This is a genomic window from Mesorhizobium album (genome assembly GCF_033977205.1).
Classification (GTDB): Bacteria; Pseudomonadota; Alphaproteobacteria; order Rhizobiales; family Rhizobiaceae; genus Mesorhizobium; species Mesorhizobium album.
Genome location: NZ_JAVIIW010000056.1, coordinates 1 through 41133, shown reverse-complemented (window position 1 = coordinate 41133; position 41133 = coordinate 1). Strand labels below are relative to the sequence as shown.

Below are 41133 nucleotides of genomic sequence, written 5' to 3'. Positions count from 1 at the left end.
GCAACGGCCTCAAACGTTTCCACGCCATCGCCGAGGGCTTCGCTCTTGCAAATCCCGACTAACCCCACCCAAAGCAAATGTGTGCGCACGCTAGCCCACAAGGGGAGAAGGAGGGCGCCAGCCCTACCCCACCTTCGCCTGCGGCGGATGGCTGATCGAATCGCGCACGGTGCCGTAGGCCGCGCCCCAGCGGTCGGTCATGTCGCAGCGTATGTCCCAGAGCTCGGGGAAGAAGCGGTGACGGGCGCCGCCTTCGAGGATTTCCACCGGGCGACCCTTGAGCGACTTGGCGCCCAGCCCGATCGAGCGGTGGATGAGACAGAGGTGGTTGGCGCGGAATTTCTGGAACAGCTCGTCGAACTCGATCAGCGCCTCGGCCACGACATAGGCGTCGCCATGGTCGTAGTGGGCGTCATAGATGTCCTCGACCGAGAGCCCGCGGCCGTCGAGGTAAGCATACTTGAAGGCCCGCCACAGGTCCGGCGGCAAGCGCAGGATGAGCTTGAAGCCCGGCGACTCCTGGCCGCTGCCATTGCCGAGCTCTAGACGGATCTGCTGGTACTCCTTGGGCGACATGGTCTCCAAGAGGTCGAGCTGTGCCGTCATCATGCGCACCAGCCGGTGGACGCGGCCCATCAGCGTGACGATGCGGTGCGTTTCCTGCCTCTCAAGGTAATCGAGCACGTCGACCAGCGTGTAGGCGATAAGCTTCATCCACAGCTCCTCGACCTGGTGCACGATCTGGAACTGCAACTCGTCGGCATTGACCATCTCGGCGAGCGGCTTCTGGCAGGTGAGCAGCTGGTCGCATTTGAGATAAACGCCGTAGTCGCGCATCTCGGGCGCCTCGATGCGGGCGTGATAATCCGATTTGTCCATGGCTCATCCTCCTCGCGCGGGCATGGTTCGGCAGATAACCAAGGATAGCGCTTTCGACTTGAACATTGTTCCTTTCTGTTATCCAAATTGGGGAAATTGGAGGACGATCGCCGTCCCTTGTCGCAATTTTGGAGAACGGACCAATGCTGGACACCCTCGACCGCAGAATAGTGGCGGCACTTGAGCGCGATGCCCGCGTCTCCTTCGGCGATCTGGCCGAAGAAGTGGGGCTGAGCAAGACGCCGTGCTGGAAACGGGTCAAGGCGCTGGAGGATGCCGGCGTCATCCGCGGCTATTCCACCCGCATCGATCCGGCCGCGATCGGCTTCGACATCGAGGCCTTCATCCAGGTGTCGATCGACTTCGAGGTTTCGGACGCCTTCGAGGCTGCGGTGAAGAAGCACCCGCTGATCCGCCGCTGCTATGCCACCACCGGCGAGGCCGACTATCTGCTGCAGATCGTCACCGTCGACATGCGGGCGCTCGACCGGATGCTGCGCGTCGAGCTCAGCCGGCTCCCCGGCGTGCGCCGCACCGTCACCTCCATGGCGATGCGCGAGATCAAGGGCGACATCTCATTCGCGGACGCGGCGGCGCATGCGCTGAGGGGATGAGTACGTCAATTGATTTTGAGACGTCGGCGGGACAGAGCGGGGCGCGAAGGAACGCTACGGCAGGCTCTCAAACGTCATGTTCCGGCTGGGTTCCACGCCAGCAGCCGGCTCGGGCTCCCGCGCCGCCTCTTCCTTCTCGGCGTCGGCCCTGCGCTTCGGGCACTCCTCGAAATCATGGTCGCGGCCGCCGCAATAGGAGCAGCATTTGGCAGGCATATCGGGGTGGAGCATCGAGGCCATTCCAAAGAATGCACGAAAAAATACCCGCTTGCAGCAATCGCGTGAAGCCGCGCAATCGCCGTTCAGCCCCATGCCCAAATTATGTTCTTACGAAATTCCGGACGGAAAACCGCCTGGAATTGGTGGAATTGCTTGGAAGGAGCCCGCCGCGTGCGCGGCGGGCTCCCAGTCAGTCACCGCTTACGCATGCGCGTGTGGGTGGCGAACGTCCCAGACGGCCCAAGCCGACGCCGCGACCACGAGCACGCCGAGGACGACATGCGTGATCATTACATTCCTGTCTGCCGCAAAGTGCAGCACCCAGGGCGAGACGATCAGCCAGAGCCCGAGGACGAGATTTACCCATTCTTCCCATTCAGCGAACACCGAAAGCGTTGCCAGGGCAAGCGCACCGAGCAGGACGCCGACAATCCAGGCGTTCCACGCGGGCATTACTGCCGCGGTGAATCCGATGACCCAGGGTGAGATGAACAGGCAGATCGCGAGGACCAAGGTAACCCAGTCCTTGCTCTTCCTTTCTTCCATCAGTTTGCTTGCCATGACAACCTCCATCGATGAAGCTTGGCCAGAGCAACTGTACATTCGCGTGCGATACGCACGCTCTGTTAATTGATGTAATACACTTTTACGGACCTGCAAGGGAGGGAGCGGTCGCGCAGGCGCCTCAACCGTTGAAATCGCTACCGTTCTCGGCGCCGAGCTGCGGCACGATGATGGCCTCGAGCGGCGCCGTCAGCGACCATTTCAGCTCGCCCGGCAAGCGTTCGAGGCTGGAGGCGCCGCGAAGCGACTGCGGCGCCACGCGCTGCAGCACGACCGTGCCGAAGCCTTTTCGGGCGGACCCGTTCGTCTCGCCCTCCCCGCCCCGCGCGCTCGACGTCTCCTGCCAGACAAGGTGAAACTGGCGCTGCGCCTCCTGGCCGGTCTCGACCGTCCAGGTGATATCGACATGGCCTCCCTCGCCCGCCAGGGCGCCATATTTCGACGAATTGGTGCCGAGTTCGTGGAATGCCATGCCGAGATTCTGCACGGCGTTGGACTGCAGCGTCAAAAGCGGACCGGAGAGCGAGATGCGCTCCTCATGGCCGAACGGCTTCAGATGCTCCTGGATGAGGTCGAACAGACTGGCGCCGGCCCATTCCGACGTGACCAGAAGATCGTGCGAGCGCGACAGCGCCATGATGCGCGCACGGATCATCTCCTCGAACTCGCCGGGATCGGCCGAACGCTTGTTGGTCTCGCGGACCATCGACAGGATCACCGCGAACTGGTTCTTCACGCGGTGATTGACCTCGCGCATCAGGAAGCGGATGCGGCGCTCGCTTTCCTTGGCGGCGGTGATGTCGCGGGCTATTGTGGATGCGCCGACAATCTCGCCGGAAATGCTCCTGATCGGCGAAACCGTGACGGAAACAGCAATCAGCGAGCCGTCCTTGCGCTTTCGCGTCGTGTCGAGGCTCGACACGCCCTCGCCCCTGCGGATGCGGCCGATAGTGTCGCTTTCCTCGTCGTGCAGGTGCTCGGGGATCAACATCAGGATCGGCTGGCCGATGGCCTCCTCGGCGCTGTAGCCGAACATGCGCTCGGCCGCGTGGTTCCAGTCGGTGATGATGCTATTCAGGTCCTTGCCGATGATGGCGTCGAAGGAGGAATCGACAATGGCCGCCAGGCGCGTATCGGCGTTGCTGATCTGTGATGCCCTGCCCCCGGATTTCACTGTGTCCCTGCCCCTGGATTGCGCCAAGAGCTTTAGTTAGCGCAATTGCGGATCAAGGCAACAGTCCGCGCAGTTCGGCTTGTCCAGTCAACGACCCGGCCGGCGCGCGACGCGTGGAACCATTGGCACATTGATCAGTTTTTGCATTGCGAAACAAAGTTCATATATTAGCTGACTAATCGATTCGCGGCACGGGAAACCCGATGGCCAAGAAGAAGTACAAATCCGTCCAGACCGTCGTCACGGCGACCTCTCCCGCCGAGGCCTACGAGGCAGCCTACTTTGCCCGCAAGTGTGGCCTGACCCAGGAAGAGGCGCTGCGGCTGATGCGCGAGGCGCATGTCCCAACTGGCGGGCAGGTGCCATCCGGCGAGAAGCGGCAGGGCTAGCCAGTGTCCAGCGGCGCACCCGCTAGAGCATTTCACCGTTTCACGGAAACGGCGAAATCTATCTCCTCGTTTTGACGCAATTCCGGACGGAAAACCGCTCACACTTTTCCTGGAATTGCTCTAATCGCCTGTCAACTGGTTCAGCAGTTGCAGCCCTTCCTCGTACTTTGTCGGAGCGATGCCCGCCTGGTGCGCCTGCCAGAGATTGTCCTTGAGGTCTGCCTTCTTGACGGGAAGCGACAGCGGATTCGAGGCTGCGCGAAGGACGAAAGCCTGTTCACTCTCGTCCATCCTTCTGGTCAGGGCATCTACCGCCACGACCACCCGCAATCCGAAGCCAGCCGCTTCGAGCCGGTCCAGCGTCCAATCCTCGCCTTTCTCGACCACATCGTGGAGATAGGCGACGGTCTTTTCATCCAGCGTTTCGACCGCGTCGGCGACGCGCCTCACATGCTCGATATAGGGGCGGCCGGTCTTGTCTCTTTGCCCGCGATGGGCCTGTCCGGCGATCTTCGCCGCCTGCTGAAGCATGGCCATCTCGATCTCATCCATCTAAAGCCCGCCTCGCGCGGCTAGCGGTCGGCGCCACCGTCGCCGGCGGCATCGGCCCCAGGTTGCTCGCGGCCGGCTGTCAGCTTTCCGGACTCGAATTCCTCGACCGCCTTGTCCCAGCAAGCCTGCTCGCGATCGGGCGCGTGGCCCTCTTTTTTCCAAAGCTCGCGCGCTCGTCTGCTGATGTGCTCGATGCGCTCGTGCTGGCTGACCATGGCGTGCTCCTCTCGGTCGCTGAAGAGGCAACAGGGCAATGCCGGAATTGTTCCAACGGGAGCGAAGTCCGACACCCCCTGCAATTCGCGACAAAGGCTAGACCGGCAAGCGTCGCCTCAAGGCCTGCGCCGCCAGAACTGCGCGACCAACAGCGTGATCAGGCTGCTGACGACAATCCAGCTGCCGACTTCGCTGGCCGGCGCAGTTCGTTGCGGTCGGGGTTTTGCGATCGCTTGAGGGCGGCCACGCGGTGCCCTGTTACCGGCGACCACCACGGGCGCCAGGTCCTGTCGGCTGCCGCTCCTCACCGAATAAGCGCGCGTTATCTCGGCGCCGAAGAGGAATATCTGGGCCGAGTAGTAGACCCAAAGCAGGATCACCATCAGCGCGCCGGCGGCGCCGTAGGAGGTCGCGATGGCGCTGGTGCCGATGTACCAGCCGATCAGAGACTTGCCGATGGTGAACAAGAGCGCGGTGACCAGGGAGCCGACGGCAACGTCGCGCCATTTGAGCGTGCGGTCCGGCAGGACCTTGTAGATCGCGGCGAAGAGCAGCGCGATCAGCGCGAAGGAGACGATGGTGTTGATCGAGCTCACGATCAGCTCGCCGAACGGCAGGCGCTGGTTGATGAGCTGACCCAGGGCCGAGATCGCGGTGCTTGCTGCGAGCGAGACCAGGAGCATGAAGCCGAGCGCACCGACCAGGCCGAGACTTGCCGCCCTCGCCCGTACCAGGCGTGAGAGCGACATGTCGCCCGGCTCGACCTTCCAGATCTCGTTCAGCGACTGCTGCATCTCGCCAAAGACGCCTGAGGCGGTGACGAAGAGCGTGACCAGCCCGATGAGCGTGGCAATTGTGCCAGACCACCGATGCGAGGCGGTCTCGATCGTGGCCTTGAGCAGGTCGGCGCTCTGCGAGCCCATCACGCCGGATATTTCGGCAGAGAGCGCGAGTTGGGCGGCATCGTTGCCGACGATGAGGCCAGCGATCGCGACGACGATCAGCAGGATCGGCGCCAGCGAGGTCGTGGCGTAGAAGGCCATGGCGGCGCCATGGCTCAGTGCCTTGTCGGCGACATAGCCGATAATGCTTTCCTTCAGCAGAATCCGGGCTTCTCGCAGCCAGTGCCGCATATCGCTCACCGTCTACTTCGGGCCAAGCCGATCCCGCCTTCTATTTCGCCGTTTGCGGCGACAACTCGCCAGGCTTGATGATCGGCATCGGGCTGTTGTTGGCCGGGGGAACGGTGGCGTTCTTGTCGCCGGTGGGCGGCGGCAGCAGCACGCCGCCGCACTTATCGAGCGTTTCCGACAATTCATTCTTGCCGGCCTGCGGTTTCTGTCCTTGCTGCTGGCCGTTGGCATCGGGCCTGGCCTGGCAATCCTTGAGCTGCTGGTCTAGCGGCTGATCGGCCGTCTGGGCAACCGCCGGCAGCGCCGATATCAGGATAATGGCCGCCGTGAGAAGAATTTTGCGCATGGCATCCTCCTCATAGGTCCCTTCGGGAGGACAACGCATGCCGATGGAAAAGGTTGGCTGCCGCCGGGCGTTCGCCGACCGCCAAAGCCTGCGGCAGGGGGATGACGAGGGTCGGGAAGACTTCCGCTAATCCCCGACGCTTGCGCCGGGAAATACTGCCCGTCGCAAGCCTGCAACCTTTCGTAATCCCTGTGTCGAGGGGAACTAAATCCCGTAGACCAGGGTGAGATAGATCGCCGGCGCCACAATCAGGCAGAGCGCCATCGCGACCACCACCGCATTGCCCAGGCGCTCGGCGCGCCGAGCAATGTCCGTCATGTCTTCATCGTCCTCGATGAGGTCGAGGATCGAGGAGAGGTTGGCGGGAGCGGAGAGATGATTGTCGTTCGCGGGGTGGCTTTCAGCGTTCCGGAGGTCAGGCTTGGCAGAAATACGGGGCAAAACGTCGTCTCGCTTTCGAAACCGGCTGCGCGGCTTCCTTCTTCCGATGGTTTTGATTTCCGACGGTTTTGGGTGTCCGCCATTACGCGGACCAGGCGGGCACCCAAAAGCCGGCGACGGAGGGGGTTCCATCGACGACCGCCCACCAACTCGAAGTGCGTGCTTTGGTTGCCGCCGCAGGCCCAATGCGCGGGCTGCTCGGACTTCAGTCGCAGGATCCGGTCCGACGGTGGCCCCAGGGTATGACGCACCTTGATGCATGTCGCCCAAAAATGCGCGGCGTTGTTGGGCGAACGACATGCATCAAAACAATGTGTCGCCCGAACCGCCTCAGCACGACGCGCTTTCGAGGTTTCGCCTTTCATGGATCCCGACCGCCAGCTCCCTCGCAAGCGGCCAGTCCCCCGTATTTGGAACTTCTTTCCCTCCCCCGGGTTCCTCAGAAACATCCGGTGGTTCGCCATTTTCAACGGAGGCGCCAATGTCCGTACACACTCTTCACCCCGAGCGCGTCGACGAGGCACGCATGCATGCCTATTCGACCTTCGCTCCGCTGCTGATCCATTCGCTGGCCCAGAGGCTGGCGCGCCGCCTGGGCACGAGGGAACTGGACAAGCTCGAGGCGTCCCTGGTGCGCCTCATCGAGGAAACAGCCGTCGGCGCGCCGCATGGCGAGGCGATGAAGGAGTTCGCGGTCGAGCTTATCGTGTCGACGCTGCGCAACGTGCGCGAACATCCCGATGCCAAGCTGGATCTGGAAGAGATCGACCAGCGCCGCGCGAAAGGACGCTCGGAGATTCAGGAGACGCTGGAAGAACAACTGCAGTCCGGCCTGGAGGGCAGTTTCCCGGCAAGCGATCCGCCTGCGGTCGTCTCGACAGCCATCACCGGCGGATCGAAGGACATCGTCGGAACCGATGAGGTGCTGCGCCGCAAGAAGGAGGCTTCCCGGCGCGAGAAGGAACACCACACGAAATAGCAAAGCCTCATGTCCATCAATGGCGCGGCTGAACGCCTTCCCTCGAAATCGTGCATGACGGCCAGGATCAGGCAGAAGCTGTCGGCTTGAGCAGAAAATGCCCGGCCCGCGCGGGCGGCAAACCATGGGCGAAGGGAACAAGTCCCCATCCCCAGGGTTGGTCCAATGGCGGAAGGAGAAGCCGATGGATAGGAAAGAACTCCCGAACCGACCGGGCGCCGGTCATTCCCCATCGTCCAGCAGGTTGCCGGGCAAGAGCGGCGAGGATCCGGATGTGTGGTTCCTGGCCGAGAACAGCGACCTCTCACCAATGCAGGCGCGCGAGCTGATCCGCGAGCACGGGCACGATCGCGACAAGCTCCTGAGGATCGCACGAACCATGAAGGCCGAAGGCTGAGCCGCTCGGCCGCACCTAGCGGCATTCGCCGTCAACCGCCAAGGAGAAAAAATGGAGGCAAGAATGCCACGCGGAGACAAATCGAAGTACACCGACAAGCAGGAACGCAAGGCCGACCACATCGCCGAAGGCTATGAGGAACGCGGCATTTCCGAAAAGGAAGCCGAGCGACGCGCCTGGGCGACCGTCAACAAGGACGATGCCGGCGGCAAGAAGGCCGGAGGCTCCGGCCGCGGCAGGCACACCGGCAATCCGGCGGCCCACAAGGGGGGCCGTATGGGCGGCAAGGCTGCCGGGGAGCGCCCGGCGGCAGAGCGGTTGGCTTCAGCCAAGAAAGCCGCGGCCACGCGCAAGCGCAATGAGAGCCACGCGCATCATTGACCGGATAGAGACGGAGTGGGGTTTTGCACAGAAGAACAAGGTTCTGCGTTCGATTCCGATTTGTTCGCGTCCGATTGTGAGACCTCGTGAACAGAATCTTTGTGCAAAAACCCTCCACGTGAGGGAGATGGCCGGCAGGCCGGAGGGGGCGCGCTTCGTCATCCTAGGGCGAAGCAAGGAGCGAAGCGACGTGCGCAGACCCTAGGATGACGAAATGAAAGGACCGCGCCCCAAGCCTCTCCTCCACAAGGGGGAGATTGGCTCTCAAGCGCAAAAACGCGCTTCCGGCGTCCTCAATCAGTCGTCGCCGCCGCCATCATGACCGCCGCTGTCGCCGCCGCTGTCGTGGCCGCCGCTGTCGCCTTCGTGGTCGCCACTCTGATGATCGGCGTCGTCATCGGCCTCGTCGCCTTGATCTCCCTGGTGGGAGCCGGCATCGGCGGTCTCGTCGTCCGCCTCGTCGGAGCTGTCGTGGTTTTCAGCGACGGAATCGTCGCTTGCCTGCCCCCCAGAGGCTTCCTGGCTGTCGTCGTCAGGCAGGGTCGCCGTTGCCTGGCTGCCATGATCGGAAAACTCGGTCGCCTGCGAGTGGCTCATGGCGAGAAGGCCGAACAGCCCGATCGACGTTGCCAACAACAACGGAACTTTTTTCATCCAGGTCTCCTCTTCGTTTGGCAAGCGCCAACCCGGCTCAAGGACCATGCGTGCCGCGCGCTTACGCCGCCTTAATGCCAAAGCTCTAATTTTAGCGATAGCTAACTTTTCCGATTCCGGCGTGCTTGGCTACCGGAAAATAGACGCGTTCGGAGGAACAGGCGCTCAGGCCTGCCTTCTTCTGGCGGGCCTGGTCGCATCGTCGCCGGCTCTTGCCACAATCCCCTCCAGCGGCTCGGGTCGGTGCAGGAAATAGCCCTGGCCGTAGGCGACGCCCATGCTCGTCAGGATCTCCAGCGCGCTCCTTTCCTCGATCTTCTCAGCCACCACGGCCGCCCCCATGCTGCGCGCGATGCCGGCGATCGCCGAAACGATCTCGCGGTCGAAGCGGCTGTCGGCGATGTGCTCGATGAAGGAGCCGTCGATCTTGATGGCGTCGATGGGGAAGCGCCTGAGATATTCGAAGGAGCTCATGCCGGCGCCGAAATCGTCGAGGCTGACGCGGCAACGGCGCTGCCTGGCCCTGCGCACGAATTGCTCGGCGGCGTCGAAATTGGTGACCGCTGCGGTCTCGGTGATCTCGAAGCCGATTGCCGGCGCCGGCGCGCCGCTTTCGGCAATCGCGGCATCGACAAAATCCCAGAGCTGCGGATCGGAGAGCGTCTGCGCCGACAGGTTGAAGTCGAGCGAGACGGCGCCGGAACGCATCGCCTTGCCGTGGCGCGTCAGCGCCGTGCGGATGATCCAGCGGTCGAGCCGCGCGGCAAGGCCGAAACGCTCGGCCACCGGCATGAACTCGCCCGGCGGGATCAGTTTGCCGTTGCGGCCTTCGAGCCTCGCCAGCACCTCGATATGGCGGCTGTCTTCCCATGGCCTGCCGAGACGATGGATCTCCTGCCCGAACAGCTTCAGGTGGCCGTCCTCCATGGCGTCGACCAGCTTGGCGGCGAGCCGCGCGGCGTTGAGGGCGCCGGCTCCGGAAGCGGTCTCGGCCGAGAACACGGCGAAGCGGTCGCGCCCGCCGGCCTTGGCGGCGTAGCAGGCATCGTCTGCACAGGCCAGCGCGTCGGCGACCGTGATGTTGCGGTCGCGCACGAAGGCGATACCGATGCTGGCGGCGAGCCGGCGCGAGGTGGCGGCCGTACCGAGATCGGCGTGGCGCACGGCGGCGAGCACCGCACGCGCGAGCCGCTCGGCGCAGGCATCGTCGCATTTGGGCACCAGCAGCGCGAACTCGTCGCCGCCGAGGCGCGCGGCATGCGCCGAGGGTGGCAGGCTGGCGCGAATGCCGGCGGCGACGCTCCTCAACGCGACATCGCCCGCGGCGTGGCCGGCATAGTCGTTGAGCGCCTTGAAGTAGTCGAGGTCGACGTAGAACACGGCGAGCGGCAGCCGGTCCGCCGCGCCGATGTTTTCGGCCAGCAGCCGGTCGAAGGCGGCGCGATTGAGAAGGCCGGTCAAGGCGTCGTGGTGCGCGGCAAAGGCAAGTTCCTGCGCCCGCTTCTTCTCCTCGGTGATGTCGCGCACGGTGCCGAGGATCTGGCCGGCCGAGCCGGCGGCGACGACGAAGCGCACCAGCGACTCGACGTGGCGGACCACGCCGTCACGCCGGACGATACGGTATTGCGTGGCGGTAACGCCTTCCGAGCCTGGCGGCGGCAAGTGGGCGCGCTCGGTGGCCTCCTTGTCGTCCGGGTGGAGATAAGTGTGCCAGAGATCGGCGGTCACCTCGTCGGTATCGCTGACCAGGCCGAAGATCTCCCTGGTGCGGGCGTCCCAATAGCTCTTGTTGGTGCCGATGTCGTAGTGCCAGATGCCGGTGCCGCTGGCCGCGAGCGCGAGCCGGAAGCGGACATTGACCTCGTCGAGCGCCGCCTCTGCCTCTTTCTGCTTTGTGATGTCGGTCTGCACGCCCATGAGGCGCAGCGGCTTGCCCTCGGCGTCCCGCTCGACGATGCCGCCGCGGTCGAGCACCCAGACCCAATGGCCGTCCTTGTGCTTCAGGCGCAGTTCCGTCTCGATGGAATCGACGAGGCCGGCAATGTGGCGGTCGCCGCTCGCCAGCGCCCGCTCGCGGTCGTCGGGATGGGTGAGCTTCAGCCAGAGATCGGAAGTATTGGCGAGCTCGCCTTCCGCATAGCCCAGCATCCTCGACCAGGTCGGCGAATAGTAGCAATCGCCGATCGCGAGATTCCAGTCCCAAACGCCGAGCTGGGCGCGGTCGAGCGCCAGCGCCCAGAATTCGCCCTTACGTGCCTTGTCGTCCGCCATGCCCTGGTTTGCCTGCCCCCTTCGGGCAATACAGCATGAAAGCTGAGAAGAAAGGGTTACCGGGGCGGAGCCGACAGGACGGCAGCGCAGCCTATCGTCTTCGTCATCCTAGGGCGGAGCAAGGACCGAAGCGACGCAGCGCAGACCCTAGGATGACGAGGTGTTTGTCCGCGTCATGCCCCTCACCCCACCGCCAGCCTTCGCCTCGCCACCGCGGCATGGAAACGCGCACCGTGCAGCAGGCCTTCGTCGTTGAAGTCATAGGTCGGGGGGTGCAGCGGCGCGGAATTGCCGTTGCCGAGGAAAACGAAGCAGCCGGGCACCTCGATGAGGAAGCGGGCAAAGTCCTCCGAGGCAGTCATCGGCTCCGCCGCGATGCCGACGGCGTCGCCGGCCAGCACCGTGCGGGCCGCCGCAAGTGCCTCGTCGACCAGCGCCGCGTCGTTGATCAAGGGCACGAACTCGCGCGTGTAAGTGACTTCGGCCGCCACGTTATAGGCCTGCGCCGTGCCTTCGGCGATGCGGCGCATCTCTGTCTCGATCGCTGCACTCACCTCGGGGCGGAAACTGCGGCAGTCGCCGAGGATGCGGGCGAGGCCCGGCAGTGCGTTGCGGGTACCGTCGGTGATAAACTCGGTAACCGAGACGACGCCGATATCGGCGGGGCTCAAACGCCGCGAAACGATGGTCTGCAAATTGACGACCAGCGCGCAGGCGGCGACCAGCGTCTCGCGGCCGGAATGCGGCCGCGCCGCGTGGCCGCCGACGCCCTTCAGCACGATCTCGAAATTGTCCTCGGCCGACATGACCGGGCCGCTCCGGGTCTCGAAATGACCGATGGGCAGGCCCGGCATGTTGTGCAGTCCAAAAATCTCCTCGAAGGGAAAGCGCTCGATAAGGCCGTCCTGCAGCGTCGCCAGCGCGCCCCTGCCCCATTCCTCGGCCGGCTGGAAGATGAAGCGCACCGTGCCGTCGAAGCCGCCTTCGCAGGCCAATAGCTTTGCCGCGCCGAGAAGCATGGCTGTGTGGCCGTCATGGCCGCAGGCATGCATGGTGCCTGGCGTCTGCGAGCGCCAGGCTTGCGTGCCCTGCTCGGCGATGCGCAACGCGTCCATGTCGGCGCGCAGCGCAATCGCCCGATTGCCGCTCCCCCGCTTCAGCGTGCCGACGACGCCGGTGCCGCCGACGCCTTCGGCGACCTCCAGCCCGAACGCGCGAAGTTTTTCCGCCACGAAGGCTGCGGTCCGCTTTTCCTCGAAGCCGAATTCGGGATGGGCGTGGAGGTCGCGCCGCCACGCCGTCATCTCACGGTGCAGTGCCTGCTGGTCGAGTTCAGCCATCGACTTCCCCTGTTTTCATTTTCACGCAGTTTCGGACGGGAAAACCGCTACGCACTTTTCCTGGAATTACTTCAGGCAGTCTGCAGCGGCACGCGCTCAGGCGCCATCCCGACCAGCTCGGCATAGCGGCCGGGGTCGGTCGCGCCTTCGGAGTTGATGATCAGCACGCGGGAATGAGCATCGAGGCCGAGCGCCGCCCGCATGCCCCTGTCGCCAGCCGCGCGGATCAGTCCGGCGAGCCCTGCCCCGCCGCTCTCGCCGGAGACGATTGCCGGGTCATTGCCGGAAGGCCGCGCCAGCCGGTTCATCACCGCGACCGCATCCTCCTCATCGACGGTCATGAAGGCATCGCCGATCCGCGACAGCACCCGCCAGGCGACCAGCGACGGTTCGTGGCATTCGAGCATGGCCATGACGGTCGGCTGCTCATGCGGGATCTTCACCGGGCGCCCGGCCTCGGCGGTGGCGTAGATGCAGGCCGCCCGCGCCGGCTCGACCACCACGACCTTCGGCCGCTGCTCGCCGAGCACGATCGCCAGGTAGCCGGCGATCGCCGCCGCGAAGCCGCCGACGCCGGCCTGCAGGAAGACATGGCTGGGCGGCTCGGGCAGCCGCCGCAGCGCCTCGCGCACGATCACCGTATAGCCCTGCATGACCAGGCCGGGGATGCGCTCATAGCCCGGCCAGGAGGTGTCCGAAACCACCGTCCAGCCGCGCTCCGCGGCCACGCGGGCGGCTTCGCGCACCGAATGGTCGTAGCCGCCCTCCACCCTCACCATCTCGGCGCCGAAGCTGGCGATGGTCGCCACGCGCTCGCGACTTACGCCGGCATGGACAAAGACCACCGAGCGCGCACCGACCAAGCCGGCGCCCTGCGCCACCGAGCGGCCGTGATTGCCGTCGGTTGCGCAGCAGAAGGTCATTTGCGCGGCGATGGCGCGCACCTCGGGATCGTTGATTTCGCCGATATCGACGGCGCGGCCGAGCCGCTTGCCGGCCTCCTCCAGCACCAGCTGGATGACGGCATAGGCGCCGCCCAGCGCCTTGAAGCTGCCGAGGCCAAGACGCTTGCCCTCGTCCTTCACATGCAGCGCGGCGATTTCGAGCTCGCTGGCCAGCACCGGCAGGGCGTGCAGCGGTGTTTCGGAATGGTTGTCGCGCGCCTGGAGGAAGCGTTCCGCCTCCTCGGCACCGGCGATGCCGAGCGCTGCGGCGTCGGCCGCAACCAGCGGCTGGTTGTGTTCGAGGTGGCGGTTGAGCAGCATCATGGCGTTTCTCCGAGGCGCTGAACTCTATTGCGGAGCGAGCGAGAATTGCGCTCTGTTTCGGCCATCTGATTGCAAGTTTGTTTCATCCGGATGCCGCCAATGCCAGCCCCGCCCGACCTCGACCCCTTCGACCGCGCGATCCTTTCCATCCTGCAGAAGGACAACACCACGCCGCAGCGCGCGATCGGCGAGAGGGTCAACCTCTCGGCGCCGGCCGTGCAGCGGCGCATCAAGCGCATGCAGGAGCGTGGCGTCATCCGCGCCAATGTCGCGTTGGTCGACCCGGCCAGGGTCGGCCACCCGATCACGATATTCGTCGAGGTCGAGGTGGAGAGCGAGCGGGCCGAGCTGATCGACGCCGCCAAGCGCGGCTTCGCCACAGTGCCCGAGGTGCAGCAGTGCTACTACGTCACCGGCGAGGCCGATTTCATCCTCGTCGTCACAGTGGCGACCATGGCCGACTACGAGGCGCTGACCCGGCGGCTGTTCTTCGAGAACAACAACGTCAAGCGGTTTCGGACATTTGTGGCGATGGACCGGGTGAAGGTGGGGCTTGAGGTTCCGGTGGGCGCACCACATCTGCCATGATCTTTCGAAGCGTTCGTATCATCTCATGATACTTTGTACTTGACCCCAGAAACGTATCATGAAAAGATACGTGTCTGGGGCGGTGGATGATACGTTCGTTCAAAGACAAGACCACTGAAGCGGTTTCGACAGGCAAAGCCCCCAAAGGCTTCCCGGCAGACCTCGTTCGCGTCGCTCAGCGGAAACTGTTCATGCTCGACAACGCTGCCGAACTGGCGGACCTCAAGGTTCCGCCGGGAAACCGACTTGAAGCGCTGAAGGGCGACCGCGCCGGCCAGTACTCAATTCGCATTAATGACCAATTCCGCATTTGCTTTCGATGGACGGACGGCGGCGCGGACGATGTAGAGATCACCGACTATCACTAGCCCAACCAAGAGGCTCTGGCCGACAGGAGCAGAACCAAATGATCAACCTCGATAAACCCATCCATCCCGGCGAAATATTGAGAGCCGAGTTCCTCGAGCCACTCGACCTGAAGCCCTACACCCTGGCGAAGAAGCTTCATGTCCCACGCACCCGTATCGAGCGCCTTGCCAATGAGACCACGCCCGTTACTCCGGATACCGCCTTGCGCCTTGCAAAGTTCTTCGGAACGACACCGCAATTCTGGATGAACATGCAGGCCAGCTACGATCTAGCCGTCGAGGGCGCCTCCCTGGAGGAAGAGCTGAAGGAGATCGAGCGGTTCGAGGCTGCCGCTTAAGTCGGCATAGACAAGCTGGGCCTTGCGGGAGGTGGACCGGGTGAAGGTCGGGCTTGGGGTGCCCGTGGGGTGAGCATATCCGCTGGAATGGCCAGGCGGCAGGGCGCCGCCTGGCGGTGGTCTATCTTACAAGCGCGGCGCCTTCGCGTGTTCGCACGACACTTTCGGGTTCATGTCGGCGAAGGTACCGGCCGGGTTCTGCTTCCAGGCTCAGACGTGCAGCAATCGCCGTGGCCGTCGTTGCATGATGCCGAATTCGATGCGACGACGGTCGATCATCCCTTCGGCAGATAGGAAATCGTTCCGGCCAGATCGGTGTTGTCGATCAGCTGGAAACGGCTGTCGCTGCCGCCCTGGCGGGCCGACACGAAGGGCGCGTAGGCCGGATCATTGGTGAAGGCGCGCGCCTCCGCTTCCGATGGGAAGGCCATCAGCGCGATCAACGTCGTGTCGAGCGGCTTGCCCTCGAGCGTCTTCACATTGCCGCTGCGCGCCAGATATTTGCCACCATGCTTGTGGACGAGCTCGTGCACCGAAGCGGCGTAGGCCGGTATCCATTTCGGGTCTTTCACCTTGATGTCAGCGATAAGGTAAGCGGTCATGGTTAGTCTCCTGGTTGTGGCGCACAGAGGTAGCCCGTGCGTCGGCAAAGGGCTCGCATGGCGGGGCCCGCGCCAACCAGTCCGCGATCTGTACCAGGCCGATACAGTTTCTGTACTCGCGGCTTCATTCATGAAGGGCTAATGTTCGCTCTACTTCGAAGGAGGGACACCGATTATGGCCCAGCACGGATACAAGCAATTCTGCCCGTTATCGATGGCCGCCGAGGTGCTGTGCACCCGCTGGACGATGGTGCTGATGCGCGAACTGGTCGCGGGTTCGACCCGCTTCAACGACCTGCGCCGCGGCGTGCCGAAGATGTCGCCGACCCTTCTGTCGCAACGGCTGAAGGAGCTCGAGCTGGCGGGGATCGTGGAGCGCAGGGAAGTCCCCGGCGAGAGGGGCATCTTCGACTATCAGCTGACCGAGGCGGGCCGCGATTTGCGCCCGGTGGTCGAGGCGATGGGTTTCTGGGGGCAGAAATGGGTCGAGTCCCGGTTGTCGCTGAAGAACCTCGATCCGTCGCTCCTCATGTGGGACATGCGGCGCAACCTCAACCCGTCGCCGCTCCCCGAAGGGCGGACGGTGATACAATTCCTGTATCAGGATCTCCCGGCGTCGAAACGCTCGTGGTGGCTAATCGTCGAAAAGCATGGCGAGGTCGATCTGTGCTGGTACGATCCGGGCTTCGAGGTCGACCTCTACGTCGCGACCGACCTCTACACGATGACGGCGATATGGATGGGGCTGCTCACCGTCGAGAAGGCCGGCGTCAAGGTCGCGCTGACCGGCGACAAGGCTATCGGCAAGCAGATGCAGACCTGGCTCGGCCTCAGCCCGTTCGCGGTCGAACCCAAGCGCGCGGCTTAGTCAGGCGCCAGCCAGCGCGCATACACTTCCCCGACAATGCCCCGCCGGAAGATCAGCACGCAGATCATGAAGATCGCGCCGGTGGCGATCGTCACCGGGAAGCCGGAGGTGGCCAAAGTGTTCTCGAGCGCGACGACGAGGCCGGCGCCGACGACCGGGCCGACCATGGTGCCGATGCCGCCGAGCAGCGTCATCAGGATCACCTCGCCCGACATCTGCCAGGTCACGTCCGTCAGCGTGGCGAATTGGAAGACGATCGCCTTCAGCGCGCCGGCAAGGCCGGCAAGGGCAGCCGACATGACGAAGGCGGCGAGCTTGTAGCGGCCGACGGAATAGCCGAGCGAGATCGCGCGGTTCTCGTTCTCTCTTATCGAGCGCAGGATCATGCCGAAGGGCGAGTTGACGATGCGCCAGATGGCGAAGATGCCGAGCAGGAAGACGGCGAGCACGAAGAAGTACATGTTCATCGGCACGTTCAAATCGACGATTCCGAGAAGCGTTCCGCGCGCAACGCCCTGGATGCCGTCCTCGCCTTCGGTGAACGGCGCCTGCACGCAGAAGAAATAGAACATCTGCGCCATCGCCAGCGTGATCATGGCGAAGTAGATGCCCTGCCGGCGGATCGCAAGGAAGCCCACGGCCAGGCCCATCAGCGCGGCGCAGGCGGTGCCGAGCAGGATTCCGGCCTCGGGCGGCCAGCCCCAGGCTTTCACCGCATAGGCGCAGAAATAGGCCGCGCCGCCGAAGAAGGCGGCATGGCCGAAGGAGAGCAGGCCGGTGTAGCCCAAGAGCAGATTGAAGGCGCAGGCGAACAGCGCGAAGCACAGCATCTTCATCACGAAGATCGGGTAGATGAGGAAGGGGGCCGCGACGAGCGCCACGATCCCCAGCGCGACGAGGCCCCTTTCCAGCCGCAGCGAGGCGGCGGCGCGCGCTTCGTGAAGGGTCACCTCGCTCATATCAGGCATCCCTTCCGAACAGGCCGGCCGGGCGCAAGAGCAGCACGACCGCCATGATGACGAAGACGACGAGGTTCGAGGCTTCGGGATAGAAGACCTTGGTCAGGCCCTCGGCGAGGCCGAGCACATAGCCGGTGACGATGGCGCCAAGGATCGAGCCCATGCCGCCGATGACGACGACGGCGAAGACGACGATGATCAGGTCCGAGCCCATCAGTGGGCTGACCTGGTAGACGGGCGCCGCGAGGATGCCGGCCAGCCCGGCAAGCCCCGCGCCCAGCCCATAGGTGAGCGTCAACAGCAGCGGCACGTTGACGCCGAAGGCCTGCACCAGTTCAGGGTTCTCGGTGGCGGCGCGAAGATAAGAGCCGAGCCTGGTCTTCTCGATCAAAAGCCAGGTGCCGATGCAGACGATGAGCGAGGCCACCACCACCCAGCCGCGATAGTTGGGCAGGAACATGAAGCCGAGATTGGTGCTGCCGGCGAGCAGCGTCGGCACTGCATATGGGTTGCCGGAGACACCGTAGTAAAAGCGGAAGATGCCTTCGATCACCAGCGCCATGCCGAAGGTGAAGAGCAGGCCGTAGAGCGGGTCGAGACGATAAAGCCGCGACAGCGCCAGGCGCTCGACCACGATGCCTAACAGGCCGACAGCCAGAGGCACGATGATCAGCGCCGGCCAGTAGCCGATGCCGACGTGCACCAGCAGCAGATAGCCGATGAAGGCGCCCAGCATATAGAGCGCGCCATGGGCGAAATTGATGATGCGGAGCAGGCCGAAGATGACGGCCAGCCCGAGGCTCAGCATCGCGTAGAAGGAACCGTTGATCAGTCCGACAAGCAACTGCCCGAGAAAGGCCTGGACGGGGATGCCGAAGATCATGGTCATGGCGCAATCATACCCCCAGCACCTCATGCAGTTTGTCGGTGTGAGCGGAAAGCGCGCCCACGGCAAAGCCTTCCACCACCTTGCCGTGATCCATCAAATAGAAGCGGTCGGCGATGCTGGCGGCGAAGCGGAAATTTTGCTCGACCAAAAGGATCGTCATGCCGCGTTTCTTCAGCGTCGCCAGCAATTCGCCGATGCGCTGGACGATGACCGGCGCCAACCCTTCGGTCGGCTCGTCGAGCAGCAGCATCTCGACGCCGGTCCTCAAGATTCGGGCGATCGCCAGCATCTGCTGCTCGCCGCCTGAGAGTTTTGTGCCCTGGCTGCTGCGGCGCTCCTTCAGGTTGGGGAAGAGCTCGAATATCTCTTCCACGCTCATGCCGCCCTTGGCCACCACCGGCGGCAGGATGAGGTTCTCGTCGACGGTGAGAGTGGCGAAGATGCCGCGCTCCTCCGGCACGAAGCCGATGCCTTGATGGGCGACCCGGTGCAGCGGTAGGCGCATCAGGTCCTTGCCGTCGAAGATGACTGAGCCTGTGCGCTTGCGGATCAGGCCCACTATGGCGCGCAGTGTCGTCGTCTTGCCGACGCCGTTGCGGCCAAGCAGGGTGACGGTCTCGCCGCGCAAGACCTCGAGGTTGACGCCGTGCAGCGCATGGCCTTCGCCATACCAGGCGTGGAGATCGCGCACGGCAAGCAGCGGCTCACTCATGCTCCGTCCCCATGTAAGCGACGCGCACGCGCTCGTCCTGGCTCACCGTCGCGTAGTCGCCGGCGGCGAGCACCTGGCCGCGCTGCATGACGGTGATCCAGTCGCAGAGATCGGCGACCACGGTGAGGTTGTGCTCGACCATCAGCACGGCGCGGTCCTTGGCGAGCGAGCGGATGATGCCGGAAATCATGCCGACATCCTCATGTCCCATACCGGCCATCGGCTCGTCGAGCAGAAGCACCTTGGGGTCGAGCGCCAGCGTGGTGGCGATCTCCAGCACGCGCTTCCTGCCATAGGAGAGATCGCCGGCAAGCCGATGCGCGCCATCGTCGAGACCAACGATGGCGAGCAGCTCGCGCGCCCTGGGCGCCAGATGGTCGAGGGCGGAGAGCGAACGCCAGAACTGGTAGCCGAGCCCGCTTGGACGCTGCAGCGCGACGCGCACATTGTCGAGCACGCTGAGATGCGGAAAGATCGCCGAGATCTGGAAGGAGCGGACAAGGCCCATGCGCGCCACCCTGGCCGGCGGCATGCGGGTGATGTCGGTGCCGAGTAGTTCGATCGTGCCGCTGGTCGGCTGCAGGAATTTTGTGAGCAGGTTGAAGATGGTGGTCTTGCCGGCGCCGTTCGGGCCGATGAGGGCATGGATCCTGGCGTGATGGACGTCGAGGTCGACATCCTTCACCGCGACGAAACCGGCGAAATCGCGCCTCAGGCCGCGGGCGGAAAGCACCACCCGCGGCGTCTCATCCGTGCCGTCCGGCCGGACGGCCTTTGCGGTGTCGAGTGTCACTTGCTGACAAGCGGGCAGCCGCTTTCCTCGGCCTTCAGGAAGGCCTTGTCGCCGGGAATGGTCGCCAGATAGGTGTAGTAATCCCAGTCCTTCTTGCTCTCTTCCGGCTTCTTGACCTGGTAGAGATACATGTCGTGCACCATCGAGCCGTCGACCTGCACCTTGCCATTGGCGGTGAAGACATCGTTGACCGGCATCTCGTGCAGCTGCTTGGCCACCGCCTCGGTCTCGTCGGTGCCGGCCTTGTCGATGGCCTTCAGATACTGCGTCACCGCAGAGTAGGTGGCGGCCTGGATCATGTTCGGCATGCGGTTGGTGCGCTTGAAGTAGCGCTGCGCGAAATCGCGGCTCTTGTCGTCATGGTCCCAGTAATAGCCTTCCGTCAGCACCACACCCTGCGCTGCCTGCAGGCCGAGCCCGTGCACCTCGGCCAGCGTGAACAGGAGCGCGGCCAGCCGCTGGCCGCCGGCGACGATGCCGAACTCGGCGGCCTGCTTGATCGAATTCGAGGTGTCGAGGCCGGCATTGGCCAGCCCGACGATCTTGGCGCCGGAGGACTGCGCCTGCAGCAGGAAGGAGGAATAGTCGGTGGAGCCGAGCGGATAGCGCACCTCGCCCAGCACCTTGCCGCCGCTGGATTCGACAAGCTTGGCGGTCTGGTCCTTCAGCGAATAGCCGAAGGCGTAGTCGACGGTGATGAAATACCAGCTGTCGCCGCCCTGCTGCACCAGCGCGCCGCCGGTGCCGACGGCCTGGGAGTGGGTATCATAGGCCCAGTGGAAACCGTAGGGTGAGCATTGCTTGCCGGTGAGTTCGGTGGAGGCCGCGCCGGTGACGATGTCGATCTTCTTCTTTTCCTTGGAAAGCCCCTGGACGGCCAGCGCGACGGACGAGGTGGTGAGCTCCATGATCGCATCGACCTGCTCGGTGTCGTACCATTGCCGCGCGATGTTGGAGGCGATGTCCGGCTTGTTCTGGTGGTCGGCGCTGACGATCTCGATCGGCGCCCCCTGCACCTTGCCGCCGAAATCCTCGATCGCCATCTTGGCGGCCTCGACCGACCATTTGCCGCCGAAATCGGCATAGACGCCCGACTGGTCGTTGAGGATGCCGATCTTGACCTTGCCGTCGGAGATTTCGCCAGCCGCCGCCGGCATTGCGGTCGCCGCAATGAGCGCGGCCGAGACGAGATAGGATGCTTTCACTGGTCGTTCCTCCCTTGTGGCCAACCACGGGGAACGCGGCAGGCCTCGCAATGGTTCAACAGTTCCGTCCGATGTCGTGAAAAGTTCGGGCCTGCGTCCCGCTCGCTAGTCCTCCCCTGCGGGATCATGCCGCCGCGCGCCTTGGGTGCACGCGCGGCGACCGTAGCATCTCACTTCGCGAGGCGAGAATGATATTTTCGTAGCATGGAGGACGGGCAGATCGACGATCGCCGAGAGATACAAAGCCAATACGGCGGCTTATCGGCCAAGTGCTTGCACTGGCTGGTTTTCCACTCCTGCGCCGATTTGGCGACCACCCAGTGGAAAAACCATATTTTTCAGAAGCTTACCCAGCAAATCCGACTTTGCTCACCACGGCAGCCGCTTGCCGTCGCGGAAGAAGCCGCCGGTCGGGCCGTCGTCCGGCAGTGTCGCGGCCCAGACGATGCCGGCCGCCCCTTGCGCGACGGGCCGTCCGCCCGGTCCGCCCATGTCGGTCGCGACCCAGCCGGGGCAGATCGAATTGACCAGTACGCCTGAGCCACGCAGCTCGGCCGCGAGGATGCGAGTCAGCGCGTTGAGCGTCGCCTTGCTGGTCGAATAGGCCGGCGCGCCGGCACCCATCGAGGCGAGCGAGCCGCCTTCGGACGAGACGTTAATCAGCCGGCCGTGCCCGGAAATGCTGAGCAGCGGCGCGAAGGCGACCGCCACCCGCCAGGCGCCGAAGACATTGGTCTCGAAGGCCTCGCGGATGACCGACCAGTCGGGCCGCAGCGCCCGCGCGGACGGGTCGTAGTGGATGGCCGCGTTGTTGACCAAAACGTCGAGCCGGCCGAAGCGGCGCTCGACCTCGGCCGCGGCACGGGCGGCAGCGTCGGGCGCCGCGACATCCAGCGCGATCGCCTCAACCTTGCCGCCGAGCTTGCTTGCCGCCGCCTCGCCCTTGGCGAGATCGCGCACGCCGAGGAGCACGGTGAAGCCGAGTTCGGCGAGCTGGCGGGCCGTCTCCAGCCCAATGCCGCGATTGCCGCCGGTGACGAGCGCTACCTTGCCGGAATGATTGTTGGTCATTGCTCCTGCTCCTTCAATCCCTCTTGTCGACAGCAAAGATGGCATCGATCGCGCCGACCGATTAGAGCGCAGAATTGGCACTCATTGCGCGATGCAGCTCATGAATTAGCGCGATCTTAAGCAAATCGGATTCGCCGTCGTCGCCGCCGCAAGAGGACGTAAGCGCATCCGGGAGCGCTGCCCCTCCTCTCCGGGCGCCAGTAGTCAAAATCTGGCGCTTGGTGCCGGAGTGATAAGCCCGCTCAGCGTGGGGGAGGAGACCTTAGGGCCGAATGGTCCTAACGCGGTTGGGCGGCCCTCCACTGGTCGGACCGACAGCAGATTTAGCGGATGTTTCTGGACGATCTGGCCGGCACGTTCAATCCAAACCGACCCAGATGTAGCCGTCCTCCTCGCGGCACGGAATGAGATGCAGCGGAGCCCGGTTCTTTGAAATATCGCCGAGAATCTCCATGCCGGCCGAAGTTCCGTCCTCATTGAGCGCCTCGCACCACTTTACGATTTCGCCTGTATCCAGATCGAATCCGCTGTGATGCCAGCGACACACCAGCGTGCCGTTCTCGTCGAAAGTGCTCGCTTGTCCTGCGCGGCTGTTGATCCGCGAGGTACTCTCGAAGAATGGCAACTTCAAATGCGGGCAGGCATTATTAAAGGCATAGACGCGCCCGCCCCTGCGCAAAATCACGGCATAAAGCGCTTGGAATTCGATGACTTTGTAGTCGCCTTCCTTTAGTTCGCTCGTCGCGACCGTCCGGTGCCACGTCTTGCCGCCCAGCTGCATAGTCTCCCGCGCGCCTTTTTCGTTCAGCCGGCGCTCGGCTTCAACCTTCAGCTTCTTTATCTCGTACAGCGTAATTCGGTCGGAGGTACCGCGCAAACGCACACGAATGAAATCGGATATTTCCACTTCATCCTTGACCCGTTCATAGAGCGTCTCGGAAATCAGGAGGCGGGTACCGGCCTCCTTGTTGGCCGTTTCGACGCGGCTCGCCACATTGACCGCATCGCCTATGGCCGTCAGGCGCTCGTTGCCGGGTGATCCGACCGAGCCGATCACCGCTTCGCCCAGATGCAAACCGACGCGAATATCGAAGTCGATGCCGTACATCGAGGCAAAAAAGGGCTTCAGCCGATCGACCGTGGCTAGGGTCTGTAGCGCCGCATTGACCGCGCGCACCGGTGCATCGTCTTGGCCCTTCACGCCAAATATCGCCATAAGCCCGTCGCCGACGAACTTGTCGATGTAGCCGTCGTTGAGCTCGATGACTTCGGCGACCTGAGTGAAATAGCGATTGAGCAGATACATGACATCGTAAGGCGGCAACGTTTCGGAGAAGTGGGTGAACCCGGCTACGTCGCTGAAGAAGATGACGACCGACTTCAGCTCGCCAGCACTGGTGGACCGGTGCGGTAGCAACTGACTGGTCATTCGCAGGTCGGTCTCGTCGAGTACGAGCCTGCGGAAGGTGATGTCGGAGGCAGGTCTGAGCTGGCATGCCAGGCGTACGTTGTTGCTAAGCCCCAACCTCTCTACGAGGGCGCGCTCCAGCGCGGTACGCTCCGGGCAGCCGTCTGCACCGTTGAGAATCCAGATCCGGCAGGTCGAGCACTTGGCCTTGCCGCCGCAAGCGCAGGCGATCGGGATATCTGCCCGGCGAGCGGCTTCAAGGACAGATTCCCCGAGCGCCGATTTGATCAATATGTCGTCGGGCAGCGATAGCAACGTAGGCATCGGAACTGATCACCCAGTACGAGTGGCGCCGCACGCTGGTAGTTAATAACAGGTCCTATCAGCCGGACACCGTTTTAGCCTCGTTCGGGCGACATTAGCCCAGCAATGGCTTGGATGCCATCGTCGAGTCCGATAGTCCGCCTGAAAGCCGCATTCGCATCGGGTACCAAGCGTCAGATTTTGACCACCAAGCAGCCCCCATTCTACGGGCGCGGGAATGCCGGACACAATCCGGAAACAAGATTCAACAGTCGGGAAAAACGCGCGAAAAGAGCGGGTGGCATAAGCGGCACCGGAGCAGCCGAACCATTGCGGCGCGCGACAAAGACATCGACCTTCGAAAGGAAATGCCGATTATGAAAAAGACCCTTCTCTCCGTTCTCGGCCTGGCCGTCGCGCTCGCTTTCGCGGTGCCGGTGCTCGGCATCACCGAAGCCAACGCCGCCTCGACGACGGCTGCGACCACCACGACGACGACCACCACCGCTGCTGCGGCTGCGGCTACCGAAACGGCAAAGCCTGCCGCCAAGGTCGCGCATCACAAGAAGCACAGGAAGCATCGCCACCATCACACCCGCAAGCATCACGTGGCGAAGCATCACAGGCATCACGTCAAGAAGCACCACACCAACAAGCGCGTGCACAAGAAGCCGGCCAAGAAGCACGCCGCGTAAGACCAACCTCCCAACCTTCACGACCGGATGATTTCAAACCGCTTCAACAGGGTCTGGGATCATCGCTTCCCCGGAAACGCCGTCCCGTTCGGGGCGGCGTTTTTGCCTGGCGCGCCATGAGCGCCCATTTCTTCGGCTCGCAAACGCGCTCGCACAAAAGGAAGCGACAGCGCAGCCGCCGGTAGGCTCGACTCGATGCCCCGCAATCATTATCGGTCGCCCGGCGACTTATTTTGCGTGGATCTCGAAATGCCCGACCTCGATTTTCTGGCCCTCCTGGGCGGGCTGTTGCTGACGCCGGGGCCGACAAACCTCCTGCTGGCGGTTTCGACGGCTTCGTCCGGCCTGCGGCGTACGGCTTCGATGCTGGGAGCTGTCGTGCTGGCCTATCTGGCGATTATGGCGGCCGTTGCCGTGCTTGCCACCCTGATCCCGCCGGACAGCCAGTCGGCGGTCCGCACCGCGATGAAGGTCTGCGCCATTCTGTGGCTGCTGTGGCTGGCCTACAGCGTATGGACCGGCAGCGACGATGGCGTCGACCAGCGGCTGGTGACGACAAGGCAGGTTCTCGTCACGACGCTGGTGAATCCCAAAGCAACGATCGTCGCCCTGCTGGTGTTGAGCCACGGCATGACCACCTGGCTGGTGATTGCCGTCGTGGCTCTCACATGCCTTGCCGGGGCGGCCTGGATCACCGTCGGGCTTCTGATCGGCCGCAACGGTTCCGGGCTGCTCGGCAGGGGCGTGCTGCGAAAGGCAAGCGCCATCTGCCTCGCCGGCTTCGGGGTTTTGCTGGCAGGCGCCAGTCTATAGCTCCGCCCTATTTCTTCTTCTGCGGGTGGATCGTCTCGCCGCGCTTCAGCATGGCCACTAGGTCGGCGATCTTCTTCTTGCGTCCAGCCTCGGTCTTCATGTTGTGGGTGCGGAAGGCGAGCGCGAAGCGGTTCTGGGCGGAGAGCTTCGCCAGCATCTCTTTGGCCTTCGGCTCGGCATCGATCGCCGCCTGCAGGTCGGGCGGGATCGCCATCGCCTTCGACCCGCCATAGGCGCGGTCCCAGCGGCCATCGGCCTTGGCCGCCTCGACCTCGCGCAGGCCATGCTCGGTCATGCGGCCCTCCTCGATCAGGCGGGCGACATTGTCGATGTTGATCTTGCTCCAGATGCTCTTCTTGCCGCGCGGGGTGTACCGCTGCAGAAAACTCTTCCCGTCGAGCGATTTGCGCACTGCGTCGATCCAGCCGAAGCAGAGCACAACGTCGATCGCCTCCTTCGGCGTGATCGAGGCAAGCCCCGAGCCGACCTTGTGGACCTTGATCCAGACCTCGCTCTCGCTGGCGTGGTTGTCGGCCAGCCAGGCATAGAGGCTTTCGGCGTTGGGGAATTCGTGGACCTTGTCCGGATCGACTTTTATAGGTGCCATTAGTGTTCCTCTCGCGCGGCGCCAAAGCTGCCGATCTCCCCCCTTGTGGGGGAGATGGCCGGCAGGCCAGAAGGGGGCGCTGTCCCGCCGGCCTGTCAGCCGCCTTCGTCTATAGCCGATCGAGATTAGAGAGAAAGGCCGCGTTCCTTCGCGCCCCCCTCTGCCCTGCCGGGCATCTCCCCCACAAGGGGGGGAGATCTGCTGCATCATTGACGCCGCCCATCCTCCATCGGACTCTCCGATAGCACTATCGATTTCTTCCGTTTCCGCTCGGCGCTCCAGACAGGCACATCACCGTCCATGCAAAGGAAAGGCATGGACATGGACAATCGAAAAATCCTGATCGTCGGCGGCAGCTCGGGCATGGGGCTGGCGCTTGCCAGGCGCTGCCTCGACGAAGGCGCTGCGGTCGTCATCGCCGGGCGCGGCGAAGCGAAGCTCAACCAGGCGCGCGACGAGCTCGGCAGCCCGGCCGCACTGGAAACGGCGGCGGTCGACATCAGCTGCGAGGCTGAGGTCGCGGCGCTGTTTCAGCGCATCGGCCGGCTCGACCATATCGTCAGCACCGCGGCCGACATCGAGGGCGCCTACCGGCTATTGCCCGAGATCGAGCTTTCGGCCGCGCAAAGGGTGGTGGAAAGCAAGCTCTACGGGCCGCTGCTGTTAGCCAAGCATGGCGCGCCGAGACTGTCGGCCAACGGCTCGCTCACCTTCGTTTCCGGCATTGCCGCCTACCGGCCGGCGGCGCGCGGCTCGGTGGTCGCGGCGGTCAACGCCGCGCTCGAAGGGCTGGTGCGGGCCTTGGCCATCGAGCTGGCGCCGATCCGGGTCAACGCCGCCTCCCCTGGCTGGGTCGACACGCCGATCTGGCAGCTTGTTGCCGGCGATGCGAAGGACGACACGCTCGCCGCCATGGCCAAGCGCCTGCCGGCGGGACGGGTCGGACGGCCGGAGGATATCGCCGACGCGATTCGCTTCCTGATGGGCAATGGTTTCACGACGGGAACGACACTGCATGTCGAGGGCGGGCATCGGCTGATCTGACGGACGCGAAGTTCTCACTCATCGCCGCAAGCAGCGCCTTCAGCGCCGGCGGCTGGACGCGCCGGCGACGCCAGATCATCACCAGCTCCGCCGAACGGACCGGACCCGGCCAGGCGATCTCGGCCACCTCGCCGCGATCGAGCGCCGTCGCGACCGCCAAGCGTGGCACGACGCCAAAGCCTGCGCCAGCCGCCACCATGCCGGCGATAGCGTCAATGCTGCCGACCTCGGCCGCGAGCCTCGGCCCGTCGAGGCCCGCTTCAGCGAAAGCCCTGTCGACCATGGCGCGATAGACGCATCCGCTTCCGGTGGCGACGAAGCGTTTTTCGGCAAGCGTGGCCAGATCGACATCCGTCCGGTTCTCGCCGGGGGGCGCGATGACGACCAGCGGCTCGGCCGCAACGATGCGCCTGGCCAAGCGCTCGTCCGGCTCGCCGGCGCCGGATCTCTCGAAGCAGAAGGCGACGTCGATCTCGCCTTCCCCCAGCTTGCGCCGCAGCTCGCCGCTGCCGGCGATCTTCAGCCTGATGTCGATGTCGGGATGAGCGGCCTGGAAATCGGCAAGCCACTCGGGAAGCCTTGCGGAGGCGATCGTCTCCAAGGCGCCGATCGACAGGGGGCCGGCCGTCTCGCTCCTGGTCGCATCTATGGCGGCCCGCGCCTCTTCGGCGAGCGCCAATAATTCCTCGGCATAGGGTCTCAGCGCCCCGCCTGCCGGCGTCAATTCCAGCCCCTGCCGCGAGCGCGTGAACAGGCTCGCGCCAAGCTCGGCCTCCAGCGCCAGGATCTGGTCGCTGACACTCGACTGCGCGAGATTGACCTCGCCCGCCGCGCGCGTGACGTTGCGCGTGTGCGCGACCGCGAGAAAGGTCTTCAGCAGCCTTGGATGCATGCGGTTCCGACCTACTGCAGCTGTGGCTTCTTTAGGAAGGAGTTGCGGTCGGCGGATTTTACCCTGAGCCAAGTCTCGCGGCCGTCGCGCACCACGCGCAGCGGGATCTCGGAGCCGGCCGGGTTCTGCCAGAGCTTGCGGTAGAAATCGGCGAGCCCGTCGACCTCACCGTCGCGCACGTCGGAGATGATGTCGCCCTGGCGAAGACCGGCCTCCGCGGCCGGGCCACCTTCGGCGACGCTCATCACCACCACCATGCCGTTCGACTCCGCCGAGAAGGCGCCGAGCCAAGGACGCGGCGGCTTGCCCACCTGGCCGCGCTTCACCAGGTCGTCGAGGATCGGCGTCAGAAGGTTGATCGGCACGACCATGTTGATGTCGGCGATCTCGCCGGCGCGGCTCATCTGCAGGCGCAGCGATCCGATACCCAGCAGCGCGCCGGCGCGGTCGAACAGCGCCGCACCACCCCAGGACGGGTGCGCCGGCGCGGTGAAGATCGCCTCGTCGAGCAGATATTCCCAATAGCCGGCGAATTCCTGCTTGGTGACGATATGGGCATCGACCTGCTGGCCGATGCCGTCCGCGAGCACCACGGCGTCGCCGATATTGGCCTTCCTGGAATCGCCGAAGGCGACCGCCGGCAGGTTGAGCGGCGACAGCGCCTGCACCAGGCCGAAGCCGGTTTCCTGGTCGTAGGCCAGAGCATGCGCCGGCAGCACGCGGCCGTTCTGGTCGGTGAGCCACACCTCCTCGGCCTCGGTGATGAGATAGCCGATGGTGAGCACCAGCCCGTTGTCGCGGATCACCACGCCGCTGCCTTCGCGGCGCGTGCCCAGCGCATTGGCGGTGAAGGCGTCGTCCGGAACCGTGGCGCGCACGGCGACGACGGAACGGGAGACTTTTTCGAGGGTCATCGGGCGATCCTGGATTGCGGGTGTTTTTCTATAAGTATGTGTTTTTCTATAAGTATGGCCAAAGGGGCGCCGTGCAAGGGCATCTTCCCTTCTCCCCTTGTGGGAGACGGTGGCCGAGCGAAGCTCGGTCTGATGAAGGGTGCTGGACGGAGTGAGGCCTCGGCCGTCAGTTCCCGGCGTCCTGATCTCTCGCGTCTCATTTCTTCCAACACCCCTCATCCGTCTCGGCGCTGCGCGCCGATCCACCTTCTCCCACAAGGGAGAAGGAGAGGCTCCTGCGCTGGCCCAAACATAAGTTCAACGAAGTTTGAACTTTTTTCTTTGACGCGCGAGCAACCGTACCTAAGTCTATCGCCAACCAATCCGAATCCGTCTCAGAGGAACCACGAGGCCTCCCGATGAACCAGTATACCCCGCCGAAAGTCTGGACCTGGAACAAGCCGAATGGCGGCGCGTTCGCCTCGATCAACCGGCCGGTCGCCGGGCCGACGCATGAGAAGGAACTGCCCGTCGGCAAGCATCCGCTGCAGCTCTACTCGCTGGCCACGCCCAACGGCCAGAAGGTGACGATCATGCTGGAGGAGCTTCTGGCGCGCGGCCACAAGGGCGCCGAGTACGACGCGTGGCTGATCCGCATCAATGACGGCGACCAGTTCGGCTCAGGCTTCGTCGAGGTCAACCCGAACTCCAAGATCCCGGCGCTGATGGACCGCAGCGAGCCGAAGCCGGTGCGCGTGTTCGAATCCGGCTCGATCCTCACCTACCTCGCCGAAAAATTCGGCGAATTCCTGCCGACGGACCGCGCGGCGCGGGCGGAAACCTTCTCCTGGCTGTTCTGGCAGATGGGGTCCGCACCCTATCTCGGCGGCGGCTTCGGCCATTTCTACGCCTATGCGCCGGAAAAGATCGAATACGCCATCGATCGCTTCGCCATGGAAACCAAAAGGCAGATGGACGTGCTCGACCGGCGGCTGGCCGAGAGCGAGTACCTCGCCGGCCCGGATTACACGATCGCCGACATGGCGGTGTGGCCCTGGTACGGCGGGCTCGCCAAGGGCCGCAACTACAACGACGCCGCGCAGTTCCTCTCCGTGCATGAGTACAAGCACGTGCAGCGCTGGGCCGATGCGATCGATGCCCGGCCGGCGGTGAAGCGCGGCCGCATGGTCAACCGCATCTCCGGCGACCCGGCCTACCAGCTCCACGAACGCCACGACGCCAGCGATTTCGAGACGAACACGCAGGACAAGCTGCAAGCGGCGGAGTGAGTGATCTCCTCCTTGAGGGGCCCTTGAGGGGGAGACGTCGCCGAAGGCGACAGAGGGGGTGTGAAGGAATGAGACCCTTCGCCTTCGTCATCCTAGGGCGGAGCAAGGAGCGAAGCGACGCGCGCAGACCCTAGGATCCATGCCGTGACGCTAAGGCGTTGCAACGGTTCAGAATTCTGCCTCGCCGCATTCTTCAGCGACCGTCACGGCATGGATCCTCGGGTCAAGCCCGAGGATGACGAAGCGTCGGCGGAGCCGGAGGAACCAAATGCCTGAAAGGCTGGCGGGACAGCCCCCTCTGGCCTGCCCGTCCTCCGCAGTAGCTGCGCTGCAGCTGCGGAGGGTGGACCGGCCATCTCCCCCTCAAGGGGGGAGATCAGCTACCTTCCATAGGTATACGTCACGCTCGCCTCGCCGAGCGCCTGGCTTTTCGCGGCGACCGACACCATCTCGGGCGACGGATTTTCCGGTGTGCGCAGCTTCGCTTCGCCCAGCGCATATAGCGTGAAGACATAGTGGTGCATGCCACTGCCGGCGGGCGGGCATGGGCCGAAATAGCCGGCGTGGCCGACGTCGCCGGTGCCGGACACCGCGCCCCTGGGCAGGCGCTTGCCGCCCTTGGAGCCGACGCCTTCGGCCAGGCCTTTTGCGCTTGCCGGGATGTTCCAGGCCAGCCAATGCCAGAACCCCTTGCCGCCGCCAGCGTCGGGATCGAACATGGTGAGCGCGTAGCTCTTGGTACCGCCCGGCGGGTCCTTCCAGGCAAGCTCGATCGAGACGCTCTTGCCGCCGCAGCCGGGCTTGTCGCCAAGATATTTTGCGTCCCATTTGCCGTTGGAGACCGACGGGCTGGAGATTTCGAACGCCGATGCCTGGGTGGCGAAGGCAGCGAAGGCAAGCGCGATGAGGCTGAGGCGCGGGATCATGGCAGTCCTCCCTAGCTGAGATGACGGAGTTTAGCCGAAAGGCGGCCCGGAACCGAGCAACTTTGCGTGACGGGTGGGCGCGACGTCGAAGCTGCCAATCTCCCCCTTGTGGGGGAGATCGGATGTCGCGACGGCTTTCGCTAATCCCCAATGCCCCCAATACCCCTACTCCGCTGCCTCGCATTCCTCCAGCGGCGGCGTCACCAGCCCCTCGACGGCCGCCAGCCAAAGCCGGTCGATGCGAGCGAGATCGGCCCCGTCGATCTCGTCGAGGTGGTTCCAGTACATGCCGTGCTCGTAGAAATAGCCGAACTCGCGCTCCATCGTCTCGGCCGCATCCACCGCCTTGACGTCGATGCCGGCGTCAAGTTCGGCTTTCATGGCGACAAGACGCGCCGCGGACAGATCGCGCACCTCCTCGAAGGAGAGTTTTGGGAAAACCAGCCGGCTGCGCGGCAGGTTCGACAGGTTGACGCAGAGCGTGCCGCGCCGCAGCGCATGGATGAGCAGGCGCGCGGACTTGGCCTCGAGGCTCTGCAGCGTGACGTCGTCGCGCAGCGGATCGGCCCGGCCGGTGCCGTAGAAATGGGTGTCGCCGGTGTGGTCGTAAATCATGTCGCAGCCGAGGACAGCGATCACGTCCGGCCTGCGGCTGTGGACGGTCCAGTAGGCGGCCGTCATCGACATGGTGCCGCCGGCATAGACGAAGCCGCCGAAGCTGTTTTGCGCCGGCACGTAATGGGCGGCGCTGAAGATCCGCTGCGTCGGCCTAGGCTGCGGCATGCGTTCGGACGGGAAATCGCCAGCGTGGACAAGGATGTCCCAGTCAGGGCGCACGCGCCAGGCATTGTTGATGGCGACGATGCCGGCGAAGGCATGCTTCGGCCATGAAGCACAACGCATGACATCGGGGGCGCTGCCAAGCAGCAGCGTCACGCGGGGCGATGCATCCATACCATCCTCTCTCACCAATCGGCGCCGACACATTTGGTCTTGCCGGCCCTCCCCCACAAGTGCCGACCGCCGCGCGAACTGCCGGCCCAACCTCGAAAAGGCAGGCAATGCGGCTCTTCACGATTTCTTTCAAAATCGGAACATCCCTGCGAATGCTCCGTTGGAAAGCTGATGCAATCAACGATGCAAAGCTTTGGAGACTTCCTCATGATGAAGAAAATCCTCGCAGCTTCCGTGCTTACCGTTGCGCTTGCGACCTCGGCCGCGATGGCGCAGTCGGCAGGCACAAGCGGCGGCGCGACTGCGTCGGGCAGCGTGAGCGGCGGCATGAACGGTGGAACGGTGACAGGCACGACGCCGAGCCAGACGGATACCACCACGACCAGTTCCACGAACAAGTCGAACGGCATGGAGGACCGCTGCAAGGACAGCGGCGGCTACGACACGGACAACAACACCCCCAGCGGCGCCATGACCTCCGACATGCAGAACTGCAACAAGTAGCATCGACTGGCGCTCTTCCGCGTCGGCTTCGCGACACGGAAGAGCCCAAGAAAAAAGCCCCGCCGGTGGAGACCGTCGGGGCTCTTTTCGTTCGGGCCGTGAAGGTGGGACCCCGCGGCCAGATGATCCAGGGGGTGTTGGATCAGCTATGATCTTAGCCGAAGAGGCGGCATGCCGATAATCACGCCTGCGCGAGCGGCGGTTGAGTGCCGGCAAACACGCTGCCAATCTCCCCCACAAGAGGGGAGATTGGCAGCTCCGGCGCCTACCCCCTCAACAACCTCGCCAGCCTCGGCACGCCCTCGCCCACCGCACGATCGTCGGCGAGGGTGAAGGACATGCGCAGCGTGTTGCGGCTGGTGCCGTCGGCGAAGAAGGCGTTGCCCGGCACGAAGGCGACGCGCGCCTCCTTCACCGAACGCGCCAGGAGCTCGGTGGCATCGGCGCCTTCCGGCAGCGTCAGCCAGACGAACATGCCACCGTCCGGCCGGCTCCAGGTGATGCCTTGCGGCATATTGGCTTCGAGCGCGCCGAGCAGCGCGTCGCGGCGCCGGCGGTAGGCGCCGACCAGCGTCTCCACCTGGGCGTCGAAGATGGTCTCGGCGACGCGGTGCATGACCATCTGGTTGATTGAGGGGCTGTGCAGATCGGAGGCCTGCTTCATCAGCACCAGCTTTTCCACCACATGGCGCGCAGAGCACACCCAGCCGACGCGCATGCCGGGCGACAGGATCTTCGAGAACGAGCCGCAATAGAGCGTGCGGGCGTTATCGATGCCGCCGGAGCGCGCGCAGTCGAGCGCAAGGATCGGCGGCTCGGCTTCGCCGTCATAGCGCAGCGCCCGGTAGGCGGCGTCTTCGATGACGGCGATGTCGAGCTCGCCGGCAAGGTCGAGCACCGCCTCGCGCTGCCTGGTATCGAGCGTGTTGCCGGTCGGATTGGCGAAATCAGGCACCAGATAGGCGAATTTCACCTTGCCGCCATTTGCCGCCGCTGCCGCGCGATAAGCCTCCGGCGTCATGTTGCCGCCGGCCGTGTTCAGCCGGTCGTAGCGCGGCTCATAGGCGTTGAAGGCCTGCAGCGCGCCGAGATAGGTCGGCCATGTGACCAGCGCGGTGTCGCCGGGGGACAAAAAGAGCTTGCCGAGATAGTCGAGCGCCTGCTGCGAGCCGGAGGTGATGAAGATGTTGCCCTCGTCGCACTGGACACCGAACGCGCCCATATAGGCGGCCAGCCATTTGCGCAGCGGCAGGAAGCCCTCGCTGACCTGGTATTGCAGCGCAGTCCCCGCCTCCGCCCCGCCGAGCACCGCCTGGTAGGCGTCGCCGATCGCCTTGGCCGGAAACAACGAGGGATCGGGAATGCCGCCGGCAAAGGAGATGATGTCGGGCTGGTCGAGCAGCTTCAGCAGTTCGCGGATTTCCGAGGCCTTCATGCGCGAGGAGCGCGAGGCCAGAAGGTTCAACAGGGTCAAGGCGCGCCTCCCGAGCGGCAAATGGCATTTAGGTCAACTTTGCTGACCTATTATCAGGCTTTTTAGCCAAGTTGAATAGCCCAGCCGCGAAACGCACGCAGGCCAATTTCTTCTGCCGTGCCTGTTGGTGGCGGAACCTGCCGTCGGCCCATCGCGTTCACTGAAACGTGACTGACCCCGAATATCAGTAGCCTCTAATTCAACTACCTTTGGTAGTACTGATGAAGGCTGCTCTACTCGGGGTTACAATGATGGGAGACTCGCCATGAAATCAAAGACCGCATTTCTGAGCCTGTTGGCCGCGTCGGTCATTGCCGGCACGGCGTTCGCCGGTATCCTCGACGAACCGAAGATGATGGCTCCCTTCTACACCGACAAGACCATGAAGACGATGAAGTCGGATGCCCAGATGAAGAAGGTCTGGGCCAAGATGTCGAAGAAGAACCAAGCCGCCATGATGAAGGAGTGCAACGACCCGGCGATGAGCAAGCCGCATGCCGAGTTCTGCGACAAGCTGAAGGCGCTGGCCGGCCACGCCTGACATCGCAGGAACCCAAGCGCCGGCCGGGGGAGGATCGGCATACCGCCGGCGCAACGACTGCGGCAGTCGCAATGCTGTAGCGTTTCATCGGCTGCCGCAAGCCGTCGATGCGGCCAAAGCGGCCAGGCGATCGCTTCAAAGATCGTTTTAGCGACAGCGAATAGAAATTCGTTGCGCGTCAGCGCGAGCGGATGCAACCTCATTCCGGTGGACCGGCAAGAAGAAGAACAAAGGTCCAAATGGGAGGGGGGCAATAACACTCGAACTTATCGGGGCCGGATTCGGCCGCACCGGCACGTGGTCCACTTTCGCCGCGCTGAACAGGCTCGGCTTTGCGAGCTACCACATGCAGGAAGTGATCATGAACAAGGCCAATAAGGGCCATCTCGACTTCTGGTGCAAGGTGGCGAACAACCCGCCCGGCACGCAGCACGACTGGAGCCGCGTTTTTGCCAATTACCGGGCGACCGTCGACAATCCGGGCTGCTGCGTCTGGCGCGAGCTGATGGCCGCCTACCCCCGTGCCAAGGTGCTTTTGACGTTGCATCCGCGCGGCGCCGAAGCCTGGTATGACAGCACCATCGACACGATCTATTTCACCGAGAATGTCTGGCAGTTCAAGGTGCTCGAATGGCTAACGCCGTTCGGCCGCAAGTTCGGCGACATGTCGAGGAAGCTGGTCTGGGGGCGCACCCTGAAAGGCGTGATGAACGACCGCGACAAGGCGGTGGCGCGCTACAACGCCTATATCGACGAGGTGAAGGCGGCGGTGTCGCCGGAAAGGCTCCTGGTCTTTAAGGTGACCGACGGCTGGGGGCCGCTCTGCGATTTCCTCGGCGTCCCTATTCCGAACGAGCCCTTCCCCAACCTCAACGACCGCGCCAGCATCAAGAAGATCATCCGCGAGATGATCATCGGTTCCTATCTGATGCTGGCCGGCGTGATGCTGGCGGTCGCGCTGGTAGTCGGCGGGCTCTGGTGGTGGCTGGCGTAGCGGATAACGATCGGCGAAGGGTGCGGCAGAGCGCATCTCAGCTTCCATCACCAACAGCGGGATTGTCGTCATATTAGATTAGGCGCATATTAAGCCAGCCGAAGCCTTGCTCCGGCTGAACCGCCCGTTGGCATGATTGCCCAGGCGGTCCACAGACCAAGTCAAATGTCAGTGACGCACAAGCACCTCGGCTGCTCGGACAATCGAGCAGCCCGAGACAATGATATTTGGAGGAGAATCCCATGAAGGTTACCATATTGGCAAACTACGAACCCAATGCTGCCAAAGGGCTGATGCAGGGGTCGAACCGGGAAGCTGCAGTCCGGACGCTTTTTGAAAGCGTCGGCGGCAAGATGAGCAGCCTGACGTTCACGCGCGGCATGTACGATGTCGTGGTCAATGGCGAGGTGCCGGATCAGGTTGCCGGGATGGGCATGGCGCTGGCGGTCCGGGCCAGCGGCTCGGTGCGCGACCTCGTCGTCCTCGAAGAACTCAACATGAAGGCGGTGATCGAGGCCGCCAACAAGGCTGCCGGCGTCTACAAGCCTGCCGGCTGAGCGTCCGATCAGGCGGCACGGACGACGAACGCTCCCGTGCCACCTGGCGCAAGATCACAACGAAGGAACTAGAAGGGCAACCGAATCTCATTGTTCTGGACGGAATCCGGCCAGCCGATGTCCTTGCGGATCTCCGGCGGCAGTTCGTTCAGCGCGCGCGTCGTCCTGCGGCGCTTGGCGGACTGCGCGAAGGCGGCCCGGATTCGGTTAAGGCTTTTGAACATCGGAACCTCCACAAAACGGCAGAAAGACCGGCCGCTCACCGGGCGCCGCTTTTGAGGTGCGTCTGTAACCAGCCGATTGCGCGGAAACGGTGAAATGCTTCACGAAGCCGAAGCGGCCTGAAACATATGCATGCAAACGGGTTCAAGGGATTGCGGGCGCATGGCCGCCGTCGCTCAACGTGCGGCCCAATTGCCTTTCAATCCGGCCGGCCCACCGTCCTTCACGATAATTTCGCGGTGCGGATAGGGGATGCTTATGCCGTTTTCTTTGAACGTATCCCACAGCGCCAGCAGCACCTTGCCGCGTACATTGGTCAGGCCCTGTTGCGGATCGTGGATCCAGAAGCGCAGGACGAAATTGAGCGAGGAGTCACCGAACCCCGTCAGCCAGCAGACCGGGCGCCGGTCGGCTTCGACCCGGCCGACGCTGATCGCGGCCGCTATCGCCAGTTCGCTGACCCTGTGCGGGTCGGCGTCGTAGGAGACGCCAAAATCCACGTCAAGCCGCACGAGATTGTCGCTGAACGACCAGTTGATGACCCGCTGAGTGATGAAGTCTTCGTTCGGGATCAGAAATTCGCGGCCGTCGCGCGTCACCACCGAGACGAAGCGCGCCCGCAATTCGCGTATCCAGCCGAATGTGCCTTCGAGCGAGATGGTGTCGCCCGGCTTGATCGACTTGTCGAGCAGGATGATGATGCCGGAGACGAAATTCGACACGACCTTCTGCAGCCCGAAGGCGAGGCCGACGCCGATCGCGCCGGAGAAGACCGTCAGCGCCGTGAGGTCGACGCCGACGGCTGAAAGGGCGAAGGTGCCGGCCACCAGCACAAGGCCGATCTTGGCCACCTTGCCGATGAGGACGCGGATCGAGGGTGTCAGCTCCTCGGAGATGCGGACGCGCTCATCGACATAGTTGCCGATGACCACCGCAAGCCAGACGGTTGCGACCAGCAGCAGCGCCGCCTTGAGCAGCACCAGAGCCGAAAAACGGATCGCACCCAAGGGGATTGCCAGGGAGTCCAGAAAGGCCGCGGTCTGGTCGCTGATGCCCAGGATGACAAGCGCCGCGTAGATCCAGATCAGCCAGCCGAGCAAACGGGCGGCGAGGCGGTTGCGGATGACGCGCGACAGCACCGAGGCCAGAAGCCAGGCAAGCGACAGCGACAGCACGATTTGGACGAGGTAAGTGTGGCTTGGCCACACGAAAGGGCGCATGACGGTGCGCGCGGCGAACAGGAAGAGTGTGAAAAGAATCCAGTCGGTGCGTCGCAACAGGGCGATCACGACCCTCAGCAGTCCGGGATGGCCCTTGATCTGGCGGGCTCGGTCCTCAACGAGCAACTCGAGGCGCCGGCCCGTGAGCCTCGCCGCGAGGAACAGCGCGAGGATGATGACGGCCTGGTAGAGGAGCCACGGCGTGGCGGCATAATCGAGCCATCCGCTGGACCAGGCCAGCGCTCGACCGATGGCGTCGCGAACATCCATTGCCACACGCCGATCATAGACGGGCTAACAAACCGGAGCCCGCCGTTCCTAGGCCTATTTCAGGCCCGCGCATTCACTTTGTTCCGGCGGCTATGCGCCCGAGCCGGCGCGCCGCCGCTTGTCCGGCGAATCCTTGCGCTGATCCTCTTCGTCGATCTCAGTCATCGCCTGTTCCCAAAAGCGCAGGTCGGCGCCCTCGGGCTTTCCTTCCTTTTCCCAAAGTTCATAGGCACGCAGGCGGATGCGCTCTTCCCTGCTTTGGTCTGCCATCGTTTCCTCCGGATCTCGGTTCCATCGGAAGGAACGTCGGCGGTGCTGAAACGATCCATACGAAGGCTTTGCGGTGGCCGAATTTTCTCAGCGCCGTGTCCGCCCCTCACTCGATCATCGCGCCATCCCGCGCAATCGCCCTGCCGGCCCGGTAGACGGTGCGCCCCTTCGGCACCGCCACCACCGCTTCGGGCACATGCTCGGCCTTCAGCGCGACGAAGTTGGCCTTGGCGCCGACCGCGATGCCATAGCCTTCAAGCCCCAGTGCGCTCGCGCCGGCACGGCTCACCACGTCCCAGGCTGCTTCCAGCTCCCGGTCCTCGTAGAAGCCTGAGCGGTAACCGATCATGTTGGCGCGGTTGAGCATGTCGCCATCGCCATAGGGCCGCCAGGAATCGCGGATGTTGTCGGAGCCGGCGAAGACGGTGACGCCCGCCTCGCGCAACGCCGCCACTGGCGGGAAAGGATGCTTGCCCGGCGCGTTGGTCATGATGGCGACGCCGGAGGCGGCAAGCATCTCGCCGGCTTTCGCCAGCGCGTCGGGAGCAATGTCGCCCAGCGCATAGGCGTGGCTGATGGCGACTTTGCCGTGCATGCCGAGCGCCCTGGTACGAGCTGCGATCTCCTCGATCTCGAACAGGCCGAGCGTGCCGCCGTCATGCAGATGGATGTCGATGCCGGCGCCGCGCTTCTCGGCGAGGCCGAAGACGACATCGAGATGGCCCTTCACGTCGCGGTCGAAGCTTGCCGGGTCGAGCCCGCCGATCAGATCGCAGCCGAGTTTCAGCGCCTCGTCCAGGAGCTCCGCCGTGCCGGGCGAGGACAGGATGCCGCTCTGCGGGAAGGCGACGAGCTGGATGTCGATCACGTCGCGATATTTTTCGCGCACGCCGAGGATCGTCTGGACATGTTTCAGCTCGACGTTGGCGTCGACCATGACATGGCTGCGCATCGCAAGGCTGCCATTGCCGATGCAAAGTTCGAGCTGGTTTTTCGCGCGCTCTTCCATCGGCGCGGCCTGCTCAAGGTTGCGCATCTGGAAGGCGACCCGTTCGCGCACGTCGAAACCGTCGGTGCAGGGAATGTGCGGGTGCCAGGCATCGCCATAGAAGGAGGTGTCGAGATGGATGTGACCCTCGACGAAGGCCGGCAGCACCAACTGGCCGGCGAGGTCGATGGCGCTTGGCGGCGGGGTGGGTGCGTTGGCGGCAGGCGTGATGGCGCTGAAGCGGCCATCGGTCACGGTGAGGTCGGCGAGCGAGCCGTCGGCGAGCTTGGCGTTGAGGAACTGGGGCAAGATGCAATCCACCGGAAGTGAAAGCATCAGTCGTCGCCGGTCGGCAAGCCGAGGTCAATGCGACGGAAGATAGAAAGTCTTTCGCCGAAGCTGTCGGTCTCCCCACAAGAAATTGGGCGCCTGATGCCTTCGCCACTGCCGTCGTTAACCTTAATTCCACGCGCCGGTGGGGAAGTCCGTGCCTCCTGCCTATTCCGCTATCGCGGAAGTTTCCGCGCGCCAAAAATATGCAATAGTACAGTCTGCGGTACGAGGCCGCCGTGGTCGACGCGGACGCCCAAGCACATCCCCAACAATGTCGCCCCCAACGGCCGCGTCGACCATGAACTGAACGGCGACCTGACCCGGGTCGCCGTTTTTGTTTGGGCAATCAGGTCTGGGCTTTGGCGTATTCCGCGGCCAGCCCCTCATATTCGTCGAAGGCCGGCAGCGCCGCGTAGCTGTGCATGGCGGGCGTCGTCGCCCAGGGCAGCTTCTCACTGGTCCAGGTCTCGATGAAGGGGGTGAACCAGGCGGGATCGTCTAGCATGGTCGGACGCAGGTTGACGAACCAGTCGAGCCCTTCCGGCCGGGTGAACATCCAGCTCATGCAGTAGCCGCAGAAATAGTGCTTCGAGGCGCCGTGCAGCCCGCCGATCACCGGCTCGCCCTTGGTGATCTCGAAGCCTTCCGATGGGATCGCCGCGCTCAGCGAATAGGCGCTTGCAGACATCTTCTGGCAGCCGGTGCAATGGCAGGCCATGGTCAGCAGCGGCTTGGCGGAGATCTTGAGGCGCACGCGGCCGCAGCGGCAACCTCCTTCGGCGGGCAGGGTGAGGGTTGGCATGGCGGGCTCCCTGAGTTGGGCTCTTCCCCTTCTCCCCTTGCGGGAGAAGGTGGATCGGCGCGCAGCGCCGAGACGGATGAGGGGTGTTGAAAGAAGCGAGGCATGGGTGATTTCAGCGCCAGACCTCCATCATCTCACTTCGTCCAGCACCCCTCATCGGTCGCCTCCGGCGACACCTTCTCCCACAAAGGGGAGAAGGGGGAGCCAAACGCTCAGCCTTCCGTCAACCCCGCTGTCGTCGTCAGCCGTGCGCCCTGCTCGGCAAAGGCCTCGTTGTGCCGCGCGATGATATCCGGCGCTTTCTCCTCTTGCGAGTCCAGCGTCGAATGCGCATCCGAAACCACGGTGACGCCGAGGCCCTGGGCGAAAGCGCCTTTCACTGTCGCGGCGACGCAGAAATCGGTCTGGGCGCCAATGAGCACGACATCGCGCGCGCCCTGCCCCGCCACCCAAGCGGCAAGCGCCGGATTGGAAAAGGCATTGCGGACCGTCTTGCCGAAGGTCGGCTCGTCGGCGGCCTGGCCGAGCTGCGGCCATACCGGCCAACCGGAAGCGCCCGGCGCCAGAGGATCGCCCGCCGGCCCGTCATGGCGGATGAAGGCCACCTTGCGGCCGGAGCGGCGCGCCCAGTCGATCAGTTTTCGAGCGCGCGCGGCGATCGTGTCCGCGTCGTGAATCGGCGGATCGAAGCGGCCGTCGAACATGCCGGTCTGGAGGTCGATGACGATGAGCGGAGCAGCGGCGGGGGGAGCGGTGTTCGGCATGGCGGCGAGGATAGCGTGAGTGGAGGATGGGTCAAGGCGGGACGCCTTCCCTTCTCCCCTTGTGGGCTAGCGTGCGCACACATTTGCTTTGGGTGGGGTTAGTCGGGATTTGCAAGAGCGAAGCCCTCGGCGATGGCGTGGAAACGTTTGAGGCCGTTGC

At 64.1% G+C, this 41133-nt stretch carries 50 protein-coding genes; 17 read left to right on the top strand and 33 right to left on the bottom strand.

Going from position 1 to position 41133, the window contains the following annotated elements:
- Positions 1–123: 123 nt before the first annotated feature.
- On the bottom strand, positions 124–879 hold the full coding sequence (locus RFN28_RS30495; protein WP_320290848.1) for a tryptophan 2,3-dioxygenase family protein: 756 nt from the start codon (positions 877–879) through the stop codon (positions 124–126).
- A 143-nt stretch (positions 880–1022) separates the two neighbouring features.
- Between RFN28_RS30495 and RFN28_RS30490 the strand changes: the two genes are divergently transcribed.
- Positions 1023–1493 (top strand): Lrp/AsnC family transcriptional regulator, encoded by a 471-nt coding sequence (locus RFN28_RS30490; RefSeq protein WP_320290847.1) that lies wholly within the window; start codon positions 1023–1025, stop codon positions 1491–1493.
- Positions 1494–1547: 54 nt separating this feature from the next.
- Here RFN28_RS30490 and RFN28_RS30485 read toward each other — a convergent pair whose 3' ends face one another.
- The 3 genes from RFN28_RS30485 to RFN28_RS30475 form a co-directional block, all read right to left on the bottom strand.
- Positions 1548–1724, bottom strand: a complete 177-nt coding sequence (locus RFN28_RS30485) for a hypothetical protein (RefSeq protein WP_320290846.1) — start codon at positions 1722–1724, stop codon at positions 1548–1550.
- Positions 1725–1913: 189 nt separating this feature from the next.
- Entirely contained in the window at positions 1914–2273 is a 360-nt protein-coding gene (locus RFN28_RS30480; protein WP_320290845.1) for an SPW repeat protein, read from the bottom strand.
- A 124-nt stretch (positions 2274–2397) separates the two neighbouring features.
- Positions 2398–3450 carry a sensor histidine kinase gene (locus RFN28_RS30475; RefSeq protein ID WP_320290844.1) on the bottom strand — a complete coding sequence of 351 codons (1053 nt, stop codon included), beginning with the start codon at positions 3448–3450 and terminating at the stop codon, positions 2398–2400.
- Between the two features lie 203 nt (positions 3451–3653).
- Here RFN28_RS30475 and RFN28_RS30470 point away from each other — a divergent pair, with 203 nt between their 5' ends.
- Positions 3654–3839 carry a hypothetical protein gene (locus RFN28_RS30470; protein WP_320290843.1) on the top strand — a complete coding sequence of 62 codons (186 nt, stop codon included), beginning with the start codon at positions 3654–3656 and terminating at the stop codon, positions 3837–3839.
- Between the two features lie 120 nt (positions 3840–3959).
- Here the strand turns inward: RFN28_RS30470 and RFN28_RS30465 are convergent, their stop codons facing one another.
- The 5 genes from RFN28_RS30465 to RFN28_RS30445 all read right to left on the bottom strand — a co-directional run bounded on the left by RFN28_RS30465 (position 3960) and on the right by RFN28_RS30445 (position 6527).
- Entirely contained in the window at positions 3960–4376 is a 417-nt protein-coding gene (locus RFN28_RS30465; protein ID WP_320290852.1) for an HD domain-containing protein, read from the bottom strand.
- Positions 4377–4411: 35 nt separating this feature from the next.
- Positions 4412–4606: a DUF2934 domain-containing protein gene (locus tag RFN28_RS30460; protein WP_320290842.1), complete on the bottom strand. Its 195-nt coding sequence runs from the start codon at positions 4604–4606 to the stop codon at positions 4412–4414.
- A gap of 117 nt (positions 4607–4723) precedes the next feature.
- Positions 4724–5740, bottom strand: a complete 1017-nt coding sequence (locus RFN28_RS30455) for a YihY/virulence factor BrkB family protein (protein WP_320290851.1) — start codon at positions 5738–5740, stop codon at positions 4724–4726.
- Positions 5741–5780: 40 nt separating this feature from the next.
- Entirely contained in the window at positions 5781–6086 is a 306-nt protein-coding gene (locus tag RFN28_RS30450) for a hypothetical protein (protein ID WP_320290841.1), read from the bottom strand.
- 204 nt (positions 6087–6290) lie between these two features.
- Entirely contained in the window at positions 6291–6527 is a 237-nt protein-coding gene (locus RFN28_RS30445; RefSeq protein WP_320290840.1) for a hypothetical protein, read from the bottom strand.
- A 481-nt stretch (positions 6528–7008) separates the two neighbouring features.
- Here RFN28_RS30445 and RFN28_RS30440 point away from each other — a divergent pair, with 481 nt between their 5' ends.
- The 3 genes from RFN28_RS30440 (at position 7009) to RFN28_RS30430 (ending at position 8284) form a co-directional block, all read left to right on the top strand.
- On the top strand, positions 7009–7506 hold the full coding sequence (locus tag RFN28_RS30440; protein ID WP_320290839.1) for a hypothetical protein: 498 nt from the start codon (positions 7009–7011) through the stop codon (positions 7504–7506).
- Between the two features lie 184 nt (positions 7507–7690).
- On the top strand, positions 7691–7903 hold the full coding sequence (locus RFN28_RS30435) for a hypothetical protein (RefSeq protein ID WP_320290838.1): 213 nt from the start codon (positions 7691–7693) through the stop codon (positions 7901–7903).
- A 63-nt stretch (positions 7904–7966) separates the two neighbouring features.
- Complete coding sequence (locus RFN28_RS30430; protein ID WP_320290837.1) at positions 7967–8284, top strand: plasmid stabilization protein; 318 nt, start codon at positions 7967–7969, stop codon at positions 8282–8284.
- 297 nt (positions 8285–8581) lie between these two features.
- Here RFN28_RS30430 and RFN28_RS30425 read toward each other — a convergent pair whose 3' ends face one another.
- The 4 genes from RFN28_RS30425 to RFN28_RS30410 all read right to left on the bottom strand — a co-directional run bounded on the left by RFN28_RS30425 (position 8582) and on the right by RFN28_RS30410 (position 13817).
- Positions 8582–8986, bottom strand: coding sequence for a hypothetical protein (locus RFN28_RS30425; protein ID WP_320290836.1), 405 nt, complete (start codon positions 8984–8986; stop codon positions 8582–8584).
- A 117-nt stretch (positions 8987–9103) separates the two neighbouring features.
- On the bottom strand, positions 9104–11209 hold the full coding sequence (locus RFN28_RS30420) for an EAL domain-containing protein (protein ID WP_320290835.1): 2106 nt from the start codon (positions 11207–11209) through the stop codon (positions 9104–9106).
- 182 nt (positions 11210–11391) lie between these two features.
- Complete coding sequence (locus tag RFN28_RS30415; RefSeq protein ID WP_320290834.1) at positions 11392–12549, bottom strand: M20 aminoacylase family protein; 1158 nt, start codon at positions 12547–12549, stop codon at positions 11392–11394.
- Positions 12550–12620: 71 nt separating this feature from the next.
- Positions 12621–13817 carry a diaminopropionate ammonia-lyase gene (locus tag RFN28_RS30410; protein WP_320290833.1) on the bottom strand — a complete coding sequence of 399 codons (1197 nt, stop codon included), beginning with the start codon at positions 13815–13817 and terminating at the stop codon, positions 12621–12623.
- 99 nt (positions 13818–13916) lie between these two features.
- Here RFN28_RS30410 and RFN28_RS30405 point away from each other — a divergent pair, with 99 nt between their 5' ends.
- From RFN28_RS30405 to RFN28_RS30395, 3 genes are all read left to right on the top strand, one after another.
- Positions 13917–14405, top strand: a complete 489-nt coding sequence (locus RFN28_RS30405; RefSeq protein WP_430679234.1) for an Lrp/AsnC family transcriptional regulator — start codon at positions 13917–13919, stop codon at positions 14403–14405.
- 86 nt (positions 14406–14491) lie between these two features.
- Entirely contained in the window at positions 14492–14773 is a 282-nt protein-coding gene (locus tag RFN28_RS30400) for a type II toxin-antitoxin system RelE/ParE family toxin (protein WP_320290831.1), read from the top strand.
- A 38-nt stretch (positions 14774–14811) separates the two neighbouring features.
- Positions 14812–15111 (top strand): HigA family addiction module antitoxin, encoded by a 300-nt coding sequence (locus tag RFN28_RS30395; protein WP_320290830.1) that lies wholly within the window; start codon positions 14812–14814, stop codon positions 15109–15111.
- Positions 15112–15386: 275 nt separating this feature from the next.
- Here the strand turns inward: RFN28_RS30395 and RFN28_RS30390 are convergent, their stop codons facing one another.
- The gene (locus RFN28_RS30390) at positions 15387–15713 is read right to left on the bottom strand and encodes a DUF1330 domain-containing protein (RefSeq protein WP_320290829.1); all 327 of its coding nucleotides are present in this window, start codon (positions 15711–15713) and stop codon (positions 15387–15389) included.
- 175 nt (positions 15714–15888) lie between these two features.
- Here RFN28_RS30390 and RFN28_RS30385 point away from each other — a divergent pair, with 175 nt between their 5' ends.
- The gene (locus RFN28_RS30385) at positions 15889–16581 is read left to right on the top strand and encodes a winged helix-turn-helix transcriptional regulator (protein ID WP_320290828.1); all 693 of its coding nucleotides are present in this window, start codon (positions 15889–15891) and stop codon (positions 16579–16581) included.
- Here RFN28_RS30385 and RFN28_RS30380 read toward each other — a convergent pair.
- The 7 genes from RFN28_RS30380 to RFN28_RS30350 all read right to left on the bottom strand — a co-directional run bounded on the left by RFN28_RS30380 (position 16578) and on the right by RFN28_RS30350 (position 23942).
- Positions 16578–17540 carry a branched-chain amino acid ABC transporter permease gene (locus RFN28_RS30380; RefSeq protein WP_320290827.1) on the bottom strand — a complete coding sequence of 321 codons (963 nt, stop codon included), beginning with the start codon at positions 17538–17540 and terminating at the stop codon, positions 16578–16580. The genes RFN28_RS30385 and RFN28_RS30380 overlap by 4 nt on opposite strands.
- Position 17541: 1 nt before the next feature.
- A complete protein-coding gene (locus tag RFN28_RS30375) occupies positions 17542–18429 on the bottom strand; it encodes a branched-chain amino acid ABC transporter permease (RefSeq protein ID WP_320290826.1) in 888 nt (295 codons plus the stop codon).
- 7 nt (positions 18430–18436) lie between these two features.
- Positions 18437–19141, bottom strand: coding sequence for an ABC transporter ATP-binding protein (locus tag RFN28_RS30370; protein ID WP_320290825.1), 705 nt, complete (start codon positions 19139–19141; stop codon positions 18437–18439).
- The gene (locus tag RFN28_RS30365) at positions 19134–19934 is read right to left on the bottom strand and encodes an ABC transporter ATP-binding protein (protein WP_320290824.1); all 801 of its coding nucleotides are present in this window, start codon (positions 19932–19934) and stop codon (positions 19134–19136) included. Before RFN28_RS30365 ends, RFN28_RS30370 begins: the two co-directional genes overlap by 8 nt.
- Positions 19931–21139 (bottom strand): ABC transporter substrate-binding protein, encoded by a 1209-nt coding sequence (locus RFN28_RS30360; RefSeq protein ID WP_320290823.1) that lies wholly within the window; start codon positions 21137–21139, stop codon positions 19931–19933. Before RFN28_RS30360 ends, RFN28_RS30365 begins: the two co-directional genes overlap by 4 nt.
- 369 nt (positions 21140–21508) lie before the next feature.
- The gene (locus RFN28_RS30355) at positions 21509–22210 is read right to left on the bottom strand and encodes an SDR family NAD(P)-dependent oxidoreductase (RefSeq protein WP_320290822.1); all 702 of its coding nucleotides are present in this window, start codon (positions 22208–22210) and stop codon (positions 21509–21511) included.
- Between the two features lie 358 nt (positions 22211–22568).
- Positions 22569–23942: an adenylate/guanylate cyclase domain-containing protein gene (locus tag RFN28_RS30350; RefSeq protein WP_320290821.1), complete on the bottom strand. Its 1374-nt coding sequence runs from the start codon at positions 23940–23942 to the stop codon at positions 22569–22571.
- A 356-nt stretch (positions 23943–24298) separates the two neighbouring features.
- On the opposite strand from RFN28_RS30350, the gene RFN28_RS30345 reads away from it, so the two are divergent.
- Positions 24299–24616, top strand: coding sequence for a hypothetical protein (locus tag RFN28_RS30345; protein ID WP_320290820.1), 318 nt, complete (start codon positions 24299–24301; stop codon positions 24614–24616).
- Positions 24617–24865: 249 nt separating this feature from the next.
- A complete protein-coding gene (locus RFN28_RS30340) occupies positions 24866–25429 on the top strand; it encodes a hypothetical protein (protein ID WP_320290819.1) in 564 nt (187 codons plus the stop codon).
- A 7-nt stretch (positions 25430–25436) separates the two neighbouring features.
- On the opposite strand, the gene RFN28_RS30335 is transcribed toward RFN28_RS30340, so the two are convergent.
- On the bottom strand, positions 25437–26036 hold the full coding sequence (locus tag RFN28_RS30335; RefSeq protein WP_320290818.1) for a YdeI/OmpD-associated family protein: 600 nt from the start codon (positions 26034–26036) through the stop codon (positions 25437–25439).
- A 315-nt stretch (positions 26037–26351) separates the two neighbouring features.
- Between RFN28_RS30335 and RFN28_RS30330 the strand changes: the two genes are divergently transcribed.
- Positions 26352–27080, top strand: a complete 729-nt coding sequence (locus tag RFN28_RS30330) for an SDR family oxidoreductase (RefSeq protein WP_320290817.1) — start codon at positions 26352–26354, stop codon at positions 27078–27080.
- Here the strand turns inward: RFN28_RS30330 and RFN28_RS30325 are convergent.
- Together RFN28_RS30325 and RFN28_RS30320 are read right to left on the bottom strand one after the other, a co-directional pair.
- Complete coding sequence (locus tag RFN28_RS30325; RefSeq protein ID WP_320290816.1) at positions 27031–27972, bottom strand: LysR family transcriptional regulator; 942 nt, start codon at positions 27970–27972, stop codon at positions 27031–27033. The genes RFN28_RS30330 and RFN28_RS30325 overlap by 50 nt on opposite strands.
- A gap of 11 nt (positions 27973–27983) precedes the next feature.
- Positions 27984–28886, bottom strand: a complete 903-nt coding sequence (locus RFN28_RS30320; RefSeq protein WP_320290815.1) for a S1C family serine protease — start codon at positions 28884–28886, stop codon at positions 27984–27986.
- 398 nt (positions 28887–29284) lie between these two features.
- Here RFN28_RS30320 and yghU point away from each other — a divergent pair, with 398 nt between their 5' ends.
- Positions 29285–30154, top strand: coding sequence for a glutathione-dependent disulfide-bond oxidoreductase (yghU, locus tag RFN28_RS30315; protein ID WP_320290814.1), 870 nt, complete (start codon positions 29285–29287; stop codon positions 30152–30154).
- A gap of 380 nt (positions 30155–30534) precedes the next feature.
- Here yghU and RFN28_RS30310 read toward each other — a convergent pair whose 3' ends face one another.
- Together RFN28_RS30310 and RFN28_RS30305 are read right to left on the bottom strand one after the other, a co-directional pair.
- The gene (locus RFN28_RS30310; RefSeq protein ID WP_320290813.1) at positions 30535–31080 is read right to left on the bottom strand and encodes a YbhB/YbcL family Raf kinase inhibitor-like protein; all 546 of its coding nucleotides are present in this window, start codon (positions 31078–31080) and stop codon (positions 30535–30537) included.
- A 165-nt stretch (positions 31081–31245) separates the two neighbouring features.
- Positions 31246–32034, bottom strand: coding sequence for a hypothetical protein (locus RFN28_RS30305; RefSeq protein WP_320290812.1), 789 nt, complete (start codon positions 32032–32034; stop codon positions 31246–31248).
- 207 nt (positions 32035–32241) lie between these two features.
- On the opposite strand from RFN28_RS30305, the gene RFN28_RS30300 reads away from it, so the two are divergent.
- Positions 32242–32538 carry a hypothetical protein gene (locus RFN28_RS30300; protein WP_320290811.1) on the top strand — a complete coding sequence of 99 codons (297 nt, stop codon included), beginning with the start codon at positions 32242–32244 and terminating at the stop codon, positions 32536–32538.
- A 265-nt stretch (positions 32539–32803) separates the two neighbouring features.
- Here RFN28_RS30300 and RFN28_RS30295 read toward each other — a convergent pair whose 3' ends face one another.
- A complete protein-coding gene (locus RFN28_RS30295) occupies positions 32804–33973 on the bottom strand; it encodes an aminotransferase-like domain-containing protein (RefSeq protein WP_320290850.1) in 1170 nt (389 codons plus the stop codon).
- 304 nt (positions 33974–34277) lie between these two features.
- Here RFN28_RS30295 and RFN28_RS30290 point away from each other — a divergent pair, with 304 nt between their 5' ends.
- From RFN28_RS30290 to RFN28_RS30280, 3 genes are all read left to right on the top strand, one after another.
- On the top strand, positions 34278–34553 hold the full coding sequence (locus RFN28_RS30290; protein ID WP_320290810.1) for a hypothetical protein: 276 nt from the start codon (positions 34278–34280) through the stop codon (positions 34551–34553).
- A 253-nt stretch (positions 34554–34806) separates the two neighbouring features.
- On the top strand, positions 34807–35547 hold the full coding sequence (locus RFN28_RS30285; RefSeq protein WP_320290849.1) for a sulfotransferase family protein: 741 nt from the start codon (positions 34807–34809) through the stop codon (positions 35545–35547).
- A 242-nt stretch (positions 35548–35789) separates the two neighbouring features.
- The gene (locus RFN28_RS30280) at positions 35790–36104 is read left to right on the top strand and encodes a GYD domain-containing protein (RefSeq protein WP_320290809.1); all 315 of its coding nucleotides are present in this window, start codon (positions 35790–35792) and stop codon (positions 36102–36104) included.
- 68 nt (positions 36105–36172) lie between these two features.
- On the opposite strand, the gene RFN28_RS30275 is transcribed toward RFN28_RS30280, so the two are convergent.
- The 6 genes from RFN28_RS30275 to RFN28_RS30250 all read right to left on the bottom strand — a co-directional run bounded on the left by RFN28_RS30275 (position 36173) and on the right by RFN28_RS30250 (position 40973).
- On the bottom strand, positions 36173–36328 hold the full coding sequence (locus RFN28_RS30275; RefSeq protein WP_320290808.1) for a DUF1127 domain-containing protein: 156 nt from the start codon (positions 36326–36328) through the stop codon (positions 36173–36175).
- A gap of 174 nt (positions 36329–36502) precedes the next feature.
- Positions 36503–37816 carry a mechanosensitive ion channel family protein gene (locus RFN28_RS30270; protein ID WP_320290807.1) on the bottom strand — a complete coding sequence of 438 codons (1314 nt, stop codon included), beginning with the start codon at positions 37814–37816 and terminating at the stop codon, positions 36503–36505.
- Between the two features lie 90 nt (positions 37817–37906).
- Positions 37907–38086 carry a DUF2934 domain-containing protein gene (locus tag RFN28_RS30265; RefSeq protein ID WP_320290806.1) on the bottom strand — a complete coding sequence of 60 codons (180 nt, stop codon included), beginning with the start codon at positions 38084–38086 and terminating at the stop codon, positions 37907–37909.
- A 106-nt stretch (positions 38087–38192) separates the two neighbouring features.
- Entirely contained in the window at positions 38193–39410 is a 1218-nt protein-coding gene (locus tag RFN28_RS30260; RefSeq protein ID WP_320290805.1) for an amidohydrolase family protein, read from the bottom strand.
- Between the two features lie 343 nt (positions 39411–39753).
- Entirely contained in the window at positions 39754–40209 is a 456-nt protein-coding gene (locus RFN28_RS30255) for a GFA family protein (RefSeq protein WP_320290804.1), read from the bottom strand.
- A gap of 212 nt (positions 40210–40421) precedes the next feature.
- Complete coding sequence (locus tag RFN28_RS30250) at positions 40422–40973, bottom strand: isochorismatase family protein (protein WP_320290803.1); 552 nt, start codon at positions 40971–40973, stop codon at positions 40422–40424.
- Positions 40974–41133 lie beyond the last annotated feature (160 nt).

Excerpts from the sequence above, each read along its gene's own strand:
- RFN28_RS30355 (WP_320290822.1), bottom strand. The coding sequence starts at position 22,210 with ATGACCAACAATCATTCCGGCAAGGTAGCGCTCGTCACCGGCGGCAAT.
- RFN28_RS30260 (WP_320290805.1), bottom strand. The coding sequence starts at position 39,410 with ATGCTTTCACTTCCGGTGGATTGCATCTTGCCCCAGTTCCTCAACGCC.
- RFN28_RS30325 (WP_320290816.1), bottom strand. The coding sequence starts at position 27,972 with ATGCATCCAAGGCTGCTGAAGACCTTTCTCGCGGTCGCGCACACGCGC.
- RFN28_RS30275 (WP_320290808.1), bottom strand. The coding sequence starts at position 36,328 with ATGTTCAAAAGCCTTAACCGAATCCGGGCCGCCTTCGCGCAGTCCGCC.
- RFN28_RS30490 (WP_320290847.1), top strand. The coding sequence starts at position 1,023 with ATGCTGGACACCCTCGACCGCAGAATAGTGGCGGCACTTGAGCGCGAT.
- RFN28_RS30465 (WP_320290852.1), bottom strand. The coding sequence starts at position 4,376 with ATGGCCATGCTTCAGCAGGCGGCGAAGATCGCCGGACAGGCCCATCGC.
- RFN28_RS30280 (WP_320290809.1), top strand. The coding sequence starts at position 35,790 with ATGAAGGTTACCATATTGGCAAACTACGAACCCAATGCTGCCAAAGGG.
- RFN28_RS30440 (WP_320290839.1), top strand. The coding sequence starts at position 7,009 with ATGTCCGTACACACTCTTCACCCCGAGCGCGTCGACGAGGCACGCATG.
- RFN28_RS30350 (WP_320290821.1), bottom strand. The coding sequence starts at position 23,942 with ATGCCTACGTTGCTATCGCTGCCCGACGACATATTGATCAAATCGGCG.
- RFN28_RS30370 (WP_320290825.1), bottom strand. The coding sequence starts at position 19,141 with ATGAGTGAGCCGCTGCTTGCCGTGCGCGATCTCCACGCCTGGTATGGC.
- RFN28_RS30305 (WP_320290812.1), bottom strand. The coding sequence starts at position 32,034 with ATGGATGCATCGCCCCGCGTGACGCTGCTGCTTGGCAGCGCCCCCGAT.
- RFN28_RS30380 (WP_320290827.1), bottom strand. The coding sequence starts at position 17,540 with ATGAGCGAGGTGACCCTTCACGAAGCGCGCGCCGCCGCCTCGCTGCGG.
- RFN28_RS30450 (WP_320290841.1), bottom strand. The coding sequence starts at position 6,086 with ATGCGCAAAATTCTTCTCACGGCGGCCATTATCCTGATATCGGCGCTG.
- RFN28_RS30345 (WP_320290820.1), top strand. The coding sequence starts at position 24,299 with ATGAAAAAGACCCTTCTCTCCGTTCTCGGCCTGGCCGTCGCGCTCGCT.
- RFN28_RS30320 (WP_320290815.1), bottom strand. The coding sequence starts at position 28,886 with ATGACCCTCGAAAAAGTCTCCCGTTCCGTCGTCGCCGTGCGCGCCACG.
- RFN28_RS30340 (WP_320290819.1), top strand. The coding sequence starts at position 24,866 with ATGCCCGACCTCGATTTTCTGGCCCTCCTGGGCGGGCTGTTGCTGACG.
- RFN28_RS30290 (WP_320290810.1), top strand. The coding sequence starts at position 34,278 with ATGAAATCAAAGACCGCATTTCTGAGCCTGTTGGCCGCGTCGGTCATT.
- RFN28_RS30265 (WP_320290806.1), bottom strand. The coding sequence starts at position 38,086 with ATGGCAGACCAAAGCAGGGAAGAGCGCATCCGCCTGCGTGCCTATGAA.
- RFN28_RS30460 (WP_320290842.1), bottom strand. The coding sequence starts at position 4,606 with ATGGTCAGCCAGCACGAGCGCATCGAGCACATCAGCAGACGAGCGCGC.
- RFN28_RS30400 (WP_320290831.1), top strand. The coding sequence starts at position 14,492 with ATGATACGTTCGTTCAAAGACAAGACCACTGAAGCGGTTTCGACAGGC.
- RFN28_RS30385 (WP_320290828.1), top strand. The coding sequence starts at position 15,889 with ATGGCCCAGCACGGATACAAGCAATTCTGCCCGTTATCGATGGCCGCC.
- yghU (WP_320290814.1), top strand. The coding sequence starts at position 29,285 with ATGAACCAGTATACCCCGCCGAAAGTCTGGACCTGGAACAAGCCGAAT.
- RFN28_RS30375 (WP_320290826.1), bottom strand. The coding sequence starts at position 18,429 with ATGACCATGATCTTCGGCATCCCCGTCCAGGCCTTTCTCGGGCAGTTG.
- RFN28_RS30255 (WP_320290804.1), bottom strand. The coding sequence starts at position 40,209 with ATGCCAACCCTCACCCTGCCCGCCGAAGGAGGTTGCCGCTGCGGCCGC.
- RFN28_RS30330 (WP_320290817.1), top strand. The coding sequence starts at position 26,352 with ATGGACATGGACAATCGAAAAATCCTGATCGTCGGCGGCAGCTCGGGC.
- RFN28_RS30390 (WP_320290829.1), bottom strand. The coding sequence starts at position 15,713 with ATGACCGCTTACCTTATCGCTGACATCAAGGTGAAAGACCCGAAATGG.
- RFN28_RS30395 (WP_320290830.1), top strand. The coding sequence starts at position 14,812 with ATGATCAACCTCGATAAACCCATCCATCCCGGCGAAATATTGAGAGCC.
- RFN28_RS30270 (WP_320290807.1), bottom strand. The coding sequence starts at position 37,816 with ATGGATGTTCGCGACGCCATCGGTCGAGCGCTGGCCTGGTCCAGCGGA.
- RFN28_RS30455 (WP_320290851.1), bottom strand. The coding sequence starts at position 5,740 with ATGCGGCACTGGCTGCGAGAAGCCCGGATTCTGCTGAAGGAAAGCATT.
- RFN28_RS30425 (WP_320290836.1), bottom strand. The coding sequence starts at position 8,986 with ATGGTCCTTGAGCCGGGTTGGCGCTTGCCAAACGAAGAGGAGACCTGG.
- RFN28_RS30300 (WP_320290811.1), top strand. The coding sequence starts at position 32,242 with ATGATGAAGAAAATCCTCGCAGCTTCCGTGCTTACCGTTGCGCTTGCG.
- RFN28_RS30470 (WP_320290843.1), top strand. The coding sequence starts at position 3,654 with ATGGCCAAGAAGAAGTACAAATCCGTCCAGACCGTCGTCACGGCGACC.
- RFN28_RS30295 (WP_320290850.1), bottom strand. The coding sequence starts at position 33,973 with ATGAAGGCCTCGGAAATCCGCGAACTGCTGAAGCTGCTCGACCAGCCC.
- RFN28_RS30435 (WP_320290838.1), top strand. The coding sequence starts at position 7,691 with ATGGATAGGAAAGAACTCCCGAACCGACCGGGCGCCGGTCATTCCCCA.
- RFN28_RS30415 (WP_320290834.1), bottom strand. The coding sequence starts at position 12,549 with ATGGCTGAACTCGACCAGCAGGCACTGCACCGTGAGATGACGGCGTGG.
- RFN28_RS30495 (WP_320290848.1), bottom strand. The coding sequence starts at position 879 with ATGGACAAATCGGATTATCACGCCCGCATCGAGGCGCCCGAGATGCGC.
- RFN28_RS30485 (WP_320290846.1), bottom strand. The coding sequence starts at position 1,724 with ATGCTCCACCCCGATATGCCTGCCAAATGCTGCTCCTATTGCGGCGGC.
- RFN28_RS30410 (WP_320290833.1), bottom strand. The coding sequence starts at position 13,817 with ATGATGCTGCTCAACCGCCACCTCGAACACAACCAGCCGCTGGTTGCG.
- RFN28_RS30405 (WP_430679234.1), top strand. The coding sequence starts at position 13,917 with ATGCCAGCCCCGCCCGACCTCGACCCCTTCGACCGCGCGATCCTTTCC.
- RFN28_RS30310 (WP_320290813.1), bottom strand. The coding sequence starts at position 31,080 with ATGATCCCGCGCCTCAGCCTCATCGCGCTTGCCTTCGCTGCCTTCGCC.
- RFN28_RS30250 (WP_320290803.1), bottom strand. The coding sequence starts at position 40,973 with ATGCCGAACACCGCTCCCCCCGCCGCTGCTCCGCTCATCGTCATCGAC.
- RFN28_RS30430 (WP_320290837.1), top strand. The coding sequence starts at position 7,967 with ATGCCACGCGGAGACAAATCGAAGTACACCGACAAGCAGGAACGCAAG.
- RFN28_RS30480 (WP_320290845.1), bottom strand. The coding sequence starts at position 2,273 with ATGGCAAGCAAACTGATGGAAGAAAGGAAGAGCAAGGACTGGGTTACC.
- RFN28_RS30420 (WP_320290835.1), bottom strand. The coding sequence starts at position 11,209 with ATGGCGGACGACAAGGCACGTAAGGGCGAATTCTGGGCGCTGGCGCTC.
- RFN28_RS30335 (WP_320290818.1), bottom strand. The coding sequence starts at position 26,036 with ATGGCACCTATAAAAGTCGATCCGGACAAGGTCCACGAATTCCCCAAC.